At 32.7% G+C, this 57,671-nt stretch carries 64 protein-coding genes (2 of these 64 cut by a window edge); 14 read left to right on the top strand and 50 right to left on the bottom strand.

Annotated features, from left to right (window positions below; genetic code table 11):
* The 5 genes from H1220_01700 to gorA form a co-directional block, all read right to left on the bottom strand.
* Window positions 1-77, bottom strand: partial view of an HDIG domain-containing protein gene (locus H1220_01700; protein ID QMI86113.1) — the beginning only. Its footprint begins 2,059 nt before the window's first position; only the first 77 of its 2,136 coding nucleotides appear in the window; the start codon lies at window positions 75-77; its stop codon lies beyond the left edge, outside the window.
* 21 nt (window positions 78-98) lie between these two features.
* Window positions 99-1,031, bottom strand: coding sequence for a PhoH family protein (locus tag H1220_01695; protein ID QMI86621.1), 933 nt, complete (start codon window positions 1,029-1,031; stop codon window positions 99-101).
* Window positions 1,032-1,169: 138 nt separating this feature from the next.
* Window positions 1,170-1,613 carry a GatB/YqeY domain-containing protein gene (locus H1220_01690; GenBank protein QMI86112.1) on the bottom strand — a complete coding sequence of 148 codons (444 nt, stop codon included), beginning with the start codon at window positions 1,611-1,613 and terminating at the stop codon, window positions 1,170-1,172.
* Between the two features lie 65 nt (window positions 1,614-1,678).
* Entirely contained in the window at window positions 1,679-1,852 is a 174-nt protein-coding gene (locus tag H1220_01685; protein ID QMI86111.1) for a 30S ribosomal protein S21, read from the bottom strand.
* 284 nt (window positions 1,853-2,136) lie between these two features.
* Window positions 2,137-3,483, bottom strand: a complete 1,347-nt coding sequence (gorA, locus tag H1220_01680) for a glutathione-disulfide reductase (GenBank protein QMI86110.1) — start codon at window positions 3,481-3,483, stop codon at window positions 2,137-2,139.
* Window positions 3,484-3,711: 228 nt separating this feature from the next.
* Between gorA and H1220_01675 the strand changes: the two genes are divergently transcribed.
* Together H1220_01675 and H1220_01670 are read left to right on the top strand one after the other, a co-directional pair.
* A complete protein-coding gene (locus H1220_01675; GenBank protein QMI86109.1) occupies window positions 3,712-4,593 on the top strand; it encodes a transporter substrate-binding domain-containing protein in 882 nt (293 codons plus the stop codon).
* A 48-nt stretch (window positions 4,594-4,641) separates the two neighbouring features.
* Window positions 4,642-5,310, top strand: a complete 669-nt coding sequence (locus H1220_01670; protein QMI86108.1) for an amino acid ABC transporter permease — start codon at window positions 4,642-4,644, stop codon at window positions 5,308-5,310.
* A gap of 85 nt (window positions 5,311-5,395) precedes the next feature.
* On the opposite strand, the gene H1220_01665 is transcribed toward H1220_01670, so the two are convergent.
* The 5 genes from H1220_01665 to H1220_01645 form a co-directional block, all read right to left on the bottom strand.
* A complete protein-coding gene (locus H1220_01665) occupies window positions 5,396-6,796 on the bottom strand; it encodes an ISL3 family transposase (GenBank protein ID QMI86107.1) in 1,401 nt (466 codons plus the stop codon).
* Window positions 6,797-6,848: 52 nt separating this feature from the next.
* Window positions 6,849-7,856: a UDP-glucose 4-epimerase GalE gene (galE, locus tag H1220_01660; protein ID QMI86106.1), complete on the bottom strand. Its 1,008-nt coding sequence runs from the start codon at window positions 7,854-7,856 to the stop codon at window positions 6,849-6,851.
* Between the two features lie 15 nt (window positions 7,857-7,871).
* Entirely contained in the window at window positions 7,872-8,624 is a 753-nt protein-coding gene (map, locus tag H1220_01655; protein QMI86105.1) for a type I methionyl aminopeptidase, read from the bottom strand.
* Between the two features lie 85 nt (window positions 8,625-8,709).
* Window positions 8,710-10,491, bottom strand: a complete 1,782-nt coding sequence (locus tag H1220_01650) for a glycerophosphodiester phosphodiesterase (GenBank protein ID QMI86104.1) — start codon at window positions 10,489-10,491, stop codon at window positions 8,710-8,712.
* Between the two features lie 10 nt (window positions 10,492-10,501).
* Window positions 10,502-11,221, bottom strand: a complete 720-nt coding sequence (locus tag H1220_01645) for an rRNA pseudouridine synthase (GenBank protein QMI86103.1) — start codon at window positions 11,219-11,221, stop codon at window positions 10,502-10,504.
* A 116-nt stretch (window positions 11,222-11,337) separates the two neighbouring features.
* Between H1220_01645 and traF the strand changes: the two genes are divergently transcribed.
* On the top strand, window positions 11,338-11,685 hold the full coding sequence (gene traF, locus H1220_01640) for a conjugal transfer protein TraF (protein ID QMI86102.1): 348 nt from the start codon (window positions 11,338-11,340) through the stop codon (window positions 11,683-11,685).
* A gap of 51 nt (window positions 11,686-11,736) precedes the next feature.
* Here the strand turns inward: traF and H1220_01635 are convergent, their stop codons facing one another.
* Window positions 11,737-12,345 (bottom strand): glycoside hydrolase family 73 protein, encoded by a 609-nt coding sequence (locus H1220_01635; GenBank protein QMI86101.1) that lies wholly within the window; start codon window positions 12,343-12,345, stop codon window positions 11,737-11,739.
* A gap of 103 nt (window positions 12,346-12,448) precedes the next feature.
* Here H1220_01635 and H1220_01630 point away from each other — a divergent pair, with 103 nt between their 5' ends.
* Window positions 12,449-13,330 carry an HAD family phosphatase gene (locus tag H1220_01630; protein QMI86100.1) on the top strand — a complete coding sequence of 294 codons (882 nt, stop codon included), beginning with the start codon at window positions 12,449-12,451 and terminating at the stop codon, window positions 13,328-13,330.
* Window positions 13,327-13,596: a hypothetical protein gene (locus H1220_01625; protein ID QMI86099.1), complete on the top strand. Its 270-nt coding sequence runs from the start codon at window positions 13,327-13,329 to the stop codon at window positions 13,594-13,596. The genes H1220_01630 and H1220_01625 overlap by 4 nt, the downstream gene beginning before the upstream one ends.
* A gap of 262 nt (window positions 13,597-13,858) precedes the next feature.
* On the opposite strand, the gene H1220_01620 is transcribed toward H1220_01625, so the two are convergent.
* From H1220_01620 to H1220_01600, 5 genes are all read right to left on the bottom strand, one after another.
* Entirely contained in the window at window positions 13,859-13,978 is a 120-nt protein-coding gene (locus H1220_01620; GenBank protein ID QMI86098.1) for a putative metal homeostasis protein, read from the bottom strand.
* Between the two features lie 31 nt (window positions 13,979-14,009).
* Window positions 14,010-14,279 carry a 30S ribosomal protein S14 gene (gene rpsN, locus H1220_01615; protein ID QMI86097.1) on the bottom strand — a complete coding sequence of 90 codons (270 nt, stop codon included), beginning with the start codon at window positions 14,277-14,279 and terminating at the stop codon, window positions 14,010-14,012.
* Window positions 14,280-14,412: 133 nt separating this feature from the next.
* Window positions 14,413-15,573, bottom strand: coding sequence for an aminotransferase class I/II-fold pyridoxal phosphate-dependent enzyme (locus H1220_01610; GenBank protein ID QMI86096.1), 1,161 nt, complete (start codon window positions 15,571-15,573; stop codon window positions 14,413-14,415).
* Complete coding sequence (locus H1220_01605; GenBank protein QMI86095.1) at window positions 15,570-16,058, bottom strand: Lrp/AsnC family transcriptional regulator; 489 nt, start codon at window positions 16,056-16,058, stop codon at window positions 15,570-15,572. The genes H1220_01610 and H1220_01605 overlap by 4 nt, the downstream gene beginning before the upstream one ends.
* Window positions 16,046-16,381, bottom strand: a complete 336-nt coding sequence (locus H1220_01600) for a hypothetical protein (GenBank protein QMI86094.1) — start codon at window positions 16,379-16,381, stop codon at window positions 16,046-16,048. Before H1220_01600 ends, H1220_01605 begins: the two co-directional genes overlap by 13 nt.
* A 105-nt stretch (window positions 16,382-16,486) precedes the next feature.
* Here H1220_01600 and H1220_01595 point away from each other — a divergent pair, with 105 nt between their 5' ends.
* Window positions 16,487-17,176: a noncanonical pyrimidine nucleotidase, YjjG family gene (locus tag H1220_01595; protein QMI86620.1), complete on the top strand. Its 690-nt coding sequence runs from the start codon at window positions 16,487-16,489 to the stop codon at window positions 17,174-17,176.
* Window positions 17,177-17,335: 159 nt separating this feature from the next.
* Here H1220_01595 and H1220_01590 read toward each other — a convergent pair whose 3' ends face one another.
* The 14 genes from H1220_01590 to H1220_01525 form a co-directional block, all read right to left on the bottom strand.
* The gene (locus H1220_01590; GenBank protein ID QMI86093.1) at window positions 17,336-18,049 is read right to left on the bottom strand and encodes a LysM peptidoglycan-binding domain-containing protein; all 714 of its coding nucleotides are present in this window, start codon (window positions 18,047-18,049) and stop codon (window positions 17,336-17,338) included.
* Between the two features lie 351 nt (window positions 18,050-18,400).
* On the bottom strand, window positions 18,401-18,844 hold the full coding sequence (locus tag H1220_01585; protein ID QMI86092.1) for a SprT family protein: 444 nt from the start codon (window positions 18,842-18,844) through the stop codon (window positions 18,401-18,403).
* Window positions 18,834-20,999, bottom strand: coding sequence for an RNA-binding transcriptional accessory protein (locus tag H1220_01580; protein QMI86091.1), 2,166 nt, complete (start codon window positions 20,997-20,999; stop codon window positions 18,834-18,836). Before H1220_01580 ends, H1220_01585 begins: the two co-directional genes overlap by 11 nt.
* 126 nt (window positions 21,000-21,125) lie before the next feature.
* A complete protein-coding gene (locus tag H1220_01575; protein ID QMI86090.1) occupies window positions 21,126-21,851 on the bottom strand; it encodes a serine/threonine protein phosphatase in 726 nt (241 codons plus the stop codon).
* Between the two features lie 318 nt (window positions 21,852-22,169).
* Window positions 22,170-22,622, bottom strand: a complete 453-nt coding sequence (locus H1220_01570; protein ID QMI86089.1) for an NUDIX domain-containing protein — start codon at window positions 22,620-22,622, stop codon at window positions 22,170-22,172.
* Between the two features lies 1 nt (window position 22,623).
* Window positions 22,624-23,661 (bottom strand): threonylcarbamoyl-AMP synthase, encoded by a 1,038-nt coding sequence (locus tag H1220_01565; protein QMI86088.1) that lies wholly within the window; start codon window positions 23,659-23,661, stop codon window positions 22,624-22,626.
* Complete coding sequence (prmC, locus tag H1220_01560) at window positions 23,658-24,494, bottom strand: peptide chain release factor N(5)-glutamine methyltransferase (GenBank protein ID QMI86087.1); 837 nt, start codon at window positions 24,492-24,494, stop codon at window positions 23,658-23,660. Before prmC ends, H1220_01565 begins: the two co-directional genes overlap by 4 nt.
* The gene (prfA, locus tag H1220_01555) at window positions 24,484-25,560 is read right to left on the bottom strand and encodes a peptide chain release factor 1 (protein ID QMI86086.1); all 1,077 of its coding nucleotides are present in this window, start codon (window positions 25,558-25,560) and stop codon (window positions 24,484-24,486) included. The genes prmC and prfA overlap by 11 nt, the downstream gene beginning before the upstream one ends.
* A 3-nt stretch (window positions 25,561-25,563) precedes the next feature.
* A complete protein-coding gene (locus tag H1220_01550; protein ID QMI86085.1) occupies window positions 25,564-26,148 on the bottom strand; it encodes a thymidine kinase in 585 nt (194 codons plus the stop codon).
* Between the two features lie 54 nt (window positions 26,149-26,202).
* A complete protein-coding gene (locus tag H1220_01545; GenBank protein QMI86084.1) occupies window positions 26,203-26,700 on the bottom strand; it encodes a VanZ family protein in 498 nt (165 codons plus the stop codon).
* A 52-nt stretch (window positions 26,701-26,752) separates the two neighbouring features.
* The gene (locus tag H1220_01540) at window positions 26,753-27,322 is read right to left on the bottom strand and encodes a hypothetical protein (GenBank protein QMI86083.1); all 570 of its coding nucleotides are present in this window, start codon (window positions 27,320-27,322) and stop codon (window positions 26,753-26,755) included.
* Window positions 27,323-27,325: 3 nt separating this feature from the next.
* On the bottom strand, window positions 27,326-29,014 hold the full coding sequence (locus tag H1220_01535) for a ribonuclease J (protein QMI86082.1): 1,689 nt from the start codon (window positions 29,012-29,014) through the stop codon (window positions 27,326-27,328).
* Between the two features lie 65 nt (window positions 29,015-29,079).
* Window positions 29,080-29,577, bottom strand: a complete 498-nt coding sequence (locus H1220_01530) for a GNAT family N-acetyltransferase (GenBank protein ID QMI86081.1) — start codon at window positions 29,575-29,577, stop codon at window positions 29,080-29,082.
* Window positions 29,578-29,636: 59 nt separating this feature from the next.
* On the bottom strand, window positions 29,637-30,731 hold the full coding sequence (locus H1220_01525) for an undecaprenyl/decaprenyl-phosphate alpha-N-acetylglucosaminyl 1-phosphate transferase (GenBank protein QMI86080.1): 1,095 nt from the start codon (window positions 30,729-30,731) through the stop codon (window positions 29,637-29,639).
* A gap of 165 nt (window positions 30,732-30,896) precedes the next feature.
* Between H1220_01525 and H1220_01520 the strand changes: the two genes are divergently transcribed.
* Both H1220_01520 and H1220_01515 read left to right on the top strand, forming a co-directional pair.
* On the top strand, window positions 30,897-31,298 hold the full coding sequence (locus H1220_01520) for an IS30 family transposase (protein QMI86079.1): 402 nt from the start codon (window positions 30,897-30,899) through the stop codon (window positions 31,296-31,298).
* A gap of 4 nt (window positions 31,299-31,302) precedes the next feature.
* Window positions 31,303-31,641, top strand: a complete 339-nt coding sequence (locus H1220_01515; protein ID QMI86078.1) for a hypothetical protein — start codon at window positions 31,303-31,305, stop codon at window positions 31,639-31,641.
* A 273-nt stretch (window positions 31,642-31,914) separates the two neighbouring features.
* On the opposite strand, the gene H1220_01510 is transcribed toward H1220_01515, so the two are convergent.
* The 9 genes from H1220_01510 to H1220_01470 all read right to left on the bottom strand — a co-directional run bounded on the left by H1220_01510 (window position 31,915) and on the right by H1220_01470 (window position 41,634).
* Entirely contained in the window at window positions 31,915-32,520 is a 606-nt protein-coding gene (locus tag H1220_01510; protein ID QMI86077.1) for a hypothetical protein, read from the bottom strand.
* A gap of 29 nt (window positions 32,521-32,549) precedes the next feature.
* Window positions 32,550-33,281: an ABC transporter ATP-binding protein gene (locus H1220_01505; GenBank protein ID QMI86076.1), complete on the bottom strand. Its 732-nt coding sequence runs from the start codon at window positions 33,279-33,281 to the stop codon at window positions 32,550-32,552.
* A gap of 27 nt (window positions 33,282-33,308) precedes the next feature.
* Window positions 33,309-34,085 carry an ABC transporter permease gene (locus H1220_01500; GenBank protein QMI86075.1) on the bottom strand — a complete coding sequence of 259 codons (777 nt, stop codon included), beginning with the start codon at window positions 34,083-34,085 and terminating at the stop codon, window positions 33,309-33,311.
* Between the two features lie 95 nt (window positions 34,086-34,180).
* The gene (locus H1220_01495) at window positions 34,181-36,082 is read right to left on the bottom strand and encodes a rhamnan synthesis F family protein (protein QMI86074.1); all 1,902 of its coding nucleotides are present in this window, start codon (window positions 36,080-36,082) and stop codon (window positions 34,181-34,183) included.
* A gap of 31 nt (window positions 36,083-36,113) precedes the next feature.
* Window positions 36,114-37,124 carry an acyltransferase gene (locus H1220_01490; protein ID QMI86073.1) on the bottom strand — a complete coding sequence of 337 codons (1,011 nt, stop codon included), beginning with the start codon at window positions 37,122-37,124 and terminating at the stop codon, window positions 36,114-36,116.
* Window positions 37,125-37,140: 16 nt separating this feature from the next.
* On the bottom strand, window positions 37,141-38,679 hold the full coding sequence (locus H1220_01485; GenBank protein ID QMI86072.1) for a glucosyltransferase domain-containing protein: 1,539 nt from the start codon (window positions 38,677-38,679) through the stop codon (window positions 37,141-37,143).
* Window position 38,680: 1 nt separating this feature from the next.
* Window positions 38,681-40,369: a dTDP-4-dehydrorhamnose reductase gene (gene rfbD, locus H1220_01480; protein ID QMI86619.1), complete on the bottom strand. Its 1,689-nt coding sequence runs from the start codon at window positions 40,367-40,369 to the stop codon at window positions 38,681-38,683.
* A 49-nt stretch (window positions 40,370-40,418) separates the two neighbouring features.
* On the bottom strand, window positions 40,419-41,246 hold the full coding sequence (locus tag H1220_01475) for a sugar nucleotide-binding protein (GenBank protein QMI86071.1): 828 nt from the start codon (window positions 41,244-41,246) through the stop codon (window positions 40,419-40,421).
* Window positions 41,247-41,268: 22 nt separating this feature from the next.
* Complete coding sequence (locus H1220_01470) at window positions 41,269-41,634, bottom strand: GtrA family protein (protein ID QMI86070.1); 366 nt, start codon at window positions 41,632-41,634, stop codon at window positions 41,269-41,271.
* Window positions 41,635-41,816: 182 nt separating this feature from the next.
* Between H1220_01470 and H1220_01465 the strand changes: the two genes are divergently transcribed.
* Window positions 41,817-42,503, top strand: coding sequence for an ISL3 family transposase (locus H1220_01465; protein ID QMI86069.1), 687 nt, complete (start codon window positions 41,817-41,819; stop codon window positions 42,501-42,503).
* A 243-nt stretch (window positions 42,504-42,746) separates the two neighbouring features.
* Here H1220_01465 and H1220_01460 read toward each other — a convergent pair whose 3' ends face one another.
* Genes H1220_01460 through atpB form a run of 8 tightly spaced genes read right to left on the bottom strand, consistent with a single transcriptional unit; the run spans window position 42,747 to window position 49,231 of the window.
* Window positions 42,747-43,181 (bottom strand): F0F1 ATP synthase subunit epsilon, encoded by a 435-nt coding sequence (locus tag H1220_01460; GenBank protein ID QMI86068.1) that lies wholly within the window; start codon window positions 43,179-43,181, stop codon window positions 42,747-42,749.
* Window positions 43,182-43,193: 12 nt separating this feature from the next.
* A complete protein-coding gene (gene atpD, locus H1220_01455; protein ID QMI86067.1) occupies window positions 43,194-44,672 on the bottom strand; it encodes a F0F1 ATP synthase subunit beta in 1,479 nt (492 codons plus the stop codon).
* Window positions 44,673-44,696: 24 nt separating this feature from the next.
* A complete protein-coding gene (locus tag H1220_01450; protein QMI86066.1) occupies window positions 44,697-45,629 on the bottom strand; it encodes a F0F1 ATP synthase subunit gamma in 933 nt (310 codons plus the stop codon).
* Window positions 45,630-45,650: 21 nt separating this feature from the next.
* Complete coding sequence (locus H1220_01445; GenBank protein ID QMI86065.1) at window positions 45,651-47,165, bottom strand: F0F1 ATP synthase subunit alpha; 1,515 nt, start codon at window positions 47,163-47,165, stop codon at window positions 45,651-45,653.
* Window positions 47,166-47,186: 21 nt separating this feature from the next.
* Entirely contained in the window at window positions 47,187-47,699 is a 513-nt protein-coding gene (gene atpH / locus H1220_01440; protein QMI86064.1) for an ATP synthase F1 subunit delta, read from the bottom strand.
* Window positions 47,700-48,215 (bottom strand): F0F1 ATP synthase subunit B, encoded by a 516-nt coding sequence (gene atpF / locus H1220_01435; GenBank protein ID QMI86063.1) that lies wholly within the window; start codon window positions 48,213-48,215, stop codon window positions 47,700-47,702.
* Window positions 48,216-48,251: 36 nt separating this feature from the next.
* On the bottom strand, window positions 48,252-48,473 hold the full coding sequence (gene atpE / locus H1220_01430; protein QMI86062.1) for a F0F1 ATP synthase subunit C: 222 nt from the start codon (window positions 48,471-48,473) through the stop codon (window positions 48,252-48,254).
* Between the two features lie 35 nt (window positions 48,474-48,508).
* Window positions 48,509-49,231, bottom strand: a complete 723-nt coding sequence (gene atpB, locus H1220_01425; protein ID QMI86061.1) for a F0F1 ATP synthase subunit A — start codon at window positions 49,229-49,231, stop codon at window positions 48,509-48,511.
* A gap of 165 nt (window positions 49,232-49,396) precedes the next feature.
* Here atpB and H1220_01420 point away from each other — a divergent pair, with 165 nt between their 5' ends.
* Window positions 49,397-49,819 (top strand): HIT family protein, encoded by a 423-nt coding sequence (locus H1220_01420; GenBank protein QMI86060.1) that lies wholly within the window; start codon window positions 49,397-49,399, stop codon window positions 49,817-49,819.
* Between the two features lie 9 nt (window positions 49,820-49,828).
* Window positions 49,829-50,179: a hypothetical protein gene (locus H1220_01415; protein QMI86059.1), complete on the top strand. Its 351-nt coding sequence runs from the start codon at window positions 49,829-49,831 to the stop codon at window positions 50,177-50,179.
* 21 nt (window positions 50,180-50,200) lie between these two features.
* Here the strand turns inward: H1220_01415 and pta are convergent, their stop codons facing one another.
* Complete coding sequence (gene pta, locus H1220_01410; GenBank protein QMI86058.1) at window positions 50,201-51,178, bottom strand: phosphate acetyltransferase; 978 nt, start codon at window positions 51,176-51,178, stop codon at window positions 50,201-50,203.
* A gap of 137 nt (window positions 51,179-51,315) precedes the next feature.
* On the opposite strand from pta, the gene H1220_01405 reads away from it, so the two are divergent.
* From H1220_01405 to mscL, 3 genes are all read left to right on the top strand, one after another.
* Window positions 51,316-51,963, top strand: coding sequence for a hypothetical protein (locus tag H1220_01405; protein QMI86057.1), 648 nt, complete (start codon window positions 51,316-51,318; stop codon window positions 51,961-51,963).
* 12 nt (window positions 51,964-51,975) lie between these two features.
* Window positions 51,976-54,864 carry an insulinase family protein gene (locus tag H1220_01400; GenBank protein QMI86056.1) on the top strand — a complete coding sequence of 963 codons (2,889 nt, stop codon included), beginning with the start codon at window positions 51,976-51,978 and terminating at the stop codon, window positions 54,862-54,864.
* Window positions 54,865-55,196: 332 nt separating this feature from the next.
* Window positions 55,197-55,583, top strand: a complete 387-nt coding sequence (gene mscL / locus H1220_01395; protein QMI86055.1) for a large conductance mechanosensitive channel protein MscL — start codon at window positions 55,197-55,199, stop codon at window positions 55,581-55,583.
* Between the two features lie 116 nt (window positions 55,584-55,699).
* Here the strand turns inward: mscL and H1220_01390 are convergent, their stop codons facing one another.
* Both H1220_01390 and H1220_01385 read right to left on the bottom strand, forming a co-directional pair.
* Window positions 55,700-56,995, bottom strand: coding sequence for an ABC transporter permease (locus H1220_01390; GenBank protein ID QMI86054.1), 1,296 nt, complete (start codon window positions 56,993-56,995; stop codon window positions 55,700-55,702).
* A protein-coding gene (locus H1220_01385; GenBank protein QMI86053.1) for an ABC transporter ATP-binding protein crosses the window boundary here: on the bottom strand, window positions 56,988-57,671 show its 3' portion. Its footprint extends 216 nt past the window's final position; only the last 684 of its 900 coding nucleotides appear in the window; its start codon lies beyond the right edge, outside the window; the stop codon is at window positions 56,988-56,990. Before H1220_01385 ends, H1220_01390 begins: the two co-directional genes overlap by 8 nt.

Raw genomic sequence — 57,671 nt, 5'->3', positions numbered from 1 at the left:
GTCGTCACTAATAACACAAAGGGCACATAAAAACTACCTAATTTTTCATCAAATTGTCGAATAAATTTTTTGAACACCGAATTATCCCTCCTCATACACTACTCTTCTTTCTTTTGATTTTGAGTGCCATACGCTTGAATAATACTTGCTACTAAAGGATGACGCACCACATCATGTTGATCAAATGTCACAAAGCGTATATCTTTCACACTCGCTAATTTTTCTTGTGCATCAATCAATCCACTTTTAACACCTTTGCCCAAATCTATTTGGCTAATATCTCCATTTACAATCATTTTTGATCCAAAACCTAAACGAGTTAAGAACATCTTCATTTGCGCAATCGTTGTATTTTGCGCTTCATCTAAAATAACAAATGAATCTTCTAGTGTTCGTCCTCTCATATAAGCCAAAGGCGCTATTTCAATTACACCTCTATCCATTAAACGTGTGGTTTGCTCCATACCTAACACTTGATATAACGCATCATACACAGGTCTTAAATAAGGATCAACTTTCTCTTTCAAATCTCCAGGTAGAAATCCCAGATTTTCTCCAGCTTCTACGGCAGGTCTTGTTAAAATAATTTTTTTCACATCTCCATTTTTTAAAGCGTTAATTGCCAAAACAACTGCTAAAAATGTTTTACCAGTTCCTGCTGGTCCAATCCCAAAAACAATATCGTATTTTTTAATCGAACGAACATATTGTCTTTGCCCAAAATTTTTAGCACGAATAATATCTCCCTTTGTTGTTTTTCCGACTTCATCGCTATACAACTGTTCAAATGCGTCTAATCTTTGTCTATCTAATAATTTTAATCCTGTCACAACATCTGCTTCAGATAAATGCATTCCTTTTCTAATCAGCCATAATAATTTTTCAAGTAATGAAATTACTTGTTCAACAGATTGTTGTTCTCCTGAAACATGAATAGCTTCGCCTCTAGTAGAAATATCCACACCACAATGCTTTTCAATCATTTCCACAAACTTATGTTCAACACCAAATAAGGCTATTTGCTCATTCATATCTGACACTGTCAGTGTTTCACGAATATGTTCCAATAAGATACCTTCTTTCAAGAATACTTCTCTTTATTTTAACATAAATCATTTAAAATATGAATAAAAACAGCCGTAAACAAGATGTTTACCGCTGTTTTATCATTATTGCAATAACTCTTTCACTAATTTGTTGACAATATTCCCATCAGCTTGACCTTTTAATGTTGCCATTGCTTTTCCCATGACTTTTCCAAAATCACTTGCAGATGTTGCACCAACTTCTTGAATGATTGCCTTTAACACTTCTTTTACTTCATCTTCTGATAACTGTTCTGGCATATATTGTTCCACAACGCCAACTTCAAATTGTGTTTTTTCTGCCAAGTCTGTTCGACCCGCTTTTTCAAATTCACGAATAGAATCTTTTCTTTGTTTTAATTCACGAGATAATATCGTTAAAGCCTCATCATCTGTTAAATCTCTACCTACTTCAATCTGTTCTTTTTGTACAGATGCTTTCAACATGCGAATGACAGATAAACGTTCTTTATCTTTGGCTTTCATTGCTTCTTTCATATCTGTATTTAATTGTTCCATTAGTGTCATATACACACTCCCTTTCTTTTATTTACAAAACAGGCTGAGCGATGCTCAGCCTGTTTTCACTATTATTAGAACTTACGTTTACGTGCTGCTTCAGATTTTTTCTTACGTCTTACACTTGGTTTTTCATAGAATTCACGTTTGCGAACTTCTTGTAGAGTACCAGTTTTTGACACATTACGTTTAAAGCGACGAAGAGCATCATCAAGCGTTTCGTTTTTACGAACAACTGTTTTTGACATAATAGCTTCCCTCCCTCCGAACACTGTGTGTAACGATTCTTTAAATATAAAGTTATCTAATATGTAAAGAAATTGTTCCCATATATTATACTAAACATTCCTAAAAAACGTCAAGTTTTATTTTATAGAAATTCTAATTTTTTTGTTCAATAAGCCATAATAGACTGCTTTTATGAATATATTTCCACCACAAAAACATCGAGTATCTTATCAGAATTTATCAATATTTACATACTCATTTCTATATGCTCTATAACCGACATATTCGTATTCTAATACGCATATTATCTCATTGTAACAAATTCTTCAGAACCTGTAGGATGAATAGCAATGGTATTATCAAAATCTTTTTTGGTTGCTCCCATTTTCATCGCTACGGCAAACCCTTGTATCATTTCATCGACACCATATCCAATACCATGTAACCCTACTACTTTTTCATGTTCACCTTGTGTGATAAGTTTCATTTTTACAACTTGTCTATGGTCGGTCACAGCCGTGTACATAGAAGCAAATTCTGCCGTATATACTTTAATTTCTTCTTTTCCAAATTCATCAATAGCTTGCTTTTCTGTTAAACCAACCGATCCAATGGCAGGATGTGAAAAAATAACAGTTGGAATTAAATGGTAATCTAATTTTTCATTTGTTTTACCATTAAACAATCGTTCTGATAAACGTCTACCTGCAGCAATCGCAACTGGCGTTAAAGCCGGTCTACCTGTCACATCTCCTACCGAATACACACCAGAAACAGTTGTGTTTTGATAATCATCTGTTTTAATAAACCCTAACTCATCTACAACAATATCTGTATTTTCAAGTCCTAATTTATGCGTATTTGGCGTTCTTCCAGTTGCCCAAATCACACGTTCTACATCAATCGCTTGCCCTGTTCTTGTTGTTAGTGTTAATAAACCGTCAAGACGTCTATGTAGAGATTTTGTAATGGCATGTTTATGAAGTACGACACCACTTTTTTCCATTTCAGATACTAAAGTATCCGATAACATATCATCAAAATAACGTAATGGTTTATCTCCTCGAACTAATAAATCAACTTTAACCCCTAAACTATTTAACACACCTGCTAGTTCGACCGCAATATACCCCGCACCCACAACAGCAACCGACTTAGGCAATGTCGTCCAACCAAAGAAATCATCCGATGTTTCTCCTAACTCCACACCTTCTACATCAGGCACACTTGGTTTACCTCCCGTTGCAATCAAAATATGTGGTGCTGTATAAAACTCGCCATTCACTTCTAATGTGTGATTGTCAATAAAACTTGCTAATCCATCAATAACTTGGACCCCATTTTTGTCAAAAGTGCGTGTATAAGATGCTCTGGATCTTTCAATGTAGGCATCTCTGTTTTTTAATAAAGTTTCAAAACGAAATGTGTTATCAACTGTAAAGCCATATCCTTTAGCATACAAATTTAATGTGTCCGCTACTTGAGCACCGTACCACATAATTTTTTTAGGTACACATCCAAGATTCACACATGTTCCACCTAAATGACTTTGCTCTATCACAACAACTTTTGCACCATACATAGCAGCACGGTTTGCAGAAGCGATACCTCCACTACCTCCACCAATAACAATATAATCTACTTTATGCATAAACATGTATCTCCTTTGTTTATTCTTCTTCCTTAATTATCCATAAAAACAATAAATTGCCTACTACTTTGCTCAAAAACATAAGACAAATTGTTATACAACACAAATCTCTTTTGTTTTATAACACACGAAAACGTTGATTTATTAACGTTTATCTGTTTCTTTTATATTGACTTCTGTTATATAAGATGATACTATTTCCCCAACAAATCAAAAGGAGATATAACTATGAAGAAAAAATTGATGCTATTATTTAGCTTTCTATTTATCTTTACATTAACTGCTTGCTCTCAAAAAACAAATGAAAAAGCAACAGAAACAACTAACAAAGAAAGTGTTTGGGAACGCGTCCAAAAAGCCGGTGTATTAAAAGTGGCTACACCCGGAACACTCTTTCCAACCTCTTACTATAATGACAATAAAGAACTTGTCGGTTATGAAATTGACATGCTAAAAGAAATTGGAAAACGTTTAAACATCAATATTGAATTTGTTGAAATCGGTGTTGCCGAAGCTTTCACATCTGTTGATAGTCAAAAAGTGGATATTGCTGTCAATAATTTTGACACAACGCCTGAACGTTTAAAAAAATATCATTTTTCAATCCCTTATAAATATTCTGTTGGTGGCATGATTGTTAGAGAAGACGGCTCATCAAATATCGGAAAAGCTGATTTAACAGACTGGACTGGAAAAAAAGCCGGTGGTGGTGCAGGAACACAATATATGAAAATCGCCGAAAAACTAGGAGCAGAACCTGTTATTTACGACAATGTAACAAATGATGTTTACTTACGTGATGTGTCTACCGGACGTACCGACTTTATTCCAAATGACTATTACACACAAGTAATCGCTGTAGCTTGGGTAAAACAAAAATTCCCAGATATTAAAGTTAAAATGGGCGATGCAAAATATAATCCAACAGAGCAAGGTATCGTTATGTCAAAAGAAGATACTTCTTTAAAAACAAAACTAGACGAAGTAATTGAAGCCATGAAAAAAGACGGTTCTTTAAAAGCTATTTCCGAAAAATATTATGCAGGTCAAGATTTAACACATCAAGCAGAAGATGTAAAATCACTTCCCGTAGTAGACGTTTCAAAATAAACATATCCCCACTTTTTAAGTGGGGATACTTATTCAGGAGGAATTTCATTGATAAACTGGCAAGCATTTTTTAATGTAGAACTCGCACAAAAAGCTCTCCCTATCATTTTAGAAGGGCTACCCTACACTTTATCTCTATCGCTTATTAGTTTTTTACTAGCAAATATTTTTGGTTTTATAATCGCCTTAATGAAAATGTCCACCTTTACACCTTTACGTTGGATCGCAAACATACATATTTCATTGATGCGAGGCACACCATTGATGGTATTACTTTTTCTCATTTACTTTGGCTTGCCATTCATGAAAATCCAATTTGATGCCATTACAGCTTCTATCATTGCTTTTACAATGATGTCGAGTGCCTACACATCTGAAATTATCCGTGCGGCACTATTGTCGATTGATAAAGGACAATGGGATGCTTCTTATTCATTAGGATTAAATACATGGCAAATCTTTAAAAAAGTCATTGTCCCACAAGCAATACGTATTTGCGTGCCGTCTTTGAGTAATGTTTTATTAGATATGGTAAAAGGTACGTCATTAACAGCGATGATTACTGTACCCGATATTTTTAATAAAGCAAAAATTGTTGGAGGAGCTAATTCCGACTATATGACAGCATATATCGTTGTAGCACTAGTTTATTGGGTAATTTGTACTAGTTACGCCATAGGACAAAATTATTTAGAAAAAAGATTTTCCATTTACTAAAAACGAGTTGAAACGATGCTTTAAAGGCTCTTCGTCAAATTGTGTTGGTGGAGAGAAATAGTGAGTATGTTGGTAGTGAATGGCATTAACCATTCACTACCTTTTTCACATTCTTTTTCTGCCACTGAGAATGGTGTTGTATGATTAAAATACGCAATCTAAAATAAGAAAAACGTCTGTAGCCATAGGCAATCCGTTTGATGACTTTAATATGATTGTTGATAGCTTCTGTGATACCGTTTGAATAAGGTGTGGTAAAAGCTTGATAAATACCATTCTGATAGGTTTTAAAAATATCAAATTTCTTTCTAAACCACTCTGGTAATGACGGGTCAATATGATGAATAACCTCCATAAATGACTCAAAATCTCGCTGTCTATAAGCATATCTCAACTCTTGTACAAACTCATATGCTTGTTTTAAAACAGGACTATAGTCTAATAATCTATCCAGGATTTGTGCGTGTGTCAGATATGTTTTAAAGGATTGGTGATAGTGATAGTCTGTATCATTTACATCAAAGGCATCTTTTAATAATAATTTCCAGTATTTCTTTAAGTGTTTATAAGCCTTTTCTTCTTTTTTAAAGGTGTTCATTTCTTTTATACGTAGTGTATTTAAATTCCGATGTATATGTTGTATGATATGAAATCTATCTGTGACAATAACGGCATTAGGAAAAACCTTCTGAATAAGTTTGCCATAATTGGCATTCATATCCATAACAAGATAGCGAACGCTATGTCTTGCTTTTTTAGAAAATTGTTTAAAATAAGTGATTAAATGGTCTAATTGGCGACTAGGTAACACATCAATAATACGGTGCGTCAATCCGTCTACACAGATAAAACTCATCTTCCCTAAATGAGATGTCACAGACTTAAATTCGTCGATACATAGTACCTTAGGTAGATAATGAAAAGACGGTTTAACTTGTTTTGTATATTTATCTAAGACACGTTGTACGGTCACATCAGATACAAAGTGGTCTTGGCAGATATGTTTTCTTGAAATATTTTTCGTTAAATCAAGTGCAATAAGTTGTTTTAATTCTTTAGAAATACAACAATGTTTATCGACTAAAGAACACGAAGAAGAACAGGTTTTTAGACACGTTTTACAGCGATAACGGGTTCTTTTAAGAAGTAAAACAGTTTTGATTTGTCTAAACTTTGGTAATAATGTTTTCGTTTGATATGTCCCATGTTTGATGAGTGTTTTAGCATGACAATGTGGACAGGTGTGGCAAGGCTTTGTCCAAGTACCTTTAATAAAGTGGTGTGGAATACCATTTATTGTTTTTTCTTCTAACCAATGTTCATCAGCTATGAAAGATTTATCTGTTAATGTTAATAATTTTTTTGTATAATAATCCATGAGAAATACCTCCTTGTTTAATTGTGGTGATTTAATCATACAGGTATTTCTCTTTTTTTGTCCACTTTTATATACAAAATCGTGTTGGTGGATTATTCCCACCAACACGATTTATTATAGAGCCGCTTTAAAACATCATTTCAACTCGTTTTCTTATTTATCAATACCCTTTAGGATTTTGCGATTGCCAACGCCATGTATCTTGGCACATATCATCAATCGTTTTTTCCGTTTGCCAATGCAATTCTTCCAATGCTAATGTTGGATTAGCATAGCATGTGGCAATATCTCCTGCTCTTCGTTCTGAAATTTTAAACGGAATATGAACACCTGATACTCTTTCAAATGCTCGTAACAATTCTAACACACTTGTTCCTTTTCCTGAGCCTAAATTATAAATACGAACACCTGTTTGTGTCATAATTTTTTCTAGTGCTTTCACATGTCCTTTTGCTAAATCGACAACATGGATATAATCTCTGACACCTGTCCCATCAATCGTATCATAGTCATTACCAAATACTGTTAATTCTTTTAATTTCCCTACTGCTACTTGAGAAATATATGGCATTAGATTATTAGGAATACCATTTGGATTTTCACCAATCATGCCCGATTCATGTGCTCCAATCGGATTAAAATAACGCAACAAAGCAACACTAAAGTCACTATCTGATACAGAAACATCTTTTAAAATTTGTTCACACATCACTTTTGTGTATCCGTAAGGATTGGTTGCACTTGTTGGCATTGTTTCAACAAATGGAAACACATTATCTAAACCATATACCGTAGCACTCGAACTAAACACAATGTTTTTCACGCCGTATTTAGACATCACATCGACTAAAGTTAATGTGGATATTAAATTATTTTGATAATACATGATTGGTTTTTGAACAGATTCTCCAACAGCTTTAAAGCCAGCAAAATGAATAACTGCTTCAATTTGTTCTTGTGCAAAAATATAGCTTAATGCTTGTTTATCTGTAACATCTACTTCATAAAAACGTGGTTGCTTCCCTGTAATTTGTGCAATACGTTCTAAAACAACTGGACTACTATTTGAAAAATTATCCACAATGATAACATCTTTTTCTTGCTCTAATAATTCTACTACGGTATGTGAACCGATGTATCCTGCTCCACCTGTGACTAGAATACTCATATTATTTTCTCCTTATTATTCTGGTTGTTGTGTTAATAATTTTGGACCCTCTTTCATGATCGCCAATGTGTGCTCATACTGACAACTCAATCCGCCATCTTTTGTACGTGCTGTCCATCCATTATCATCCATTTTCATTTGCCATGTTCCCGTATTAACCATTGGCTCGATAGTAATGGTCATACCTTCTTTCAAACGCAATCCTTTTCCTTTTTCACCATAGTGCGGTACTGCCGGTCCTTCATGGATGGTTGGTCCAACACCATGTCCAATAAAATCACGTACGACGCCATAACCATGACTTTCTACATACGTTTGAATGGCATGACCAATATCTCCAATACGATTCCCTACTTTAGCTTGTTCGATACCTAAATACATGGCTTGTTTAGTAACTTCCATTAGTTTTTTTATATCCTCTGACACATCACCAACAGCGTAGCACCAACAAGAATCAGAAATCGCTCCATTTAAATCAACACACATATCTACTTTAACAATATCTCCTGATTTTAAAACACGGTGACTAGGTAATCCATGACAAATTTCATCGTTCACACTCGTACACGTCGCAAATTTATACCCTTCATATCCAATTTGAGCAGCAATCCCGCCACCTTTTTCAATGAGTTTATGAACATATTTATCAATGTCTAATGTTGTAATACCCGGCTTAATAAAGTCACGTAGTGCTACGTGAACACTTGCCAATAGAGCACCCGACTTCTCCATTTCTTCAATTTCACGATTTGATTTTAATGTAATCATTTTATTTACCTCTTACTATATAGTGTCCCTTTCATTATATCATGTTATCTTATTCAATCAAATGTTTGTCTATTTTAAAAACAGGTTACTTCACTAATTGGACAAATAAATATTGGCTGACATTTTTATAACGTTGAATAAGCGAATGATTATCAGATAATTCATTTTTAGTTTGATGCACTAAATCTAATTTATCCGTAATAATACCGTCCGTTTGTTCAAATAAATGTCGTCTTATTTCTTTTTTTGTATTAACAGTCCAAACAAACATCTTTTTACTAGAAAAATGTGCTAAATCTTGTACATGATGATTGTAAGAACTTTCTTCTACCACAAGAAAATCAACAGTTGTATCTGGAATGCCACCAAACTGGAATGGAACAATATATCCCACTTTCATATTCGGTGCTTTTTGTTGGAATGTTTCAATTATTTCTTTGTCTAAAGATTGTACAATATAATCTTTTTCAACATCATATCGTTTAAAAATATTTGCGAGTAATGCCAAATAATCTGACTTTTCCTTTCCGTGAGGTTTTATTTCAACTATCAATTTTATACCGAGTTGTTTTGCTTTTTCGATGTATTCTTCTAATGATACTAAAGATGAAACATGTATACCGTCTGTAACGGAAACACCATGTATTTCGTCGAATAAACTGTCCGAAATTTTTTTATTGAGTTTAGATAGACGTTTTATATTATTATCATGACTAACAATAAAGCGATTATCTTTTGTCAATCTTATATCAATTTCAACATAATCAGCAGACTGCTTTGCAGCATTTTCCAATGCTTCAACGGAATTTTCGACTGCATGTACACTATCTCCTCGGTGTGCAATAACAACTGTTTTATCTTCAAATTGATAGAAAAACATATACACGCAAGTTATTCCATAAATAAAACAAATAATACTAGATAATCCAAAATACTTTATCCAATGCATAATAGAATACTGCTTATATTGTTTGTCTAAATAGTATGTATCTGTCACCAACTCTTTTTTAAACAACACATCAACTAATAATACAGAAATGCAAATTTTGAGTGAAAAATGTAAAAAACAAATAATCAATATACTCAAAGCCAGTATAGTACTGCTCATCATCAGTTTTATAAAGGTCATCTCATGTCCAAGCAGTAAAATGCTTTTTTCACTCAAAAAAGCAACACTATGCTGTCCTATTTGAAAAACACCCCATATCCATAAATATGGCACGACCACAAAACTACCTTTTGCTTTCGTTAATGCCCAACTTTTAACAAAAGATTGTTTTATAGTAAAACGACTTAGTACAAGTAAAGGTAAAGCATATATAAGCCGAATATGAATATAAATCGACACAAGAAGAAATACAATATATAACAACATAAAGAAAAAATATTTTTGTAATTCTAATGAAATAAAAGTTGGCACAGAAAGTTTATTTAATAAAAAACTATGATATCCTAGCTGTGTAATTGGAATAGCGGATACAAAGTACAGTAATAGCCATATAAATTGTGGAGAAATATCTTCTTTTAAATTTTTTATTGTATGATGAAAAATAGCTCGCAAAGAAAGACTTTTTTGATGTTTGTACGCCATAATACCTAGCATAATAGTAGACAATTCAAAGTAAATACTTATTGTCGCAATCAGTAGTATCACAATCAACAGTAGCCAAGCCATTGGTGAAAATAAAATATTCGGTATACTATCTAATGTTAAACTTTTTGTACCCACGAATACTAATAACCATTTCAAACAATATTTCATAATCGAAAAACTGCCAAACAAAATCATAAATTGGGTAAATAAAATAATATTTAAAAATTCACATTTATTTTTTGTCATTAAACGATATGTTTCTTTTATGACCATTTTTTACCCCCTATTGTAAATATTTTTTTAATTGTTGTAGTTCATTTGGCGTTAAGGCTCTATATTCTCCCTCTTTTAGTGAAGAATCTAACACTAACTCTGCAAAGGAAATTCTTGTTAAAGAAATAACCTTCTTTCCTACACTTAAAAACATTTTTTTAATTTGATGAAATTTACCCTCATGTATATCGACCAAAGCTATACTTTTTGTATCACTTGCTTGAATAATAGTCAATGATGCTGATTGACAAGTATATCCGTCTAAAAAAGTAATACCGTTTCGAAACGCAATCACATCTTCTTGCGTCAAGCAAGCATTTACAACAACTTCATAGCGTTTGGATACATGATATTTTGGATGTAACATTCTAAATCCTAAAGGACCATTATTTGTGATAAAAACTAAGCCTTTTGTATCTCTATCTAATCGCCCCACTGGATAAAGTCCTATTTTTTTGTCTTTCCCATCAATACAATCAATAACCGTTTGGTGCTTTTCATCAGTCACTGCCGTGACAACACCAATTGGTTTATTTAACATATAGTACGCCTCTTTGGTGTAAATAACACGCTTATTTTGTACATATATATCTTGTATCATTGGACTAACATTTGTATTCCCCAACGTAACAATCTCTTCGTCAACACGAACTTGTCTAGCTGAAAGTATTTTTTTAACGGATCCTCTTGAACCGTAACCTAATTCAAATAATAATTTATCTAATCGCATATCTTTTCCTTATCATCTTTAAACTCATGTGTATCATAACACAATTTCAAGCAAATTTCTTTGTCATTTTTTTATTTTATGGCATACTATTATTATCTAAAATAAAGAGGTGTCTTATGGAACAATTTAAACAAGATATTGCTGTTTTAACAGAAACAACTGTTTCACGTGCAATTGAAGCAATTCAAAATAAAGAAGATGAAACATTTTTCATTGGTCGTGGTACTTGCCCATATTGTCGTAAATTCGCAACAAAATTATCACATGTTGTCAAAGAAACAGGTGCTAAAGTCTACTTCATTAACAGTGAAGAACCAAGTGAGTTGGAAGCATTAAAAGCATTCCGTGACAAATACAATATGCCAACAGTACCTGCATTTTTACATGTACATGGAGAAGATGTATTTGTTAAATGCGATTCTTCAATGAGCGAAGAAGAAATCAAAACATTTATGCACGCATAAAACAAAAATAAAGAGCATGAATAGCTAAAACGATTCATGCTCTTTATTTTATTATTTGTCATATTTATATAGTTGATACGTTTCAATAATAGACACAATTTTTTCTGCATATTGAGGATCTGTCGCATAGCCTCCCTCAACAAGTGCTAACGCTGCTTGTTTATAATTTTTTGCTTCAATCACCGCTTTATATTGTGCTTCATTCCAACTCGTTCCTTTATGTAATAATCGCCCGTGTTGCTCAATAGACTCTTTCCAGCTAGGGTATACTTTAAAATAAGCATGAACCGTATGCCATTGCCCATTATAAAATTCTTTAGTTGGCAATGCAACACCATCGTATTGACTACCTTTTACACCAAATAAATTATAATATTTTGATGCTAATTGACTACGTCCATATTCTGATTCTAACCCTGCTTGTGCCATTGTAATGCTAGATAAAACACCATATTTTTCTTGATTTTCTTGTGCAGATACTGCTATTTTTGAAAAAAAATCTATTTTTTCTTGCTCTGCAATTCCGGTATGATTTGCTTGGTTTTCCTCTTGCTTTGAATGTGATTGCGCCAATATCAATAAAACAACTAAAAAGGACGCTATAATCATCAAACTCATTCCAAAAGCACGTGATACCACTATTTTATATTTTCTTTTCATCAATGTATTATCTCCTATCTTGTAAAGAATACACCTTCGTGTATCTTTTTTCAACACAAACCTTTTAAAACATGTTACACTATACTAATGATTGGAGGTAACTATGATAAAACTAATTGTTTCTGATATGGACGGCACTTTATTAGATAACACATTAAATGTTACAAAAGAAAATAAAGATGCCATTTTATACACAACTAAAAAGGGAATTCCCTTTGTCATCGCAACCGGTCGTCATCTCAATGAAGCATTACCAGCTTTAAAAGCTGCTGATTTACATTGCCCGATTATTTCTGCAAATGGTGCAGCCATTTATAACGAGCATCAAGAATTGATAAAAGTCAACGCCATATCGCCTAATAATGTCTTAGCAGTTCTAGAAATTGCAGAAAAATATGATACATTATTCATCGAATTGATGATGTTATCAGGTATTTTATCAGACCAACCTAAAAAGCGGGAAATGATGATGAAAACATTTATCTCTGGACGTTTACACAATGGCACACCTGAAGAAATTGAATTGGCTGTTAAAGAAAAATTAAAAGAATTTCCCGTATCTTATGTTTCATCATTACAACAATTTATTAAAGAAGAAAAGACAGATAAAGTATTAAAAATTTTTGTTTGTAATACAGTACAAAACGAACAATTAGATGCGTTTAGACAAGACATCTCTCAGCTAAGTGATGTATCTATTACATCATCACATCCTGAAAATGTTGAAATCAATAGTCTTTATGCTCAAAAAGGCATTGCTGTAAAAGATATGGCAAGACAAATGAATATTTCACTTGAAGATGTTTTTGCAATCGGCGATAATATGAATGACTATTCTATGATTTCTGTTGTAGGATATGGTGTTGCTATGGGGAATGCTGTACCAAATTTAAAGAAAGCCGCACGTTATGTCACAGATAAAAATTTTGAAAGTGGTGTTGCAAAAGCCATTTATCATTTTGTAAATGAGGAGAACTTAGCATGACAAAAAAGACATCATTAAGAACATACATTAAACATTTTAATAAAGAAGTCCTTAAATTAAGTTGGATTTATATTTTAGCGATTAGTCTATTACTCATTGTTCTTGTACAACTTTACCGTACGTCAACATCAGCTAGCAGTGTCAATCAACCAACTACAATGCAAAAACTTGAACAAGAAATCCAAACATTAAAACAAACTGTTCAAACACAAGAAATGCAAATTCAACAATTACAAAACGATATTGAACACTTCATCAATAAATAAATATATAACCATACATGAGAAATACCTTTTTATTTTAATCATACAACATCATTCTCATGGCAGAAAAAAGGAACGAAAAAGGTGGTGAATGGCTCCACCTTTTTCATTTTTTCTCCACCAACACAACTTAACGAAGAGCCATTAAAACTCTATAATAAATCGTGTTAGTGGAGGACATTCTCCAACAGATTGGAAGAAGAACCATATAAAAAAACTTGGTACGTGTACCAAGTTTTTTAGCCTATACCTATATAATGTGATGCTACGCAGATAGCTTTCTTTTTTTCTTGATTGCTTTAATAATTTTTAAAGCACGTTCTCTCGTTTTTTTATTTGGACTTTTTAATCTGCGATACGCACTTGAAATATCTTGTTTTTCCATATCCTCGTCTTCTTCCTTCGTTCTTAGTATATTACCAACTTGCTTTTTTCACGCCTACAAGCTGACCTTTTAAAGCTAATTCTCTAAAGTTCACACGTGATAAACCAAATTTTCTCATATAGCCTCTTGGACGTCCGTCTAATAAATCTCTATTTTTATAGCGAATTGGATTAGCATTTTTCGGTAATTTTCTTAAACCTTCTATATCGCCTTTTGCTTTTAATTCTTTTCGAATAGATGCATATTTTTCAATGAGTTCTCTTTGTTTCATCGCTTTTATTATTTTTGATTTTTTAGCCATTTTACCTCCTAATTACCCTAAATAGTAATAATTACGTTTTATTATAAAGTATCGTATTCTAAATTGCAAGTAAAAATATTATTTTAGATACACTAAAAAACACGTTGATAACCAACGTGCTTCTCTTATTTTATTAAATTGTATCAATAAAAATTTTTAATCTATTCATTGCTTCTTGTAATTCTTCAATAGAATACGCATAAGAAATACGGACAAATCCCTCTCCGCCTTCTCCAAAAGCTGATCCTGGTACAATCGCTAATTTATGTTCTCTTAATAATCTTTCACAAAAATCATTTGAACTTAAACCAAATTTTTTGATATTTAAAAAGACATAGAATGCACCCTCTGGTTCAAAGCACTCTAAATTCATTGATTCAAACATACTTAATAAATAACGTCTACGTTGATTATAGGATGTACGCATATATTCTATTTCATCATCACAATCAGATATTGCCACAATACCTGCATACTGTCCTACAGTTGAAGGAGCAATCACAGTGTACTGATGAATTTTTATCATTTCGTTAATGACAATGGCTGGTCCTAAAGCATATCCTAAACGCCAACCTGTCATGGCAAAAGCTTTTGAAAAACCATTTAATACAATAGTTCTTTCTTTCATACCTTCAATATTCGCAATACTATAATGCGGAGTATCTGTATAGGTTAATTCACTGTATATTTCATCACTTAATACAAAAATATCATGCTTTTTAATTACTTCAGCAATTTTTTCTAAATCTTCTTTTTCCATAATCGCCCCAGTTGGATTATTTGGATAAGAAATAATAACCATTTTTGTTTTAGGTGTAATGGCAGCTTCTAATTTTTCAGGAGTTAGACGAAATTTTTCTTTTTCATCTAAAGAAATAAGTACGGGTACTCCTCCTGCTAAAGTAATGGTTGGTATATAAGATACATAAGATGGATCTAATACAATAACTTCATCTCCATTATCTATCATCGTACGGAGCGCTAAATCAATCCCCTCACTACAGCCTACAGTCACAATAATTTCATCTTTCGGATCATAATCTAATTGATATTTTCGTTTGTTAAAATCGGCAATGCCTACTCGTAAATCATACAAGCCTGCATTTGGCGAATAAAAGGTACTCCCTTGTCGCAATTTCGTAATCGCTTCTTCTCTAACATGCCAAGGTGTATCAAAATCAGGCTCCCCAACACCTAAAGAAATGACATCTTCAATCATTGCTGCTATTTCAAAAAAGCGACGAATACCCGAAGATGTTAAAGAGGTTACTTTTTTGTTTAACGGGTTTCTCATTGACTTACCACCATTCGTTGATCTTTTTTGTTTTGGAAAAGAATTTTATTATGGTCTTTGTAACGTACCAATACAATATGTGTTGCCGTACTCACAACATCATCTAACACAGCTAGTTGGTTGACAAACTTCGCAATAGATTTCATTGGTGCTTTTCTTAAAATCACTAAGAAATCATAACTTCCTGACATTAAATACAGTGCTTCTACTTCTGGATAACGGTAAATTTGTTCTGCAATATCATCAAATCCACTACCTTTTTGTGGTGTTACTTTTAATTCAATAACAGCAGATACATCATGATCATTTGTTTTATCCCAATTAACAAGTGCTTGATAGCCACAAATAATACCTTCTTTTTCTAATGCTTTCACAATCTCTTTTACAGTATCGACACTTTCACCTACTAATGCTGCCAATTCTTCGTATGTTAATCTACCATTATTTTCTAATAAAGCTAGAATTTGCTCTTTTATCTTATCCATACGCCATTCTCCTTTAATTGTTCAATATAATTTTGTATTTTTTTCGTCCCAATAGCTTTTTCAATTTGAGATACCGTCTGCGGTGTTATATCAACGCGATAAGCAACATTTGTTTGATTGTCAATAGCAGATACAACCATTAACCCGTCCTCATACATACATTCTACCGAATGACAAAAGGTACGAAAAACATCTAGTAATTCAGAAACACAATAAGCACGTAATCGTTTATAAGAATCCACTATTTCTACGGGAATGTAGTAGCCATCTACTAACTCTAGTGGTTCTGATTTTATAATTGCTTTCTTCTTTTTTGTAGCCATGTTTGTACTTCCTTTATTCCTAGTCCCTTCTATTTTATACTGTTTGTGTCTAAATTGCTACTAGAAAAAAAGGACTTCCTCCCCTATAATAAAAACGGAGGCTAAATTATGTTAAAAAATTATAAAACACTTTTATTTGATATAGATGATACGTTATTAGATTTTAAAAAGGCTGAACATATTGCTTTTAAACAATTATTAGCACATCACAATATCGACTATACGGACACAACATTTCAACTTTATTTATCTATCAATGAACCATTATGGAAAGATTATGAATTAGGCAAACTAGATAGAGCCACTGTTTTATCAAGTCGTTTTGAACAATTTTTTGCACACTATCAACTCTCTGTATCTGGAAAAGAATGCGATATATTATATCGTTCCTATTTAACAATAGGCAATCAACTACTAGACGGGGCTTTAGAGTTAATTGATACCGTATCAAAAACACATCAACTTGCTATTGTTACCAATGGTGTCTATGACACACAAATGGCTCGTTTGAAAAACAATGGATTATTGCCTTACTTTAAACATATTTTTGTATCAGACAAAGTTGGATTTCAAAAACCCGACAAACGTTTCTTTGATACAATATGGCAAGAGATGAACATTACTGATACATCATCCGTTTTAATCATCGGTGATTCATTAGGAGCAGATATAAAAGGTGGACAAAATGCCGGAATTGATACATGTTGGATTAACCCAACACACCAACCTAATACATTGTCACACCCTATTACTTATACAGTTGATGCATTACAAGATTTATACACCTTATTTTAACTACATATATTAAAAGAAGCAGTATCCTAACATTTTTAGATATTAGGATATCGCTTCTTTTCTGTTAATATCATTGTATGTTTTAAATATACTTAATGAATGTAAAAGATGTATAGCCTATTTCTTATTTAAATCTAAATTCTCTACAGACTATCTATATTATCGAATATATACATCAAAATGATTACCTACGGTTCCTCGATCATACACTTTTCCTTTTGCACCAAATGGTGTATCAATTACTGTCCCAATAGGTGCATTATTTGCTAAAACAATATAACCATCTCCGTCAACAACATATCCATTCGCATTGACATGACGCCCTGGGATGCGCAATCCGCCTCCTGGTAAGACTGATTGTGAATAATATGTAAATTTATAACCACTCCAGTTAATAATTCCTAAAAACATAAATTGATTTAATGAATAACTTGCTGGAGTTAAAACGGGATTTTCAATAAATTCTACTTGTTCAATCTCTTTCCCTGTATTTAAATCATATACTTTATTATAATCTTCCCTTTCAATCGTTAATTGTGTTTCGTCTTCATTCAGTGTTAAAACAGTCCCAATTTTTAGTAATTGTCCATCCGACACATCATTCAAACGTAATAATTGGTAAAAAGGAATATTTGTTGCCCATGAAATACCAAATAGTGTATCTCCAAATTGAACGGTATATTGTTGCATTCCTTCGTTTGTTTTTTGGATACTTTGTCTAATGTGTTGAATACTTCTTGGTTCCCATAATTTAACAGTCGATTCTGCATGTACTGTTACTGACTGTGGTATAAACATTGCTGTCATTGTTAGTATCGTCATCGCTACTGCTGTTTTTGATAACATCTTTTTATATAATTTTTTTAAATGCATGATATAATCTCCATTTCTTTTTGAAATCGAAACGTTCTTCGATGTTTTGATTTCATTTTTACTTATTTGCTCTTTTTATCTTTTATTTAGCAAATAACGTTTTGTATTTTAACTATACAAAAATTAGTGATGTTCTAATCACCTTGTCATGCTAGCACAAAAAGTTTTTTGTTTAAAACAAGAAAACGTTTTCTTTTATATATCTTTAATATCTCTGTTACATAAATTTTCCGATGTTACACTTTTGTTATTTTTGTCATGATTTTGTTACAAAAAAAGAAAATTCCCACATGCCATTAAAATTCATCAAAAAAGCAAAATAAAAACCCCATTTCATAAAGTTTTTCACTCTTAAAATGGGATTTCTTTAAATGAATGACGACATTTTGAACAAATGTATTTCGACACATTAAATCGTCGTTGTCGATAAATCACTTGTTGGCAACCGGTACATTGATAAGTATATTTTGGTTGTTTTTGATTGACATTTTTGACGTAGCGACTGCCACCAACTTGTTTTAATAATTGTTTAAAATCTTTGTCTTGATGCTTATATCCTAAACCTTGTAAATGTAGATGATAATGACATAATTCGTGCTTAATAACACCAATCAATTCATCTTTTCCAAATACAACTACTATTTTGGGATTAAAATCTAAATTATGTGTTTTAAGATGATACCTGCCACCCGTTGTTTTTAGTCGAGGGTTAAAAATTGCTTGATGAACAAATGGCTGTTTAAAAAATGTCAAAGAGATACATTCAACAAGTTTTTGTAGTTCCTCATTTGTCATCTAAAGGTACCATACTTAAAGAAATTCTGTTTTTTACTATATCGACGGCATCAATCCATACCGTTACTATATCACCAACAGACACAATATCGCTGGCAGATTTTACAAATTTTTGACTCATTTTAGATAGATGAACAAGCCCATCTTGTTTTACACCAATATCTACAAAAGCACCAAAATCAACAACATTTCGAACTGTACCCTCTAGTGACATGCCGACTTTTAAATCTTCCATTGTCATGACATCACTTCTTAAAATTGGTGCGGGTATATCATCACGCATATCTCTACCCGGCTTTTGTAGTGCTTCTAAAATATCTGTGACGGTTTCTTGTCCTAATCCTGTTAGATGTGTTGCTTTTTCAACATCAATCGTTTTTAAAACATCTGTTGTTTCTTCTTGTCCAAGAGCATCTATTTGAATGTTAAATGCATGCAATAATGCTTTGGTTTCTGTATAAGATTCTGGGTGTATTGGCGTATTATCCAATATCGTTTCTCCACCAACCACTCGTAAAAATCCTGCTGCTTGTTCAAAAGCTTTATCACCTAGTCTAGCGACTTTTTTTAGTTCAAAACGATTTTTAAAGGCACCATGCTCATCACGATAAGCAACAATATTATTCGCAATCGTTTTATTCATACCGGCAACATATTGTAATAAAGAAGCACTCGCTGTATTTAAATTAACACCTACTTGGTTCACAACTGTTTCAACAATAAAATCTAGTTGATTTGTTAGTTGTTTTTGTGAAACATCATGTTGATATTGCCCAACTCCTACAGATTTAGGATCAATTTTTACTAATTCTGCCAATGGATCTTGTAAACGACGTGCAATACTCACGGCACTACGTTCTTCTACTTGATAATCTGGAAACTCCAATCTCGCAATATCACTTGCAGAGTAAACGGATGCACCTGCTTCATTCACAATGACATAGTGTACTGGACGATTTAACTGTTTAATCTGAGTAGCAACAAATTGTTCAGATTCACGACTAGCTGTTCCATTCCCAATCGCAATCATCGTAACATGATACATTTCTAATAAGTCGCAGAAAATTTTTCCAGCTTCTTGTCGTTTATATTCTGGAGCTGGTTTATGAGGATAAATCACGCTTTTTGCCAGTACACGTCCTGTTTCATCAATAATCGCTAATTTGCATCCTGTTCGATAGGCTGGGTCTAATCCTAAAATAACACGTTCTTTCATTGGTGGTTGTAACAATAAATTTTTTAAGTTTTCACCAAATACTTGAATGGCTTGTGTATCTGCTATTTCTGTTAATTCATTACGAATATCTCGTTCAATACTTGGTGCAATAAAACGTTTATAAGCATCTTCGATTGCTTTTCTTATATATTCAGCAGTAACATTATTAGGGTATTTGATAAGCTGTTTTTCCAAATACTCCATAATTTTCTGCGTATCAATAGTAACATCTACTTTTAAAATATCTTCCTTTTCTCCACGATTTAATGCTAAAACACGATGAGGACGTATTTTAGTAACCAATTCTTGAAACTCATAATACATTTCATAAACATGTTTTTCATCTTTACTCTCATCTTTTACAGTAGACACAATAGAACCATATTTAAATGTATATTGTCTAATCCATTCACGATACTTTGCTGTATCGCTAATTGTTTCTGCTATAATTTCATGTGCTCCTATTAAGGCATCTTCTATCGTTTCTACTTCTTCAGATAAAAATTGACACGCTTTTTCATCAATATTAGCATCTTTAGGGCTAGACAATATCCATAAAGCGAATGGCTCTAATCCCTTTTCTTTAGCGATTGTTGCTTTTGTACGTCTTTTTTGTTTAAAAGGTCGATATATATCTTCTAATTGTTGCATTTTTTCTGCTTTTTGAATAGCTTGTTCTAATTCAGGTGTTAGTTTACCTTGTTCTTCAATCAATCGTTGTACTTCTTCTTTACGTTTTAGTAAATTTTCTAAATAATGATGTACGTCTTCGATTTCTCTAATTTGTACTTCGTCTAATGCTCCAGTCATTTCTTTACGATAGCGTGCAATGAACGGAACTGTATTACCTTCTTTTAATAATGATAATACTGTTTGAATTTGATTTGCTTTAAATTGCGGTAATTTTTTAACTGTTAATGAAAATACTTTTTCTTCCATAGCGTTCCTTTCTATTCTTTTCTAGCATATAAAAAGAGAGTTTTCACTCTCTATATTGACAATCATTAAATCATGCCAGTGACACACTACTTTATTCTTATCAACAACACAATTTTTGAAAAAAGGTTATTCCCAACGATGTTTTGGATGAATGATTTGATGATGTTCTTCTACGCCACTTTTAGATATAATCAATCCGTGTAAAGCACCATTGTAGACAGCCCCACCGTCGATACCAAACTTACCTTTATGATACCATAAATGTGTATCAAATAAACGACTGTGTAAAGATTGAACAGGTGTGTGCCCAAAAATAATTGGTTTACCAAGCGTGTTTTCTGTTTGATGGAAAGGCTCACGAATCCAAATAAAATCACGTCTAGATGTTTGATGCCAGTCTTCTAAATCAAAATTAACACCTGCATGCACACAAATACAATAATCTGTTTCGTAATATAAAGGTAATTCCTTAATAAAAGTTATCAACTCAGGGTATCTTGTTTGTATCATAGATGCTGCTTCTTGAGGTGTTTCTTCTTCCAATACACCTTTATAAAGCAATCCCTCAATCGTTGCTTGACCACCATTTCTTAAATACCAGTCCATATTTTCTTGAGGATCCCCTAACCATTTTAATAAAATATCCTCATGGTTCCCACTTATGCAAATCGCACCTTTTCTATCAACCAATTCTTTTACTTTTAAAAAACATTCCTTTGTTTTTGGCCCTCTATCTGCCAAATCGCCTAAAAAAACTAATTGTTGCTCCTCTTCATTCCAATACCGTAATAATTTTTCTAATAAATCATATTCTCCATGTATATCTCCAACAATAAATAGCTTTTCTTTCATTTTCACGCCTCCAAACTCGTCAATTTATTATAACACGTTCCATAAAATAAGAGCAATTCTTATTGTGCAATATCGTATCAATTCCTTTTTAAAAATCATCAACAAAAGTTTTATTCTTTTATATTAAGCATTTCATTTATTCATGGTATATTTATCCTCTTTTATGACTATCCGTATGACTTTTTCATACACCAATGTCTGTTTTTCTTACAAAGACTTCTTCATAAAATAAAAAAGATAGTATATAGGCTAACCCATATACTATCTTATCTATATATGATTTATTCGTCATTGATTTATATTCTAATAATTTAATAATTAAAAACCTAGTTCTGATAAGGGAATATGACGATAATAATTGTCAACAGCTTGTCGATTATAGACCGTTACATCTTCTGGTAATTGTGACATATTTAACCATATCAATTTTTCGTTTTTTTCTGGTTCGTTAATGGAAAAATCGTATTCATCTTGTGCATGTAATATATAACTAAAATAAAAATAATAATACACTTCATCCTCACTTTTATGATGAATGGTCGTCACTAATTTTAGACGTTCTTTATCAATATCAATATTTAATTCTTCTTTGACTTCTCTTTTAGCTGCTTGCGTTAATGTCTCTCCCTCTTCAACATGTCCACTGGCTCCCATATCATAAAAGCCATCCATAAAACCTGTATTTTGTCGTTTTTGGCATAATACTTTATCATCATAAATAAACATCACAAAGACAGCACTTTTTGTTTTATAACGTTCTTTTGTTCGCATATTATTTTCCTTTTGCATCAATAAAATAAGTATTTCCTGCCGCTTTTTCCAAACGATTCATCAAAGCAATACCCATACCTTTTTTTTCATACACTTGTGCGAGTATGACATCTACATTTGATTTATCAAAATAGCGTAACCCGTCATACAGATGTTTTGATGCACTTTCAACATCTTCAATGCCACCTAAACTATATGTTTGAACGACTTGTTCTTGATAACACTCCACTAAATTTTCATCAGCAAGTATACCAATACGATTATTTTCAGATTGAAAATGGCGAATAGCTAAATCCCATAATTCTGGACTTTGAGAATCTACCAAATAAATAGGTTGTCTTGGTGCATAATGTTTATATTTCATTCCCGGAGCCATAGGAATATCCTCTGCTTTTAATATTTTTTCTTCCATATCAAAAACAGGAAATTCATATTTCATTAACTCTTCTTTTGTAATAGCCCCCGGTCTTAAAATAACAATGCCTTTAGGATTTGTTAAATCTACTACTGTTGATTCAATTCCTATTGATGCATTTTCACCATATAAAACCCCTTCAATTTTTCCAAAAAAGTCATCCAAAACATGAGCTGCACGTGTCGGACTTGGCTTCCCTGACGTATTGGCACTTGGTCCTACCAAAGGAAAACCTACTTTATCAATCAATTCTAAAGTCGTAGAATGATTCGGCATACGCAACGCCACCGTTTTTCGACCAGATGAGATAGCAGGTGCAAATACATTTTCTTTAATGTGACAAATGATTGTTAAAGGTCCTGGCCAGAATGTTTCAACTAATCGAGGTAAATATTCTGGAGGATTGACAATATAAGGCGATACATCTTTTGTTGCAACATGAACAATTAAAGGATTATCACTAGGACGTCCCTTTACTTCATAAATACGTTTCACAGCTATTTCATTATTGGCAATCGCTCCCAAACCATACACCGTTTCCGTTGGAAAAGCTACAATATGCCCATTTTGCAACAAACGGACAGCTTCATCTATTTGATCCAATGTAATCAATTCTGTTCTCATATTCTTCTCTCCTCAATGATTAACATTCTATCCAACCCCATATAATCTTTTAATACACTAATGTATTTATCTGGAAAAGATTGTTGAAATAGTTTCTTTAGTTTTTCTGCTTGTTGATACCCGATTTCTAATAATACACAACCATTCTTTGCTAACACAGCAGGTAATTGTTTTGCCAAAACTTCATAAATGGCATAGCCATTATTTTGTGCAAATAATGCAAGGTGTGGCTCATATTGTAAAACACTATCATCCATATCACATACTTCATCATGGCTAATATAAGGGGGATTACTTACAATCACATCATATTGCTCCGTAACCGAAGAACATACATCACTTTCAAAACAATGTACATCGGCATGTAACTGTTTGGCATTATGTGTTGCCACACATAATGCCTCTTTAGAAATATCAACCATATCAACTAGACTATTCGGTCTTTCTAATTTTATAGTAAGACCGATAATACCCGTCCCCGTTCCAATATCCAATACCTTTATCTGTGCGTCTATCGGTATGCGATTTAATACTTGCTCAACAAGTAATTCCGTTTCCGGACGTGGAATAAGTGTATCTTTTGTCACCATAAACTCTCGTCCATAAAACCATTCTTTGCCAACAATATATTGTAAAGGAACACCTTGTTTTAATTTTTCAAAATCCTTGAAAAACTGCTCTTGTATTGTTTTTGGCACATTATCTTGTAAGTGGTATATCAAATCTGATTTTGTCCAATCTAATCGGTCACATAGTAATCGTTCAACTAAATCAGGTCTATGACTATACTCTAATTGTGCCTTTTTTATGAACGTAGCATAATTAGTTTCCATTATTTAACTCTTCTAATTTTTTCGTTTGATCATACAACACTAATGCATCAACAACTTCATCTAATTTTCCAGATAGAATTTGATCTAGTTTTTGAATCGTTAATCCGATACGATGGTCTGTTACACGATTTTGTGGGAAATTGTATGTACGAATACGTTCTGAACGATCTCCTGTTCCGACCGCTGATTTACGATTAGCGTCGTATTCTGATTGTGCTTCTTGTTGTAACTGATCATATACACGAGCACGCAATACTTTCATTGCTTTTTCACGGTTTTTCAACTGAGAACGCTCATCTTGCATAGCAACAACAATACCTGTTGGTAAATGTGTCAAACGAACAGCAGATGCTGTTTTATTCACGTGCTGTCCACCAGCTCCACTCGCATGATAAATATCCACACGAATATCTTTTTCAGCAATATCCACTTCGACTTCTTCTGCTTCTGGCATGACAACAACTGTCGCTGTAGACGTATGAACACGGCCTTGAGATTCTGTTTCAGGAACACGTTGTACACGATGTGCACCACTTTCATATTTTAACTTGGAATAAACTTTATCTCCTGTAATCATCAATGTAATTTCTTTATAGCCACCAATTCCTGTAATATTAGCGTCCATTACTTCTACGCGCCATCCTTGTGCTACAGCATATTTTTGATACATATTGAATAAACTTCCAGCAAATAATGCTGCTTCATCTCCACCAGCAGCACCACGTATTTCCATAATGATATTTTTTTGATCATTTGGATCACTTGGTAACATCATAATTTTAATATCTTCTTCTAATTTTTCTTTTTCTTTTTTCAAATTAGACAATTCTTCTTTCGCTAATTCAGCCATGTCTGCATCTAAATTTTCACCAAGCATTTCTTCTGTATCTGAAATACTTTGTACGACGTCTTTGTAACGTTTATACGTTGCTACTTTTTCACGAAGTCCAGCTTCTTCCTTTGTCAATGCCATAAAACGTTTTGTATCAGCAATAACATCTGGATCACTCATCAATTCAGATAACTCTTCATATCGTATAATTAAACTTTCTAATTGATCAAACATATTTTACTCCTTATTTTCGTTTATTGGTGGGTGATGATAATGTTTACGACAAACTGGATAATAAGATTCATTCCCACCTATTTGTATTTGTTCTCCTGTATAAATGGCTTTTCCGTCCACAACACGCATATTCATAATTGCTTTTTTATGACAAAACCAACAAATAGTTTTCATTTCTTCAATTTTATCTGCTTGTAATAATAAATATTGTGATCCTTCAAATAATTCATTTCTAAAGTCATTTTTTAGACCAAATGCCATAACAGGAATATTCAATTTATCAACAATTTTAGCTAGTTGTAAGACATGTTCTTTTTTCAAAAATTGTGCTTCATCAATCAACACACAGTATGGCACAATCTCTAACATTGCAATATAATCAAAAATATTCGTTTCGTCATAAATGGCTATAGCTTCTCGACGCAAGCCGATACGACTAGAAACATATCCGATCTCATCTCGATTATCTATTGCACTCGTCATAATAACAACAGCTTTATTTTGTTCTTCATAATTATGGGCAACTTTTAAAATTTCAATTGTTTTTCCTGAATTCATTGCACCATATCTAAAAAATAATTGCGCCATATTTATACTCCTTTTCTATATACAACGATTTATTATAGCATAAATCTTTATCGTTTACCGATGTTTTCGTGTAATTTTTGAGAAAATCATAGACCATAGAATAGCTAGAAACGCTCCACTTGAATCTAAAATAACATCTTCTAAAAGTGGTGTACGATTTGGTGTTAAACTTTGATGAAATTCATCAAAACCCGCATAGAATATACATAAAATCAATGCAAGAAAAAAGACAATTTTTCTATCTTTTATATACACTTTCAATCCTTTAAACCAGGCATATCCTAATATAAAAAAACTCATAAAATGAGCAAATTTCCGAATGAAAAATTCAATAAAAGCAATATAGCCATTCGCTTGAATACTTATCTCTTTTCCACCATATAAAAAAGAAATATGACTGAATGTATCTATAAATGGAAAATGAGAAAGTAATTTTTCTAAAGGCGACACTAAACTTTGTTCATGATATGGCTTAGATGACATGTAAAACAAAAATGCCATAATGGTAATGGCAATTCCTATCCATACTTGCCCTTTTCTTTTGTGTGACATATTTCCTCCAAAAAAGACGTTAGGCAATAGCATTGACCTAACGTCACTCTTTTTAATCATTTAACAATTTTGAACGTTCTTTACTCGATAAAAACGGACTACGCTTTGTTAAAATCAGAATTGGATATTGATACGCTGAAAATAAAACAGACAAAAGCATATATACTTCTAAATAGATAATACTTTGAATGCTAATAAGCGCATAGTTCATTGACATAGACACATAGTACAATCCTACAAACGCAAGGCTACTACAAACAGTTGCTGTGACAATATTTAACCACACTGATTTCATACGACGATTATTGACCGTTCGATGAATATTTTTTGTGAAAAATCCACAAGCACATAATATCAATGACGCAGCAACAAACATAAATATATTGATTGTCATATCTTGTTTTAAAATGATGCTCGTTAAAATACCCGCGATAACACCATATAAAATACTCACACCATATAAAGCAGAAAAACCATAACGATATACCGTTGTAATAAATGGTAGCATTGCTACCGGAAGTAGTAGTTCCGGTCTAACATAACAAATAATGACGGTTAAAAGCAAAGTCATCATAAGAGCAATGCTTATTTCTTTGATATTTTTGACTGCCACTTGATTCATAGACTAACCTCTTTCTTCTGGTAATCTGTACCCAGACGCTTCCATAATAATTGGTAAAACGATTGGGCGACGTTTTGTTTTATCAAACAAGAATTTACTTAATTCATCACGTACTTCATTACGCAAACGACTCCACTCAAACTCATCTTGTGCCAGATGATTTTCAACTACTTGTCTAACTAATTCTTTACTTTCTTTCATAATATCCATACTATTTTTAAAGTAAACAAATCCACGAGAAATAATTTGAGGCTCAGATAAAATAATACCTAAACGACGAGAAATCGTTAAAACAGCCACTAATACACCGTCTTCAGATAAAATTTTACGATCTCTCAACACTACATTACCAATATCACCTACACCAATACCATCAATTAGGACATTGCCTACTGGAATTTCCCCAGCAATACGCATCGTTTTATCTTGATAATGTAATACATCGCCTTTTTGTAATAAGAATGTTGACTCTGCTGGAATACCTACTTTTTGAGATAGTTCTGCATTTTTCATCATCATTTGATATTCACCTGTTACTGGCACGACATATTTAGGTTTTAATAAATTAACTAAAAGTTGTAAATCATTTGGAGAAGCATGACCTGATACACGTACATTATCAGAAACAGATTTTACACTTGCACCAACTTTATAAATAAAATCTTTCGTACGAGCAACAACAGTTTCCATAGCAACTGACGGGGTAGTAGTAATATATACTAAATCTCCCTCTTTTAAATTCACTTGTGGATGACGTTGTTTTGCCATACGTAGCAATGCGTGAATCGGCTCTCCTTTTTGTCCTGTTTCTAAAATCACAACTTGGTTATCTTCATATTTTTTCAAATCGTTTAATTTGCATAAAATAGATTTATCTGGCAATACCAATTTTTTTAATCGCAAAGCGACATCCATTATTTCGACTAATGAACGTCCTGTTAAAAATACTTTTCTTCCAGACTTATGTGCAGCATCTAATACTTGTTGAACACGTAAAATATTGCTTGCCATACAAGACACCACAATACGTCCACTGGCATTCAAAAATGTATCTAACACATCTGAAGCAACTTCTAATTCGCTACCACTTTCAATATGCGCTGTTGCATTACTTGAATCACTCAATAAAGCAAGTACACCTTCTTGCCCAATTGCAACTAAACGTCTAAAATCTGTTTGATACATCGGCGTTGCACTTTGATCAAAACGGAAATCTCCCGTGTATACAATCGAACCTTCGTCTGTTTTTAATACAATACCTACAGAATCTGGAACAGAGTGCGTCGTTTTAAAGAACGAGATGACTACATGGTCAAATTCAATTTCTGTTTCTTCATCTACTACGTGGAAATCATCTGTTCGACTTAATAAGTTTTGTTCTTTAGCAGCTAATTTTGCAATTTCAATCGTTAATTCTGTCCCAAATACAGGTACTTCAATATTTTGTAAAAGATACGGAAGTGCACCAACCGCATCTGCATGTCCATGTGTTAAGAAAACACCGGCAATTCTATCCACATTTTCTTCTAAATAGGTAAAGTCAGGAATGACAACATCAATCCCTAACATTTCATCTTCTGGGTAAACTAGCCCACAATCCAATACAAATATCGTATCGTTAACTTCAACGACATACATATTTTTACCATTTTCACGTACGCCACCCAATGACATAATTTTTATATCTGACATTTCTTTCTCCTTCATCATTTATATACTCTACTCTTCACTTCATGCCTATACATTATATCATAATATTACATAAATCGCTCATACACAAGACAATTAAATCTTGCACCAGCGATTTCAGAGGTCATAATCTGCTGCGTATTTACAAATGACATTTTTTCATAAAATAATCTAGCAGGCGTGTTTTTATCGACAACATTCAGCATCACTTTAGTATATCCTTTTTCAGTAAGTACCTCTATTGCAAAATCTATCAGTTTTTTGCCATACTGTTTATTTTGATGGGACGGTAAAATATATAGTGAATAAATTTCTGCTACCGTTTCTACAAAATCCCAACGATTTTTTCCAAAGGCAATCACACCAACAATCTCATGATTTTCTACAGCAACAGCAAAAAATCGTTTTTGACCTTCCATCCCTTTTCTAAATCCGTTCACCCAATAGGTATCAGAGAGTGTCTGTAAAAATTTTTGAGAGAGAATCCCTTTATAAGCACTTTTCCAAGTCGTAGCATGTACTTTACTCATCTCTTCTATATCATCTAATGTTGCCCACCTAATCATTTCTTTCTCCTTATTCTTATTTATTTTGAAAAAGAGCGAATAGAATAGGCTATTCACTCTCATTTTTTATCTTTATCACGATATGATGTTTCTTTAAACAAAATCGGATTTTTTAAATCTAATAAATTCAAGTAATCAATGAGTAAAAACTCGCCGACAATCGTTAAAGCTAAAATCACATACACGTCAACTTCAACATCAGCTAATGTTAACATTAATGCTATAACAGCAAAAATAAAACCAATACCATACATAGACATCACTGCACGTGCATGAGGTTTCCCTTTCATCATAAAACAATGATGCATATGTTTTCTATCTGCTTTTGTGACAGATTGTCCTTTTAAAAAACGTCTTAAAATAGCCATTGTCGCATCTGTTAATGGAACACCTAAAATCACAATCGGCGTAATAATCGCGACAATCCCTGGTCTTTGTATCCCCATTAAACAAAAAACAGAAAGCATAAACCCAATAAATAAGACGCCTGTATCTCCAATGAAAATCCGAGCAGGATGAAAATTATGTGGTAAAAAACCTAATAATGTTGCCACAAGCAAGAGAACCATCATTGTCAAAATAAAAACACTTACTGGAGAAAATAAATAACTAATAAACCCTAAAGTACTCAATGCAATAATAGACACACCCGTTGATAAGCCATCTAATCCATCAATCAAGTTCAAGGCATTTGTAATATAGTAAATCCACACAACAGTGGCAATGTATCCGACAATATCTGCCGTTAAATTGTCTCCAAAAATCTGTTCAAATAATCCATATATTCTAAAATTGGTCGTCCAATACACAATAGTAGCTGCAATAATAATGCCAAGTGATTTCTGCAAAGGAGAAATATCATATCTATCATCAATAATACCTGTCACAAAAATGACTAAAGATGCAAAAAATAATGGCACTTGTTCTCTAACAACTAATCTAAACATAACCGTTAACAAAAAAACAGCTAACCAATACACAATAAAGATAACAACACCACCCATTGTAATAATTGGTCGATTGTGCACCTTTCTCTCATTCGGCACATCTAAAAAGCCTTTTTTAGTCGCCCACTTGCACCATATATGTGTGCCAATATACGACATAATCATGGTTGCTATAAACATTAGCACAAAGCCCATTTGAAAACTCACCGGATGTGCCTCCTTCCAAAAGTTGTTAGTAACATTATACTCTACTGTTGATTTTTTCACAACTTACTATATTAAAATAAATTATATAATTAAATTAGCCAGTAGTACAAAAAAAGCATCTCATAGGATATACTTTTCATAACCACAAAAAAAGGATACCAAGAGATGCAAGAATACTATAACACAAAAGGCAAATATATAACAGAAAAAGAACGTTACTTCATCGAAAAATGGAAAAAAGAAGGTAAAAGCAATAGAGAAATCAGTCGATTATTGGGAAAAAATCACCAAACCATCAATAACGACATCAAACGTGGACTTATCGATTTATCTTTTCATGGTGGCACTAAAGAATACTCTGCTCAAAAGGCACAAAACGATTATCATCGTTTACGTTTAGCCGTAGGTAGAACAGATACGTGGACGGTAGAAAAAGAAGCCCTCATCAGAGAAAAAATCATGGATAAATATTCCCCTGAAATGATTAGTCAACTACCTGATATGCCCCTCTTGTACAACGATTTACACATGGGTATACAAAGGATGGATTACAGATATTTCACGTAAACATTTGATTTATCCTAGAAAAACTAAACCGATAACATCAACTGAAAAACGACCACCAAGAAAGGCTAATGCCTTCTCTATTGAACAAAGACCTCAAGAGATTAACGAGAGAAAAACACGATATGAAATCATTCGTCTGATTCCTGATAAAACGGCTCAAAGTGTGAATACCACTTTGACGTCTATTCAACAAGACTATTTCATCCAGTCTCTAACAGCACACAACGGTTCTGAATTTTTAAGATTAGACGAAGCCATCACTTGTCCTATTTATGACGCACATCCATTCTCTTCTTATGAACGCGGTACTAACAAAAGGCCATATATAAAATGGTGTTGGTGACCAAAATTAAGCGATGTTATGAACCGACAACGAAGATTTTTCTTCGCTATCGGTTTTCTTATTTTTAAACAAATGATTAACGATTCATATTCTAGCTCTTAAATTGTAAAAGTTACGATACCTCTCAAAACGCTTAATATTTTTAATGCACTTATTAATCTTTTCAATTGGAAGCCAGCAACACCAATTATTATAGAATCCAAACGATACCATATAGTGCTTTCACTTTTTAACTTTTGGAACAGCCTCTTTTGATAATCAATAAAATAAACATTATCTAAAAAATCTCGTCATCACACTCATAAAGACAATGATATAAACAGACAGCAACAATAAAATAATGAATGTTTGTAAATGAAACCCATTGTATTTTATTTTAGTAAATGTTGCTTGATCTATTTCTACGCCATTCACAATAATTGTTGTTTCTTTTTGGCGTGCTTTTGTCACTTTAAATAAATCACCTATATTGCCTTTATACTCTATATAGTACGCACTGCCTTTTTTTAAAGTCACATCTGTCATATCTAAATAAAATTTAGATAAAACAACTTTTCCTCCTGTTGGAGTTGATTTGTTTAATTCAAACTCTCCTGATTTTATGACTTTATTAGACTCTACTTCTACAAGTGACCACTTAACTTTACTAGATGTATCATGAGAAAATTCTTTAATTGCAACTTCAATTTCAGAAATGGTTGAATCCTCTGGAACAAAATATTGTTTCAATGTCATTTGTTCATCTAAATTACCTAAAACTTCCGCTTTCAAATTAGGATCTGTGTTGTATAAACTTCTAAAGACACTTTGAGAAGAATACCAAAACAATCCACAAATAATGATAACGGTCATTATGATGTATTGAATATGTTTTTTCATATTTTTACGCTCTTTTCTTAACCTTTATCTTAATAAGCATTTTTGTATGCTTGGGCAACTTCGTGCGTTGGTCCTTCCATTTTCACAACGCCATGTTCTAACCACACCGCTCTATTACACAACATTTCCACTTGTTCAATACTATGCGACACAAATAAAATCGTCGTATTCGCTTCAATCATTTTACGAATTCTTTGTTCGCATTTTTGTTGAAATCTAAAGTCACCTACCGAAAGCACTTCATCAACAATAAGAATATCCGGTGTACCAATAGTTGCAATAGCAAACGCTAAACGTGCTAGCATTCCTGATGAAAAATTTTTAATCGGAACATCCATAAAATCATGTAATTCCGAAAAATCAACGATATCATCGTAATAATACATCATTTGTTTTCTCGAGTATCCTAAAATTGCTCCATTTAAAAAGATATTTTCTTTAGCTGTTAAATCAAAATCAAACCCTGCACCTAATTCAATCAATGGTGCAATCGTCCCATAAATTTTTTTGGTTCCTTTAGTTGGTTTTAAAACACCTGCAATCACTTTTAATAACGTACTTTTCCCACTACCATTTAACCCAATCAGTCCAACAGCATCACCTTTATTAACGGTTAACGATACGCCTTTTAATGCCCAAAAGTCGTCTGTTGCAATTTGTCCTTTTATTTTTTTTATAATCATCTCTTTTAAATTATCCAATCTTTCCCTAGAAAGACTAAATTTGATTTCCACATTATCAACTTCTATCATCGTTGACATATAATCACCTCTTTTCAAATATGTAAACTAAATATTCAAAATAAATGTATCTTGTAATTTATAGAATACTCGTAATCCAATACCCAACGTTACAAAACAAACAACAACTGTGTATAATAACATCATTGGATCAGGAAACACTCCATATAAAGTCACATCTCTGAAAAAAACTAAAATCTGTGTTAATGGATTGTATTTAACAAAAGGTAATATAAATGATGGTAAAATAGACATATTATAAATAACAGGCATTAAATATAATAAAACTGTTAATAAAACGCTGTAAAGGTGGATAATATCTCTGAATTTCACAACAAAACTTGATAAAAACAAGCCTACTCCTAACGAAAATACTGTTAATAAGCCGATCGGAATGAATACAAAAAATATAGTAGAATGAAACTCTGCTTTTGTAATCATCATGACAATAATCAATGCACATAAAGATGATAAAATATTGATTAAACTTGATAATATTTTAGATACCGTAAACAAGTATTTAGGAATATATATTTTTCTTATCAACGCTGCATTAGAAATAATAGATGACATAGCCAAAGAGGTCGATTCAGAAAAGAAGTTAAAGACTAGTTGTCCACTTAAAACGTACAACGGGTAATTTTCAATATCAAATCTGAATAGTTGCGCAAATACAACAGACATCACTGCCATCATCATTAAAGGATTTAGAAGTGTCCAAAAAACTCCTAAAACAGATTTTCTATACCGTAATTTCACATCTCGCATTATCAATTCCCATAATAACGGAAGATATTTTTTTAATGTTATTAAACTATTTTTCATAACGATTAACCTTTCTTAACACTAAGAAATCATACATCTAAATTGTTAGCACCTTTAAGTGAAACAGTTTTGATAATACTACTACCTATTTTTCATCATCTATTATGCATTTTTCCATAAAATTCTCGAAGATGCATTTTCATTTTCGGTGGTAAGACTTTTCTCAACACTTTTTTTATCAACGCTTTAGTGAATACAACAATGCCCCCTTTAGAAGCCATACGATAACACATTTCTTCTCTCATTTTTGGATAGTATGGACCTACACCGGCGCCTAAAATACCAAGATTATAACCTCTTAAATAATGTTTTAAGTTACCATATTCAATCGCAGCAAATTTATCCGTCATACCAATGGCAGGATAGTAACCAGACTGTTGAACAATGAATGGATAAATTCTTTCAACAGCATGTAGTAGTGTACCATCTATTTTATTTGGCTCTTCTGGAAAATCTGTGTATTCCCAATCTTTGTCAAATAATGGTTTCATTGCTTTAGGTCTAAACCAAAACATCGTGCCAAATGGTGCAACTGGTGGCTTGTCAGAACTAATTGGTACTGTCAACTGTAGTTCTTTAGCCAACTCTTTTGTAATATCGTAATTAGGCCCCCACTCTGCTCCCAATGTTGGAAAGAAAATGGCGTGGTTAGGTTCAGGTGGTGTTAACAACCCTAATCTACTATTTGATTCAAATGTTTCAATCACTTCACAAACAAATCTTTGAGAACCTAATGTATTCTCAAAACATTTATAGGCAAAGCCAGCTCCTCTAATGGTTGGTGTTACTTGAGCTGTTTTTTTATCATGTGCAAAACATACATAATCATAATCCATGATGACATCTTTGACACCAACGAGCAAACTGCTCACATCTCTTCCTCTGTTTTCAATCAATCGTACATCAAGATGAGCAAATTTTGAATGTTTGAATTTTTCTTGTATCAAAATTTGTTTTTCACGTGTGTTAGTTGTTAAGTAAATATGTGCTTCTTTTGGCATTACACTCACTTTTTCAAACGTATCATCAAGTAAATCCATAAAATATACATGCATGACTAATGCGATTTTTCTTGTTGCTAGAATATGAGAAATATCTTTTTTTCCATTCTTTTGTAAAATGTATACTAAATTCATATTCTTTACAATATCTGCTTGAGGATAAGATTTCAAAATTGTATCCCATATATAATCTACTGGATACTGTGTATGATTGTCTAAATAATCATACAACTCACTCGTTTGCTCTCCAGTCGTATTGTCTAAATAATCATCAATGTTATGGAAAAAACTTCTCTTTTTAAAAATAGGACATCTATATTGTTTGATCAAAAGTTTAGGACACATCAATAATGGATAACCTGTAAACTCTCTTAAATCATCACATTGAACAGATACATCCCATTTAAAACCTAAATCGCTAAAATGCTTCGTAAAAATAGCCTCATGTTTTCCAACAGCTTCGCTATAACTATTTATCATTGGCATTTTAGACCAATATTGATAAAATTCTTCACTATTTATCATAGGTTTCCTAATCGCAATAAAATGCGATTGGATATGATCTGGTATATAACCATATTTGATACAACCGAATGGATCTGCATCATATTTAAAGAATTTTGTTAATCCCCAAAAATCAAGATCCATACAATTCATTTTATCAAATGTTTCTTTGAATGAATATATTGGTCCCATGATGGTACTATTTAGAAGAACAATTTCGTCATATGTTTTTAATGTTTCCCAACCAACATACTCTAATGCAGATTTATATGCCCAAACATCAAATCCTTTATTTTCTCTAACAAGAACATCTCCATATTGATGTAATATGTGTGACCCTTTATCAGTCAATTTACCATTAACAACAATCACAGTTCTGTCTAAACTCTTATTCAAGTCTTTTAAAAAATATGGAATATAGTCATCGACATCTCCATGTTTATCAAAGAAAAAATATATACCTAATCTTTTTATATTTTCTGTTAAAATCATATTTATTCCCTTCTACAAAGAATTTCATCAATTATTTATTAAAAATTTTCTTATTGATTATACTATCTAATTTATAAACACTCATTGAGGCAATACCTATTAGGACAAGACAAACAAAAAAGAATGCGTAACTTTTCTTTAGACCAATTAAATCTAAGTTAATTCTACTCATAAAACTGTCGATAATGACATGATGTACTAAAAAGATTGCATAAGAATATTTACATAGAAAAGCACTGACTGACACTGTGTATTTATTTTTAACTTTTTCAGATACATACACCAGTATCAAGAAAGAACTAATTCCTATCAATGTTATTTTAAATATTTGATCTATCTGTATTGAAAACAGTGTTCCTGAAAGGAATACACACAATGAGCCTATCAACGTTATGACAGATACTTTCTTCATGTATTTAACGAAATACATTCCAAACAGAACCTCTGGCAAACGCAGTAATAAGAATTTTTCTTTATGAAATGGAATATGATAGTTAAAAACTAAAAAAATATATACCATTAAAGAAATTACTGCAAAAGATTTAGGATACTCTGTCACACCTTTTCTCAAAAGTGGAAAAATAATATAGAGTAAAATAATAAACCCTAAAAACCACTCACCCACTAAATAAAAAGTTGGAACGACTTCACTTAAATACCCGTCCATACCTATCAAAGTAAATAAAATATTTTTTCTAGGAATAATACCAGAAGAAAAAGCTCGATACCCTAATGGTAAGACGAAAAACACCACACTATACACTAAATAAAACATAGGAAAAAGCGTAAGCAGTCGCTTTTTATAAAATGTTTTTAAACAAATAGAATCATTGTATGTATACATCAATGCTGCGCCTGATATGATTAAAAACAATGACACACCCCAACTACCGATGGGAATACCTCCAACCATATATGTAAAAACTGTTTTTTCAGGGAGTTGTACTGCTCGATAAAAAAACACAGCATTATAATGTGTTAGCACAATACTTATGACTGCTACTGCTCTTATAAAATCAAGATAAAATAGTCTTTTTTTCAAAGTAATCACCTATTTTCTATAATTTTATAATAATGATGCCATTATATTCGATGATACTTTCATCACTCGGCCAAGATGTCATGTTTTGAGAGATTTTTTCTGCTATGTCAATTTGCTTTTGAGAAGGACTTTTAAAATTGATACCAATCGTTCTTAAATAATTCTCCATCACAAATGTACCATGCAATGTTGAAAATGATACGGAGAAAAATGATCGACCCGTTAATTCTAACGCACTCTCTGGATACGTTGATTCGTTTAGCGATGCTGATCTATATCCCACAAAAACAACGGGTTTTGTATACGCATCTTTTCCGAATTTTTCTTCAAGACGATTTGACAACTTCGTTGCCAACATAACATCTTCTTGATATTTTACATATTCTGTATAGTAAATTCTAGCCGATGTATTGGCTTGATTGATTGCAACAAGCCCTGTCAAAACCACAACTGCTGTTTTTAAAACATCATACTTTTTAATATTTTGTAATTGATCTATATTATAATAAACTAAAAATCCACACACAAAGGGAATTGTCAACTCTGAACGTGCTGAAAGACTTTGCCCTAATATGAACGTTAATAAAAAAGGACAAACAAACACACCAAAAATAGAGAGTATATAAACAAAATAACCTTTTTGATGATTTTTGTATTTTAATGCCACAAATAAGCATGTAATTAACATAGAAATGAACAATGTATATGAATAAAAAATTCGTCCTCCAAATAAAACAACACCTATATGCGATAAGATGCTTTTAATCACAGTTAATTTATTTGCATGAGACCATAAATATTGCTCTGTAATATACGCTGTTTTGTGAATGCCTAATACACTCAATACGATTTTTTCTGTTATTGCACATAATAGAACGCCCCCCACAAATACTAGTAGGATTTTTCCGACAATCATCAAGTACCCTTTGGTATCGTACTTTTCTGAACGTGTGAATCTGTCATAAAAAACAACAAATCCACACACGGATCCAGTAAAGGTAATAAGCAATAACGCTTGATAAACAGATTGTAAAAAGGCAATAGATACAACAGATGCAATCAGATACGCTATATTTTTCTTCATAATGCCTTTATAGATACACAGAACAGTTATCGCACTGATGCTTAATGAAAGAGATACCTCATATGACTGTAATAAGAAAGCTGATTGCTCGGCAAAAACAGGCGATGTTAAACAAATAACTGGAAACACCCATCTATATTGTTTTTTCATGTCTAAATCATCTTGAATATAGCCAATCACATATATCCACAGAAGACTTGCCACAAATAAACTTGTTATCATCATAAATGAGGCAATATACGGATTAAAGTCATACGTTCCTATTAGCCATTTCATAAACACTAATCCATATCTTCCCATTGAAATCCATGCTTCATACTGAGAATCTCGCACAGAAATAATTGCCTCTGTATCATGAGAAATCACGATATTAAATATTTTTATGCCATAAGTTAACAAAAGAAAGAATAGAACAACGATGATATTCATCATATTATTTCTTAAGAATGATTCAATCCGCCCTTTCTTCATGTTACACCTTCTTTACTTTTGACATAATTCGGTTAATTTTTGTAGGATCCCCCCATACACCTGATGAATCATATTCTCTATCTGGGAATGCCCCATACTGTAATTTTATATCTAAATTATTTTCTGCAATGTATTCTTCTACTTTATCTGCAAGGGATACCGGATTCCCTGTACAACAGTTAATAACACCTAATACTTCATTTTGTAAAGAAGCCTCTGCGATTTGATTGGCTAACTCTGTCACACTGATAAAATCATATTTGTTTTTACCACTTGTGAAAGGAAACTCTTTAGCACCTTCCATTGCTTTTTGAGTCAATTTAGAGAATACGGAGTTGTTTTTTAAATCGTCTCCTAAAATATAGTAGGCACGCAACCATGTCACATCAACTGTATCTTTTTTAGCGACATTCAACATTTGTCTTAAACTATTTTTAGCAATACCGTATAGAGAAATTGGATTTGTTGGTGTATCTTCTTTGATAGCACCTTCAAAGTAACCTACTTCATGCATCGTACCCATAACACTTAATCTAGGTAATCCACCATCAATTAAATGTTTTAAGAAAATGTAGTGATCATATAAATCTGCGATATGCGTATCTGCATTATGAATAAATCCATTTCTCCAAGCTAAATGAATGACAATATCAGGTCTATCTAATTCATCATAAATATGCTCATTTCTTGAGAATAATTGAACATCACATTTTTTAGCACGATCATCAATATCGTCAAATCTTAAATCAGATGCATAAACGTCATGCCCTTTATCTAAAAGAGCTTTTACTACATGTCTACCTAAATATCCATTCGCCCCTGTTACAAGTACTTTCTTTTTATCCATATTACTATCAAACTCTCTTTTCTTATCTAAATATTTTTCTACTGCTTGTTTCCAGCTTATCATACTAAATCCCATTTTTTTCAATTTTTCCGTACTCATTGTTGTATTCAATGGTCTTTCTGCTTTTGTTTTATATTCAGTAGATAACACTTTTTCGACTTTTATGTTTAGTCCTAAATAATCAAAGACGTAATCAGCAAATTCTGCCCAAGTACATGCCTCATCACAGCAGGCGTGATAAATACCATATGTATTTGTTTTTACAATGAAATCAATCGCACGAACTAGTTCAGCCGCACTTGTTGGACTACCTTTTTGATCATTTACAACTTGTATACTTTTTTGTGTTTTTGATAAATTCAGCATTGTATTAACAAAGTTATGTCCTTCTCCAAATAACCATGATGTTCTAATCACATAATGTCTATCAACAGTTTGTAACACAACTTGTTCACTTTCTGCTTTTGTAATACCATAAAAATTTTTAGGGTTAGTCATATCTTCTTCAACATAAGGTTCTTGCTTTAATCCGTCAAAAACATAATCTGTTGAAATATGAACAAAGACCGCTCCTATTTCTTGTGTTGCTTGTGCCAAATATTTTGTACCTTCAACATTTATAGCAAAAGCTTTTTCTTTATCATCTTCACATCTATCAACAGCTGTATAAGCTGCTGCATTGATGACCATATTCGGCCGATTCTTTTTAATATAACTTTGCACATCTTTCCTAACTGTGATGTCTAGCTCGTCTATATCCGTATATAGTAGTTCAACATCTGGAACCAATCTATAAAATTTGATTAGTTCTTTTCCTAGTTGGCCATGTGCACCTGTAATCATTATTTTCATCATTTATCACCCTTAACCAAAATAGCATAATACTTTCAATTTAATCACTTATCTCTTTCCACATATTCATAACTGACTCTTTCCAAGTTGGAATATAAAACGACAGATTTTCTGACTTAGAAATATCTAAAATAGGAAATTCGTCGTCATGAGCGTTCTCACTATTTACAATTTCTACTGACATATTTCTCATACTTAAATACGTTTGTACCAACTCGTCTTTTTTACAAAGTTCTCTATTAGCAAAATGATACACACCATAATCAGCACCATTTTCAACAAGAAACACCATAAATTCAACCACTGATTTACTCCATGTATATTGTTGTACAGTATTTGGCAAGTCTATAAATACTTCTCTTGGCTCAGTTGACTCAAAAGATAAATCTTGAAAAAGAGGATCATACTCTCCAAATACTGTGGATGTTCTGATAATATAAGCACACTCTACTAATTCTCTTACAGCTAACTCACCTTCATAAGCAAGCATACCACTTTTACACTGTGGATTAGGCATATCATCTACCAAATACGGTATCTCTTTTTGCCCATCAAAAACAAAAGATGAACTCAAATATACCATTTTTGCACCTATACGACTAGCAGCACTTGCAATATATCTTGTTGTATCAATATGGTATGATTCACTATATTGTAGATGATTTATTAATATATCGTCACACGTATATTCAGTACAATGATAAATAATTTCTGGTTTTAAATCTTCAATAAACTGATTTACTAAAATTTCATTTGTTGCATCAAAATTTATTTTATCCGTTGCTAGAAACTCAATTTTTCTCTCACGAAAATAATTCTGTAATTCCTTTCCTATTTGACTTTCCGAATCCGTAATCAAAATAGTCATATTCCGTCTCCTTCATGTGATGTTATTTAAAAATAACCTTAGAAAATATAAAGTTTAAAATTAACACAATAATATTGACAAACAATTTAGAATACATCAATGAGTATAACAATACCTCAGCTAATAACCATACTCCCACTAATTCAACAATAATTGTAATCACTCTTGCAGAAAAGAATTTTCCTAATTCCTGACATATTTGTTTTGTTGTTTGTGCTTTCGAATAAAAAACATACTTTGCATTCACAAAATAAGCAAATAAAATAGATAAAACAATGGATAAAAAGTTAGACAAAATCAATGGTAAGACCGTATAAGTTTTAAATACCCATAAAGACAGAAAATTAACACCTGTCGTCAATGCGCCAAAGAAAATGTATTTAACCATGTAATGATTGGCTATATTTCTAATTGTATGTCACTCCTTTGATGAATCGATATTCTTTCACATATTGAAAAAACATCTCATTTTCTATATCCTTATTTGGTAACAGCCTAACTGTAATCAAAATACATTATACACTATTTCTATATCTACCAAAAGTACTTTGTATCGACGCATTTAAGTCTGTGACATCTCATTTAGGGAAGATGAGCTTTATCTTTGTAGACGGATTGACACACCGTATTATTGATGTGTTACCTAGTCGCCAATTAGACCATTTAATCACTTATTTTAAACAATTTTCTAAAAAAGCAAGACATAGCGTTCGCTATTTTGTTATGGATATGAATGCCAATTATGGCAAACTTATTCAGAAGGTTTTTCCTAATGCCGTTATTGTCACAGATAGATTTCATATCATACAACATATACATCGGAATTTAAATACACTACGTATAAAAGAAATGAACACCTTTAAAAAAGACGAAAAGGCTTATAAACACTTAAAGAAATACTGGAAATTATTATTAAAAGATGCCTTTGATGTAAATGATACAGACTATCATTATCACCAATCCTTTAAAACATATCTGACACACGCACAAATCCTTGATAGATTATTAGACTATAGTCCTGTTTTAAAACAAGCATATGAGTTTGTACAAGAGTTGAGATATGCTTATAGACAGCGAGATTTTGAGTTATTTATGGAGGTTATTCATCATGTTGACCTGTCATTACCAGAGTGGCTTAGAAAGAAATTTGATATTTTTAAAATCTATCAGAATGGTATTTATCAAGTTTTTATCACACCTTATTCAAACGGCATCACAGAAGCTATTAACAATCAAACGGATTACCTATGGCTATAGACGTTTTTCTTATTTTAGATTACGTATTTTAATCATACAACACCATTCTCGGTGACAGAAAAAGAATGTGAAAAAGGTAGTGAATGGTTAATGCTATTCACCACCTATATACTCACTATTTCTCTCTACCCCCACGATTTATTACAGAATCAAAAAGTGCAGATAACATTTTATCATGTTGCCTGCACTTTTTAACTTTGGATTATTTCCTAAAATCCTTACGTATGTTTTTTATAAACATTACTATTTTCCATAACGGCTACTTACACCGATACGGTTAATTGCTTTGTTCAACGCAATTTTAGCACGGTTAAGTTTAGCCATGTCATGCAATTCTTCTGCCTCATGTAAAGCACGTTCGGCACGTTCTTTTGCACGTTCAGCACGCTCTCTATCAATATCACGTGCTCTTTCCGCTGTATCGGCAACAATATTGCATACATTATTTGAAAATTGAAGCATGCCTCCATTTACAGCAACATAATTTTCAAAACCTTTATCTTGTCTTCTTTTAATTGTTACTGGACCAATGGATAATGTTGTCACAATCGGAATATGGTTTGGTAAAATAGTCAACCCTCCGATAGGTGTTTTCACAGATACATACTGTGCCCTGTGTGTGAATACAACTCCATCAGGCGTCACAATATTGACTCTAATTAGTTTTTCTTCACTCATTATCATCACCCATTATACCATTCGACTATTTTCTAATTTTTCTAATTCTTCCGCTGTTAATTCATGTCTAGCCGGACCATTATATCCACTTAAGACAGCTTTACGAATAACATCTTCAATACAGCCGACATTACGGAAACTATCTTCAGGAATATCATCATATTTACCATCAATGATACCTTTAAACCCTTTTACTGTTTCTGCAACGGGAACAAATGACCCCGGTTGACCTGTAAATGTTTCAGCAACATGGAAGTTTTGAGATAAGAAAAACTGAATACGTCTTGCACGATTTACAATCACTTTTTCTGTTTCAGATAATTCATCTAACCCTAAAATAGCAATAATATCTTGCAATTCACGATAACGTTGTAAAATGCGTTGTACTTCCATCGCAACCTCATAATGCTCTTGCCCAACAATTTCAGGTGTCAACGCACTTGATGTTGATGCCAATGGATCTACCGCTGGATAAATACCTAATTCTGTTAATTTTCTTTCCAAGTTTGTTGTTGCATCTAAATGAGCAAATGTCGTCGCAGGTGCTGGGTCTGTATAGTCATCTGCTGGTACATAAATAGCTTGAATAGATGTAATCGAACCATTTCTTGTTGACGTGATACGTTCTTGTAACTGCCCCATCTCTGTTGCCAATGTTGGTTGATACCCAACAGCAGAAGGCATTCTTCCTAACAACGCAGACACTTCTGAACCAGCTTGTGTAAAACGGAAAATATTATCAATAAACAAAAGAACGTCTTGTTTTTCTTCATCACGGAAATATTCAGCAAGTGTCAAACCTGTTAAAGCAACACGCATACGCGCACCCGGCGGTTCATTCATTTGTCCAAAAACCATGGCTGTTTTTTCACTAACACCAGATTCTTTCATTTCAAAATACAAATCATTTCCTTCACGTGTTCTTTCTCCAACTCCAGTAAACACAGAAATACCATTTGATTTTTCTGCAATATTATGGATTAACTCTTGAATTAAAACCGTTTTTCCTACACCGGCTCCACCGAACAAACCAATTTTCCCACCTTTTAAATACGGCGCGAGTAAATCAATGACTTTAATTCCTGTTTGTAAAATTTCATATTTACTATTTAACTCTTCATAAACAGGTGCTTTACGGTGAATTGGGTGACGTTTAAAATCTTCTGGAAAATCAGGTTGTCCATCTACTGTTTTACCTAAGACATTAAAGACACGACCGAGTGTTTCTTTTCCAACAGGTACTTTTAAGGTTTCTCCTGTATCTTCTACTTGCATGCCACGTGTTAAACCATCGGTTGATTCCATCGCAATTGTTCGAATAACACCGCCACCTAGCTCTACTGCTGTTTCTAAAACAATCTCTTTTAAGTCACCATTCGGTAATTCTTTTTTTACGATTAAAGCATTGTGGATATCCGGTACTCCGTCAGACAATGGGAACGTTACGTCAACAACTGGTCCAACAACTTGACTTATTTGTCCTATTTTCAATTTCAGTACCTCCTCTTTTATCTTTTAATTTTCTAATGCAGCAGCTCCACCAACAATTTCCGTAATCTCTTGCGTAATTGCTGTTTGACGTTGTTGATTGTATTGTTTTTTCAATTCATCAATCAATTTGGTTGCATTATCCGTCGCACTTCTCATCGCAATCATACGAGAAGCATGCTCTGATGCTTTCGCATCTATAATAGCACCATAAATTAAACTTTCTGCATATTGTGGCAATAAATTTGCCAATACAGTTGCACGAGAGGGCTCAAAAACATATTGAGTCGTGACTTTTTCTTCTTCTGGTACAACTTCATCTAAATCTATCAATGGCAACATCTGTTCAACTTGATATCTTGACATCATCGCATTTACGTGATGATTATAACAAACATATAAAGCATCAAATTCTCCTGCTTTAAACATATTTAAAGACTTAGCAATTAAACCTTGTACATCTCTTAATGACGGATGATCACTCAAACTATCTAATTGGTAATGTACAGGAATACCTTCTTTAGCAAAAAATGCCGTTGCGCTTGACCCTATTGCCATTAAAACAAACTCATCATTAGATTGATGCTCCTCTTGCAACATTTGCAATGTTGAGTGGAATAAAGAACTATTATAGTTACCCGCTAAACCTTGATCAGACGAAATAACAATATAGCCTGTTTTACGAATTGGACGATCAATTAACATATCATGAAAATCAATAAAACTATTTACATAATCCACATCATCTGCATATTCTAAATCATGAATATCTGTTCTAAATGTGCTTGCTAAATGGGTTACCATTTCTCGAATTTTTTCAGAGTATGTTTTAAAATTTTTCACATACTGTTCAGCACGATTCAACTTCGCCGCCGACACCATTTGCATGGCACTTGTAATTTGTCGTGTCATTTTTGTTGAATCAATACGTTTTTTTATATCAATCAAAGAAGCTCCCACACTTGTTCACCTCTTTCTTCATCAATGCATTGCAGCTGGAACAAACGCTTCTTTATAAGACTTAATTGCATTAGATAATGCTTCTTCATCTGGCAAATTACCAGTATCTTTAATGTACGCCAACAATTCCGGTGCTTCTACATTTAAATAGTCATATAAACCTTCTTCAAAATCACGAATATCACTAATAGAAATCGCATCTAAATAACCATGTGTTAGTGCATATAAAATCACGACTTGTTTTTCTACACTAAGTGGTGCATGTTGCGATTGCTTCAATACTTCTACGGTACGTTTCCCTCTATTCAATTTACGCTGTGTAGCTGCATCTAAATCAGAACCAAACTGCGTAAACGCTTCTAATTCACGATAACTTGCCAAGTCAATACGTAATGTCCCTGCTACTTTCTTCATCGCTTTTATTTGTGCTGCTCCACCAACACGAGATACAGATAATCCCGCAGCTAACGCTGGTCTAACACCCGAAGCAAATAAGTCACGTTGTAAGAAAATTTGTCCGTCTGTAATCGAAATAACATTCGTTGGAATATACGCGGAAATATCACCTGCTTGAGTTTCAATAATTGGCAAAGCTGTCAAAGAGCCTCCACCTAATGCATCTGACAAGCGAGCTGAACGCTCTAATAATCTTGAATGCAAGTAGAAAACATCCCCTGGATATGCTTCACGACCTGGTGGACGACGTAATAATAATGATATTTCACGATATGCTGCCGCTTGTTTTGATAAATCATCATAAACAATTAACACATCTTTTCCGCTATACATAAATTCTTCACCGATAGCTGTTCCTGCATAAGGTGCAATATATAACATCGGAGCAGGTTGAGATGCACTTGCTGATACAACTGTCGTATAACTCATTGCTCCATTTTTTTCTAGTACATCAACTAATGCTTTTACTGTTGATTCTTTTTGACCAATCGCAACATAAATACATAATGTATCTTTGCCTTTTTGGTTTAAAATCGCATCAATCGCAACGGCTGTTTTTCCTGTTTGTCTATCTCCGATAATTAACTCACGTTGCCCTTTACCAATTGGCACTAAAGCATCTACAACTTTTAATCCAGTTGGCAATGATTCATTAACGGACTGACGATCCATAATTCCCGGCGCTTCAACTTCCACGGGTCTACGTTTACTCGTATGAATAGGACCTTTACCGTCAATTGGATCTCCAAGAGCATTCACAACACGACCTATCATCGCCTCACCAACTGGAACATCTAAAATTTCTCCAGTACGTTTGACCGTATCTCCCTCGTGAATATGTGTATACTCTCCCAAAATAATGATACCAACATCATTTTTTTCAAGGTTTTGTGCTACACCAACAGTGCCATTTTCAAAAATAACCATCTCATTTGACATGACATTTGTTAAACCTGTTGCTCTAGCAATTCCGTCTCCGACAAAACTGACTTCACCAATCTCGCTAATTTTATTATCTGTTTTAAACGCTCTTACTCGCTCTTTAATTGCCGCACTAATTTCAATGGCACGATTTGTCATTCTGTTTCTCACCTCAATCACTTAAAAAGTTTCTTTAAACGCTTTTAATTTTGCTAGTAACGTCGCATCCAATACAAAATCTGCCGATTTTACTTTTACACCACCAATGACGTCCTCATCAACAATCGTTGTACACGTATCTACCGACATTTTCATTTTTTTTGAAATCGCTGATACGATACTATCAATCTGTTCTTGCGTTAATGGAATAGCTGTTGTAATATCCACATGGTATTTTGCATAAATTTGTTCAAAATATTTAATGGCTCTATAAATGTAACCATATTGTGCTTCGTCAATAAAATATTGAATGAATTGACGTGTCTCTTCTTGGAAATACTGACAAATATCCTGTAACAATGCTGCCTTACTTGAATTTGTTATATTCTCACGTGTCATCATTTGCGTAAATGGCATTTCTCCACCTACACCGTCTTTAAACACTTGAAAATCATTGTAAACCTCTTCTAAATGATGTCGAGATTTTGCCAATTCATAAAGTGTTGTGACACGTTCATTGTAAACATCTCTCATCTATTTTTCCAACCCTTCAATAAACTCATCAATAAGTGCTTGATGATCTTGTTGCGTAATTTCACGTTTCAATAATTTTTCTGTTAACTCAACACTCATACCTGCAACTTGCTCTGTTAAAGACGCCATTGTTGCTTCTCTTTCATGTTCAAGTGCTTCTTGTGCCTCTTGACGAATACGAATTGTTTCTTGTCTTGCGGCACGAGAGGCATCATCTTTTATTTTTTCACCAGTCTCTTTTGCTTTCGTAATTAAATGTTGTGATTTTAATTGCGCCTCATGAATAGCTGCTTTCGCCTCTTTTTCATGAGAGATAGCCTCTTCTTCTTTTCTTTGTGCATTATCTAATTGATCATTTACTTCTTTTTCACGTTTTTCCATCATTTTCAAAATAGGACCTACAGAAAATTTACTTAAAATAAACAATAAGATAAGGAATGAAACAAGAATGACTAATGAATTCCCTAAAACAGAAGAAACACTGGTTTGTTCACTAGATAAAATGATAGAATTCATATTTTCTTTCCTTCCTACTACTTATTTGGTTTGATATTAGTACACAAATAACATCAAGAATCCAACAATAACACCTAATAAAGGAATGGCTTCAATCATACCAATACCAATAAACATTGTACTCATAATTGAACCCTTTAATTCTGGTTGACGTGTCATACTTTCAATAGCTTTTGATACAACACGGGCATTCGCTAAAGCAGAACCAAATGCTGCTAACCCCATTACAATTGCAATTGCGATAAATTTTAATTCCATTTTTTGTCATCTCCTCAATCTTTTCTATAAATCATTTAATCATGGCTATCTTCTAATTTATGACCAATATAAACCATAGATAGTGTCGTAAATACATACGCTTGAATACCTGCTACCATAACAGAGAATGCTTGCCATATAACAGTTAAAACAACTGCTGGAATAATGGTTCCCAATCCAGCTGCCAAACTCATTTGGGCAAGTAATGCGATTAAAACTTCACCTGCATAAATATTTCCATACAGACGTAAAGCCAGTGTTAACGTATTCGTAAATTCCTCTAAAATTTTTAAAGGAAGCAAAAACTTCACGGGTTCTAAATAATTTTTAGATACATATTTTTTAAACCCGAAACGTTGTATCCCTAAATAGTGACTTAATAAAATAACCATTAAGGACAAAACTAAACATACTACCGCATTAGCTGTTGGAGCATTCCAGAAAGAATATCCACCTGCTTCAACAAAAAATGGCAAGTCTAGTAAGTTAGACATTAAAATGAACAGAAACAAAGTTGTTCCAAATATGGTTAGTGGTTTGCCTGCTACTTCCCACTTCACATTATTTGTCACAATATCTTTGATAAAATTCACCAACATCTCCATTACAGTCTGGCCACGGTTTGGTCGGATTGATAGTTTTTTAGTTGTAAAATATGTAAATACAATAACACTCGCACAGGTTATAAGAGTTGATAAAACGATTGAAAATGTTATTTCAATGCCAAATAACTCAAAAATTATTGGTTTGCCGCCCATATTTTCACCTCTTTTCAATATGCTAGCATCTCTCATAAAATGAAAGGATTTTATGCGAATGGTATTATTGTATCACTACTTTGTCGATTTATCAAAATTTTTTTCGTTGTTTTTCACTTTTTTTTATGTTAGAGTGAGGGTATTAATATTTGGGGAGGAAATCTCATGACAGATTGTATATTTTGCAACATTTTAAAAGGAAATATTCCAAGTTATAAAGTATATGAAGACGACTTTGTTTTTGCCTTTTTAGACATTACACAAGTCACAAAAGGACATACTCTCATCATCCCAAAAGAGCACGTCAAAGATGTTTTTGAATGGACACCTAGTATTGCTACACATCTAGCAACAGCCATTCCTAAAGTTGCTAATGCTTTACAAAAAGCATTTCCAGATATGCAAGGATTAAATATTGTCAACAATAATAAAGAATTGGCGTATCAAAGTGTTTTTCATTCACATATCCATTTAATACCACGCTACACAAATGAGGATGACTTTGCTTTAACAATGCGTTCGAATATGGACGACTACACTAGTGACATGATGCAAGAAATTGCACAAAATATTAAAAATCAATTTTAAGAGGTCATTATGAAAAAACTAATAAAAGCAGCGTTATGGGTAGGCTCTTTATCAGGCGCGTATGTTTTATTAACACCTAAACAAAAACGTGAAGAACAATTAGAGCATGCTAAAATAGCCATTGATAATATTAAACAATCAAGTAAAAGTCTTATGTCATCAGTAGGTGATGTAAAAGAACAAGTTGCCTATTTAAAAGATGATGCTGCACCTTTTTTACAGGAAACTATTCAAGATGTACAACGTCGTGTAAAACAATTTACACAAGAAAACCAGCCTCGTTTTAGACGCATTCAAGAAAAACTACAGACTTTGCAAGAAGATTTAAAAAACATGAACAAAACAGACGACCGAGCATAACGCTTGGTCGTCTTTCAATATCTATTTCAATAAACTTTGATTTGCTGTAATAATCGCTAATTTATAAACATCTTCTTCATTACAACCACGAGATAAATCTGAAATTGGTTTGTTTAACCCTTGTAAAATGGGACCAATAGCTTCGAATCCGCCTAAGCGTTGTGCGATTTTATAGCCAATATTTCCAGATTGAATTTCAGGGAAAACAAAAACTGTTGCTTTACCTGCAACTGATGAATCTGGTGCTTTTTGTTCAGCAACACTTGGCACAAATGCTGCATCAAACTGTAATTCCCCGTCGATATTGTATTGTGGTGCTAATGTTTTTGCAATTTGAGCAGCTTCTACAACTTTAGAAACACTCTCACCTTTAGCAGAACCTTTTGTTGAGAAACTTAACATCGCTACATTTGGTTCAATATCAAAAATTTCTGCTGTTTTTGCACTTTCAACAGCAATTTCTGCTAATTCTTGTGCTGTTGGTTCTAAGTTAATTGCACAATCACTAAACACATAACGTTCTCTATCGCCACGTATCATCACAAATGCTCCACTTGTTTTACTAATACCTGGTTTTGTTTTAATGATTTGTAGAGCAGGTCGAACAGTATCGCCCGTCGAATGAATTGCTCCAGACACTAAACCATCTACTAAGTCCATATAAACAAGCATTGTTCCAAAGTAGTTTTCATCTTCTAATAAAGTATACGCATCTTCTTTAGACACTTTCCCATTACGGCGTTCTACAAAAGCATTCACCATTTCTTCTTTTTTATCATATGTTTTTGGGTCAATAATAGTCAATCCTTGAATAGATAAACCACGTTGTGTCGCTAGTTTCGTTACTTCTTCAACATTTCCTAATAAAACAGGCTCTAATAAATTATCTGCTTTTAAGCGAACTGCTGCACCTAATACACGCACATCAACCGCTTCTGGAAAAACAATACGAATATTCTTATTGACAATTTTCCCTTTTAAACTTTCAAACAAACTCATTCTGTTCATCTCCTATGCTCTATTTCTTATACGCTATATCCTACTACTTTTTGTACAAAAAAACCAGCAAGAATATTTAATGCAACAACATTAAAATTGTGTTAAAATGTATGTATTCGTTTTACAGGAGGACTTTTATGACGGTTTTATTTAAAAAACAAGCAAATTATCCATTAACTAATCAACACAACCAAACATTTGAAGCGACATGTTATCACTATATCAATAAACAAGAGCAACCAGATATTGCCAAAGCATTGTATGAAGGAACATTATTTCAAGCCCATGATCCGCATACAAATGAAGTGACGTCATTTACATATCCTTGTTTATACGAAGATTCACAAAAGAAATTTTTAGTGTTTTTCATCCCAAATGACACAGTTGCTTTTGAAGATGTTTCAGCAACTATGTTTGAAGGTGGTACAAATGACTATTCTGATTACACACTGCGCTTTACAAACTACGTAACAGAATTTTACGAAAAAATCAATATTTTAGATAGTCAATTACTTGATACGGAAGTTGAATGTGTCAAGTTATTCACACATACACTACTACAAGAACAAAATCAATTAAAAGAAAACACACATTTATTCTTCCATGAAGAAAGTGGTAAGCCTTTTATTATGGTCTTGTCACCGAATAATCAAGCTAGAGTTGATTACAACCAAGATTTAGTCGACATAGTACATAACCGCATTGAAAACAAATTACATTTGCCAAAAGGACAATTATTTCACGTCAACGGCAAATGGGCTATTGACGCCCTAGACTTAGCATAAAGGAGAAAATATATGAGTTTTCATTTAAAAGAACGTATCAATTTACCCGACATCAATAGTATCGGTTTCTTATATGAACATGATAAAACAAAAGCTAGAGTTGCCTATGTTCAAAATGAGGAAAAAAATAAAACTTTTTCTATTTCATTTATGACAATCCCATACGATGATAATGGAATCGCGCATATTTTGGAGCATTCTGTTTTATGCGGCTCTAAAAAATACCCTACAAAAGAACCATTTGTTGAATTAGCAAAAGGATCATTAAACACATTTTTAAATGCAATGACTTTCTCAGACAAAACAATGTATCCTGTTTCTTCTGAAAATGATAAAGATTTTACAAATTTAATGGACGTTTATTTGGACGCTGTCTTTTTCCCTAGATTGATTGATAATCCGTATATTTTAAAACAAGAAGGTTGGCACTATCACTTAGAAAAACCAGAAGATGATTTGATTTATAAAGGTGTCGTTTACAACGAAATGAAAGGTGCTTTTTCAGATCCTGAACAAGTAATCTATAGAGAAATTGATGCGAGATTATTCCCAGACACACTTTGTCAACATGAGTCTGGAGGCCATCCTCTTTCGATTCCAACGTTAACACAAGATGCATTCGTTGATTTTCATAGTACTTACTATCATCCAAGTAACTCATATACATTCTTATATGGAGCTATGGATATTGAGGAAAAACTTGCTCATTTGGACATGTATTTTAATCAATTTGATTATAAAGACATTGTGAAACCTTTTATTGACCAAAAACCATTTGAATCAATAAAAGAAGAAACTATTTCTTATTCGATTGAAGAGGATGAAACGGAAGAAAACAAAACATTCTTATCTATGAATTTCGCCATTGGACAAAGTGCCGATAGCAAAATGTATTTACAAATGACAATTTTATCAGATATTTTATTAGGTGCTTTAGGCTCTAATGCCGCCCCATTAAAAAAAGCACTGTTACAATCTGGTATTACATCTGACGTTTCCAGTTGGTATGCGGCACCATCTCATTTATCAAATTTGAGCATTCTCTTAAAAAATAGTGACATCAAACATGCTGATACTTTCAAGCGTATTGTTTTTGATACATTAAACGATATTGTAGAAAATGGTTTGGAACAAAAACTGGTTACTGCTGCCATTAACAAAGCACGATTTATGCTATTGGAAGGCAATGAGGAAGGCGCTGCGGCAAAAGGTGTTGTACGTGCTATTAACGCTATGGAATCATGGTTGTATAATGATAATCCATTTAGTTACTTTGGATTTACAAAAGACTTAGATGACATCGAAAAAAATCCAAAAATTCTTATTGATTTAATTCGTAAGTATCTATTAAATAATACGCATATTTTGATGTTACATGCTATTCCACAAAAGAATTTGAACAAACAAACATTCGAGAAAGTACATCAAGACTTGCAATTATATAAAAACTCTTTGACAAAAGATGACATTGATACTTTAGTAAAAGAAACACAAACATTATTGCACATTCAACAAACAGACGATACAAAAGAAGATTTAGAAAAATTACCACTACTATCTTTAGAAGATTTAAACGAAACAGCAAGTGACTATCCTCTTATCGTTGATAAACAAGACACAGTAACTTATTTAACATATAAAACATTTACTGGAAATATTGATTATTTTAACTTTTTCTTTGATATATCGCATATTCAACACAGTGATTATACTTACGTTGGGTTAATCGTTCGATTATTGGAACATCTTGGTACAAGTAACTATTCTGTTGAAGCATTATCCACTGAAATTGATAGCTATACGGGCGGTGTTTCCTTCAATACAAGCGCCTATACAAAAGGCGACGTATCTATCCCAATTTTAACAGTGAGTGGTAAAGCATTCTCTGAATATACACCAACATTACTAACTTTATTAAAAGAGATTTTACTACACACACAATTTACAGATAAACAAAAATTAAAAGAAGAATTATTAAAAATCAAATCTCGTATCGAATCAAATCAATTCTTTGGCACGAGCCATGTAGTAGCGTTTAATCGTTTAACAAGCTATTACAGTTCAAAAGCTGCTTATGGACAATTTACAGGTGGTATTGATTTCTATCGTTTTATTGCCGATATATTGGAAGATTTTGACGAACAAGCTTCAACACTTATTCAAAATCTGCAACGTGTTTATGCTCAATTATTTAACCAACATAAATTAACCATTGGTTATACAGGTGCATCAACCTCTATCCAAGACACGATAAAACCATTTCTAACAAATTTACCAAATAAACCATTAGAAAGTGTTCCTTTCATTGAACCATTTGGTATTTTAAATGAAGGATTTGCTTTATCCCAAGACATTCAATACGTCGGACAAGGTTACAATGTTGCCTTAGATGGATTATCCTTTACAGGTCACTTACTCGTGCTTAAAACACTTCTATCGTTTACATACTTATGGAATACTGTTCGTGTACAAGGTGGAGCCTACGGCGCATTTACTATTTTGGATAAAGAAGGTAGTTTCTTATTTATGTCTTACCGCGATCCAAATGTGCTTAAAACAATACAAGCCTATGAGAAAGCACCAGAATTTATTGAAACATTAGCATTAGATAATCGTGAACTTACGAAATATATTATTGGAACAATCGGCTCATTAGATACACCCCTATCCGAAAATGAAAAAGGATTAGTAGCATTCAATCGCTATTTAAAAAATATTACATTAGAAGATGTTCAAAAAGAGCGTTCACAAGTACTACATACAACAATTGAAGATTTAAGACAATTAGCAACATATGTTGAAAAAGCAATGTCACATAAAGCACGATGCGTTGTTGGAAGCAAGCAATCGTTAGAAGAAAATAAAGAATTATTTGACTCTATTATCCCACTGATTAAGTAAGGTTTTATACTATTATTTCAAAGCTGACTTAAAAGTAAAAAATATATAACACCAATCATTTATATCAGTACAAATACAAAAGCTGGATAAATAGTAAAGAGGCTTGACATCAACTTCAATAGTTTGATGTCAAGCCTTTTTGAGTATCACTAAATCCACTATTTAAAACAAATATTAATTTTTAAGTCAGCTTATTTTTATTTTTTGATTTATCAGATTAAAAAAAAATTAAATTTAAAATTTTAGTCCTTTTTCTATTGCATTTCTGCCCTATTTTCGATAATATGGTTTCTTGTAATTCATAATTATAATAAATAGAAAGGACAAGGATTATGTTAAAAGATACTTTAAAAGAATTGAAATCATTTTTATTACGTGGTAACATCGTAGACTTAGCTGTTGCTGTGATTATCGGTGGTGCATTTGGAGCAATTGTAAAATCTTTAGTTGAAGATATTTTCACACCAATCATTGCAATGATTTTTGGTCAACCAAGTTTTGAAAGCATTATGTTAGGAACAATCAGAGTAGGTAACTTTATCAACGCTGTTATTAACTTTGTTTTAATCGGTACTGTTTTATTCTTCACTTTAAAAGCAATTGAAACAGCAAGCTCTTTAAGAAAAAAAGCCGAAGCAGAAGTAACAGAAGAAACACCTGCTGCGCCTACATCTGAAGAATTATTAACAGAAATTCGTGATTTATTAAAATCAAAATAATTTTTTTAAAAGCATACCCCATGCTTACTTTTCAAAATATAAAAAATTTGGCATCAAATTTTTTATGACTAACAATAATGGCTCTTCGTCTTTTGATATGACGAAGAGCCGTTTTTCTAACTATTTTTATTGTTTCTTTTACGTTCACTTTTCATTAAAGTAAATCCTTGTTTAATCACTTGCAAAGGTCCTTTATCTGAGTAAATTAAAACATTTGCCTTATACATTTCCATACCTAAATATAATACTAAAATGGTAAAAGCTATCGTTAATCCCATAATACTAAATAGCTCAACAACTTGAATAGAACTTGATGCTACTCTAAATGGAACGATAAATGGTGATAAAATTGGAATAAACGATGCTACACGAACGACAATATTATTTGGCATTATCATACCGAACATTCCAATATAAAATCCGACAACTAAGAATAAAACAAGAGGTAACATCACTTTTTGAACATCTTCAACTTTAGAAACCATTGAACCACACACACCTGAAATAACGGTAAATAAAATCGTGCCAAGTAAAGCAAAGATACCCGTATAAACAAGCATATCTCCAGCGACTTCCCAAAGATTGATACCACCTAATAATGTATTCAATAATGTTGCTCCGTCAAAAACAAACCACGCTACCACTCCTAATATAGCATAAATACCAATTTGTGTAACGACCACTAATGAAATACCACATAGTTTACCTAAGAAATGTGTTTTTGCATCGGTACTTGATAAAATAATTTCCATCATGCGCGTTCCTTTTTCACTTGCAATTTCTTGTCCAATTATACTCATGTACATAGATAGCATGATGTATAAGAAGAAAATAGCACCGTATGCAATGATTTGGCGTAGAGATTCTTTTTGATCTCCCTCATCTTGTATTTTAACAATACCTTCTTTTAATGACTCTTCATCTAAACGATTACTTGAAATACTTACATGTGTTTGTAATAATGTTTGAGCAACTTGTGCATCCACACGATGCTCTGCCATAACATTTTGTAATTCAATTCCCGTTAAAACTTGTGATAATTTTGTTGTGTCGACTTTATCACTAGATGCTTTACGATATAATTGTGCATGAATTTTTCCTGCTTTTTCTTCAATCGTTACATAAGCAAAAATATCGTTTGATTCTAATTTTGCAAGTGCATCAGCCTCATCTTTTGTGTCAACTAATGATAGCTCTGTATTCAATGCTTTAATACGATTTAACAAGTTGGTATCTTGTGTCAAAATTCCCACTGGACGATAAGCTGCTTCTTTTTGTTGATTGCCAATGTATCCACCAACAAACTGTATAATAACAAAGAAAATAATAGGTAACACAACCATGGCTATAAAAGCACCAGATTTAATATTTCTTCGATAACATTCTTTTAAAATAGTTTTAAATTTACTCATGATGTTCGCCTGCTTTCAATTTAAAAATTTCTTCTAATGTTAATGGCTGTTGACTAAACGTTTGAATATAGCCATCTTTTGTTACATACTCATATAAAATTTTCCCTGCTTCTTCATTTTCTAAAGTAATGTTTAATCCATTATGTTTAGCTTTTACGACAGATTTCACACCTGGAACTTGCAATAATTCTTCAGGAGTATGCTTAGATTCTAAAAAGACATGTGTACGACCAAAAAATTCACGAATTTCTTGTACACTACCTTTTAAAACAACTTGCCCTTTATCAATCATTAATAATTCATCACATAATTCAGAAACGTTTTCCATATTATGACTTGAAAAAATGACACATGCTCCTCTATCACGTAAGGATAAAATACCTTTTTTTAATAACTCTGCATTGAGAGGATCTAGACCTGAAAATGGCTCGTCTAAAATAATCAATTTAGGCTCGTGTATCAATGTGGCAATGACTTGCACTTTTTGTTGATTTCCTTTGGATAATGTTTTAATTTTATCTTTTCTTTTTCCTTTGACATCAAATAATTTTAGCCATTCATTAATTTTAGGAGAAATTTCTTTTTTTGTTTTACCACGTAATTCAGCAAAATATAGTAGTTGCTCTTCAATTGTAAGCTTGATAGACAAACCTCGTTCTTCTGGTAAATAACCAAT

The sequence above is a fragment of the Carnobacteriaceae bacterium zg-84 genome (genome assembly GCA_013874835.1).
Taxonomy (GTDB): domain Bacteria; phylum Bacillota; class Bacilli; order Lactobacillales; family Aerococcaceae; genus WM01.
This window is presented reverse-complemented; position numbering and strand designations above follow the sequence as displayed.

Excerpts from the sequence above, each read along its gene's own strand:
- H1220_01650 (QMI86104.1), bottom strand. The coding sequence starts at position 10,491 with ATGGTCATAAAAGAAACATATCGTTTAATGACAAAAAATAAATGTGAA.
- H1220_01420 (QMI86060.1), top strand. The coding sequence starts at position 49,397 with ATGACAGATTGTATATTTTGCAACATTTTAAAAGGAAATATTCCAAGT.
- H1220_01585 (QMI86092.1), bottom strand. The coding sequence starts at position 18,844 with ATGACAAATGAGGAACTACAAAAACTTGTTGAATGTATCTCTTTGACA.
- H1220_01495 (QMI86074.1), bottom strand. The coding sequence starts at position 36,082 with ATGATTTTAACAGAAAATATAAAAAGATTAGGTATATATTTTTTCTTT.
- atpF (QMI86063.1), bottom strand. The coding sequence starts at position 48,215 with ATGAATTCTATCATTTTATCTAGTGAACAAACCAGTGTTTCTTCTGTT.
- H1220_01590 (QMI86093.1), bottom strand. The coding sequence starts at position 18,049 with ATGCATTTAAAAAAATTATATAAAAAGATGTTATCAAAAACAGCAGTA.
- galE (QMI86106.1), bottom strand. The coding sequence starts at position 7,856 with ATGAGTATTCTAGTCACAGGTGGAGCAGGATACATCGGTTCACATACC.
- rpsN (QMI86097.1), bottom strand. The coding sequence starts at position 14,279 with ATGGCTAAAAAATCAAAAATAATAAAAGCGATGAAACAAAGAGAACTC.
- mscL (QMI86055.1), top strand. The coding sequence starts at position 55,197 with ATGTTAAAAGATACTTTAAAAGAATTGAAATCATTTTTATTACGTGGT.
- H1220_01695 (QMI86621.1), bottom strand. The coding sequence starts at position 1,031 with ATGAATGAGCAAATAGCCTTATTTGGTGTTGAACATAAGTTTGTGGAA.
- H1220_01600 (QMI86094.1), bottom strand. The coding sequence starts at position 16,381 with ATGGCTACAAAAAAGAAGAAAGCAATTATAAAATCAGAACCACTAGAG.
- H1220_01390 (QMI86054.1), bottom strand. The coding sequence starts at position 56,995 with ATGAGTAAATTTAAAACTATTTTAAAAGAATGTTATCGAAGAAATATT.
- H1220_01520 (QMI86079.1), top strand. The coding sequence starts at position 30,897 with ATGCAAGAATACTATAACACAAAAGGCAAATATATAACAGAAAAAGAA.
- H1220_01500 (QMI86075.1), bottom strand. The coding sequence starts at position 34,085 with ATGAAAAATAGTTTAATAACATTAAAAAAATATCTTCCGTTATTATGG.
- H1220_01470 (QMI86070.1), bottom strand. The coding sequence starts at position 41,634 with ATGGTTAAATACATTTTCTTTGGCGCATTGACGACAGGTGTTAATTTT.
- H1220_01405 (QMI86057.1), top strand. The coding sequence starts at position 51,316 with ATGACGGTTTTATTTAAAAAACAAGCAAATTATCCATTAACTAATCAA.
- H1220_01635 (QMI86101.1), bottom strand. The coding sequence starts at position 12,345 with ATGAAAAGAAAATATAAAATAGTGGTATCACGTGCTTTTGGAATGAGT.
- atpH (QMI86064.1), bottom strand. The coding sequence starts at position 47,699 with ATGAGAGATGTTTACAATGAACGTGTCACAACACTTTATGAATTGGCA.
- H1220_01505 (QMI86076.1), bottom strand. The coding sequence starts at position 33,281 with ATGTCAACGATGATAGAAGTTGATAATGTGGAAATCAAATTTAGTCTT.
- H1220_01460 (QMI86068.1), bottom strand. The coding sequence starts at position 43,181 with ATGAGTGAAGAAAAACTAATTAGAGTCAATATTGTGACGCCTGATGGA.
- H1220_01675 (QMI86109.1), top strand. The coding sequence starts at position 3,712 with ATGAAGAAAAAATTGATGCTATTATTTAGCTTTCTATTTATCTTTACA.
- H1220_01475 (QMI86071.1), bottom strand. The coding sequence starts at position 41,246 with ATGACTATTTTGATTACGGATTCGGAAAGTCAAATAGGAAAGGAATTA.
- traF (QMI86102.1), top strand. The coding sequence starts at position 11,338 with ATGGAACAATTTAAACAAGATATTGCTGTTTTAACAGAAACAACTGTT.
- H1220_01530 (QMI86081.1), bottom strand. The coding sequence starts at position 29,577 with ATGATTAGGTGGGCAACATTAGATGATATAGAAGAGATGAGTAAAGTA.
- H1220_01550 (QMI86085.1), bottom strand. The coding sequence starts at position 26,148 with ATGGCGCAATTATTTTTTAGATATGGTGCAATGAATTCAGGAAAAACA.
- H1220_01510 (QMI86077.1), bottom strand. The coding sequence starts at position 32,520 with ATGAAAAAACATATTCAATACATCATAATGACCGTTATCATTATTTGT.
- prfA (QMI86086.1), bottom strand. The coding sequence starts at position 25,560 with ATGTTTGATCAATTAGAAAGTTTAATTATACGATATGAAGAGTTATCT.
- pta (QMI86058.1), bottom strand. The coding sequence starts at position 51,178 with ATGAGTTTGTTTGAAAGTTTAAAAGGGAAAATTGTCAATAAGAATATT.
- H1220_01605 (QMI86095.1), bottom strand. The coding sequence starts at position 16,058 with ATGGATAAGATAAAAGAGCAAATTCTAGCTTTATTAGAAAATAATGGT.
- H1220_01400 (QMI86056.1), top strand. The coding sequence starts at position 51,976 with ATGAGTTTTCATTTAAAAGAACGTATCAATTTACCCGACATCAATAGT.
- H1220_01570 (QMI86089.1), bottom strand. The coding sequence starts at position 22,622 with ATGCGAACAAAAGAACGTTATAAAACAAAAAGTGCTGTCTTTGTGATG.
- H1220_01575 (QMI86090.1), bottom strand. The coding sequence starts at position 21,851 with ATGAAAGAAAAGCTATTTATTGTTGGAGATATACATGGAGAATATGAT.
- H1220_01545 (QMI86084.1), bottom strand. The coding sequence starts at position 26,700 with ATGTCACACAAAAGAAAAGGGCAAGTATGGATAGGAATTGCCATTACC.
- H1220_01580 (QMI86091.1), bottom strand. The coding sequence starts at position 20,999 with ATGGAAGAAAAAGTATTTTCATTAACAGTTAAAAAATTACCGCAATTT.
- atpE (QMI86062.1), bottom strand. The coding sequence starts at position 48,473 with ATGGAATTAAAATTTATCGCAATTGCAATTGTAATGGGGTTAGCAGCA.
- H1220_01625 (QMI86099.1), top strand. The coding sequence starts at position 13,327 with ATGACAAAAAAGACATCATTAAGAACATACATTAAACATTTTAATAAA.
- H1220_01485 (QMI86072.1), bottom strand. The coding sequence starts at position 38,679 with ATGAAGAAAGGGCGGATTGAATCATTCTTAAGAAATAATATGATGAAT.
- H1220_01645 (QMI86103.1), bottom strand. The coding sequence starts at position 11,221 with ATGCGATTAGATAAATTATTATTTGAATTAGGTTACGGTTCAAGAGGA.
- H1220_01540 (QMI86083.1), bottom strand. The coding sequence starts at position 27,322 with ATGAATCAAGTGGCAGTCAAAAATATCAAAGAAATAAGCATTGCTCTT.
- H1220_01610 (QMI86096.1), bottom strand. The coding sequence starts at position 15,573 with ATGAGAAACCCGTTAAACAAAAAAGTAACCTCTTTAACATCTTCGGGT.
- H1220_01690 (QMI86112.1), bottom strand. The coding sequence starts at position 1,613 with ATGACACTAATGGAACAATTAAATACAGATATGAAAGAAGCAATGAAA.
- H1220_01415 (QMI86059.1), top strand. The coding sequence starts at position 49,829 with ATGAAAAAACTAATAAAAGCAGCGTTATGGGTAGGCTCTTTATCAGGC.
- H1220_01620 (QMI86098.1), bottom strand. The coding sequence starts at position 13,978 with ATGGAAAAACAAGATATTTCAAGTGCGTATCGCAGATTAAAAAGTCCA.
- H1220_01630 (QMI86100.1), top strand. The coding sequence starts at position 12,449 with ATGATAAAACTAATTGTTTCTGATATGGACGGCACTTTATTAGATAAC.
- rfbD (QMI86619.1), bottom strand. The coding sequence starts at position 40,369 with ATGATTACAGGTGCACATGGCCAACTAGGAAAAGAACTAATCAAATTT.
- prmC (QMI86087.1), bottom strand. The coding sequence starts at position 24,494 with ATGGAAACTAATTATGCTACGTTCATAAAAAAGGCACAATTAGAGTAT.
- atpB (QMI86061.1), bottom strand. The coding sequence starts at position 49,231 with ATGGGCGGCAAACCAATAATTTTTGAGTTATTTGGCATTGAAATAACA.
- H1220_01445 (QMI86065.1), bottom strand. The coding sequence starts at position 47,165 with ATGACAAATCGTGCCATTGAAATTAGTGCGGCAATTAAAGAGCGAGTA.
- gorA (QMI86110.1), bottom strand. The coding sequence starts at position 3,483 with ATGCATAAAGTAGATTATATTGTTATTGGTGGAGGTAGTGGAGGTATC.
- H1220_01685 (QMI86111.1), bottom strand. The coding sequence starts at position 1,852 with ATGTCAAAAACAGTTGTTCGTAAAAACGAAACGCTTGATGATGCTCTT.
- map (QMI86105.1), bottom strand. The coding sequence starts at position 8,624 with ATGATTACATTAAAATCAAATCGTGAAATTGAAGAAATGGAGAAGTCG.
- H1220_01565 (QMI86088.1), bottom strand. The coding sequence starts at position 23,661 with ATGAGAACAGAATTGATTACATTGGATCAAATAGATGAAGCTGTCCGT.
- H1220_01535 (QMI86082.1), bottom strand. The coding sequence starts at position 29,014 with ATGTCAGATATAAAAATTATGTCATTGGGTGGCGTACGTGAAAATGGT.